The following is a 41483-nucleotide window of genomic DNA, read 5'->3' as shown; positions in this document are numbered from 1 at the left end:
AAGGAGAAGATTTCGCTTGCCCCAATCCACCGCCACGCAGATCATCGCACGCCTGACGGAGCTCGGCGACCCCGGGCACGCGCGCTTCGTCCAGGGCTACTTCCGCACGGGCCCAGGCGAGTACGGGGAAGGCGACCGGTTCCTCGGCATCCGCATCCCCCAGCTCCGGGAGCTCGCGCGCGAGCTCCGCGGACTGCCGCTGGCGGACGCGGCGGAGCTGCTGCGCTCGCCGTGGCACGAGGCGCGGCTCCTGGCGCTGCTGGTCCTGGCCGACGGCTACGGCCGCGCGGACGAGGCCGGGCGCGAGGCGATCTACCGGCTCTACCTGGACAGCACGCGGCTCATCAACAACTGGGACCTGGTCGATTCGTCCGCGCCGCAGGTGGTCGGGGCGCACCTGGAGAAGCGCGACCGCGGGATCCTCGACACGCTCGCCCGGTCGGAGTCGCTGTGGGAGCGGCGGATCGCCATCCTCGCGACGCAGCACTTCATCCGGAAGAATGACTTCGCGACCACGCTGCGCATCGCGGAGATCCTGGTGCACGACCCCCACGACCTGATCCACAAGGCGGTCGGCTGGATGCTGCGCGAGGTGGGCAAGCGCGACCAGGCCGCCCTGGAGGAGTTCCTGCGCCGGCACTGCCGCACCATGCCGCGCACGATGCTGCGCTACGCCATCGAGCGCTTCCCGCCGGAGCTGCGCGAGCGGTACCTGCGGGGCGAGGTGTGAAATCCGGCGGCTGCACCGCCGGGAGGCCCCCTCCCCGCGCGGCCCTCGGCTGCTCGTTCCTCGCAGCCAGAGGGCGCGCTCCCTCCCCCGCTGCGCGGTGGAGGGGAAACACCTCGGCGCTGCGCGCGACGAAATCAGGTGCGTAGAGAACGGGACTGCGGTTGCGCCCGTGTCCGTCCGTGTGGACGACTCGTAATGATCGAGCCTACCAAGCGGGATCGCAGCTGACAGGAAGTGGGGGGTCCGGTGGCAAAGCGCCGCCCGCAATGGGGAGCGGGGGATCCTGCGACGCGACGCCGCCCGAAACGACGATCGGGGGATCCGGATTGTTGGACATAACGGGCCTCCTTGAAAAGAGGGTGGGAGCCACGCGCGGGAACGCGAGCGTCCAGCGCATTGGCGGGGGAAAGCGGGGCCGTCGCCGCTATTTTGAACGTAGCTGTCGCGATCTAATTACGCAATAATATAGAGACACGGTTATGTGTCACTTACTTCCGTTCTCCGGCCTCGGTCAACCGTTTCTGGTTCCACCGGTGCGCGCGCGCATCGGGTGATTCCGCCATTTACCGCGCATTTTGCTTCACCCCGCACCGGCCATGGAATTTGTGAGGCTTCCGTAGTTCAGCGCGTGTCTTCAGACACCGCACACGCCTCGCATCCCGGTCACTCGCAACGCAACCCTCCCCTTTCCGCGCCCGTCCGCCTCCCGTACACTAAACCTTTTCCGATCCTGACGAGCGTTACGTTTCCCAGCAAATCCGAGCGACTGTGACGGCTGTCGAACGCAAGCCCCTGAAGGTGGTGATCGTCGGCGGGGGCCGGCGGGGCTCTACCTGGCGCTCCTGCTCAGGAGGCTGCCGCTACGAAGTCCCCCAGCGATCAGGATCGAGCCGGAGAATGGAGGGAAGCGGATCGGTCGCCGAGGTGCCCCATGAGCGTTCCACGATCTTGAGCGTGCTGATCGGGAGGCCGCGATCCATCCACTGCACGGCCGCATCGATGATCGCGGCCAGCATGATGAGCGGGTCGGCGCGCTGCTCTCCCGAGGCGAGCAGGGGCATCGCGATCGTCCTGACCGGCGGGTCGCCGAGCATGGCGAGGGCCATCATGCTCTGGAATACGTCTCCCACTTCCGCGGGGCGGCCGCGAAACAGCGGCTCGAAGCAGAGGATGCGTCGGAAGCCGAACCCCGGATACTCCCGCGTGAGGTCCCTCGAGATCCAGCACGACAGCTCGTCACGCAGGTCGAGCTCCTTCTCCAGCGCCAGCCGCGCGACGGAAAGTCCCTTCCGGTACAGCGCGCCGATCAGCGAGCGAGGGGTCGGCGCGTAGCTGTCGGGAAAGGCCGAGACGACGAGCAGGTCCACCTCTTCGCCCGCGGGGATGGCGGCCAGGTCCCCCTCGTACAGCTCGATGGACTTCGGTTCAGGTGGATCAGCTGATTCCAGCGTCGCGAGCAAGCGCATGGAAGTCTCTCCTGGCGTCGACGGATTTCGGGCAGTCCACGTTTTGTCGAAATCTGTCGGGTAACGGCCGCGTGCGCCAGAACGTTCCTTGTCCGCCTGAAATCTCCGCCTCTTTCCGCCTCTGCCCGCCCGCCGTACACTACCCTGCCGGACCCCGAAACCACCGTTCCACCGATCCCCTGAATGCTCGCAGGACACACGTGACGGCTGTCGAACGCAAGCCCCTGAAGGTGGTGATCGTCGGCGGGGGCCCGGCGGGGCTCTACCTGGCGCTCCTGCTCCGCAAGGCCGACCCCGCGCGGCAGGTCGTCGTGCTGGAGCGCAACCGGCCCGACGACACCTTCGGCTGGGGCGTGGTCTTCAGCGACCAGACGCTCGGCAACCTGCGCGAGGCCGACCCCGAGAGCTACGCGGCCATCGCCGACAACTTCGCGCACTGGGACGACATCGACATCCACTTCCGCGGCGCCGTGATCACCTCGGGCGGCCACGGCTTCAGCGGGATCGCCCGCGTCAGGCTCCTCCAGGTGCTCCAGGAGCGCGCCGCCGGGCTGGGCGCCGAGCTGCGCTTCCAGACCGACGTGGCCGACGACGCCGAGCTGGACGGGCTGGGGCTCGGCGACGCGGACCTGGTGGTCGCCGCCGACGGGGTGAACAGCCGGCTCCGGGCGAAGTACGCCGCCCAGTTCCGCCCCGACCTGGACGTGCGCACGGCGCGCTACGTGTGGCTCGGCACCGACCGCCTCTTCGACGCCTTCACCTTCCTCTTCGTCGAGAACCCGCACGGCGTCTTCCAGGCGCACGCCTACCGCTACGACGAGCGCAACTCGGCCTTCATCGTGGAGTGCGACGAGCAGTCGTGGAGGAACGCCGGCTTCGACCTGCTGGACGAGGCCGGCACCGTGGAGGCGTGCGAGGCGATGTTCGCGCCCTGGCTGGACGGGCACCGGCTGGTGAGCAACGCGCCGCACCTGCGCTCGCCCTGGATCAGCTTCACCCGCGTCAGCAACGAGCGCTGGTTCACGCTGGACGGCGGGGTCGCGCCCGTGGTCCTGATCGGCGACGCGGCGCACACGGCGCACTTCTCCATCGGCTCGGGGACCAAGCTGGCGATGGAGGACGCCATCGCGCTGGCCCGCATCCTGGGCGAGGAGACGGACCTGGCGGTCGTCCTGCCGCGCTACCAGGAGGAGCGGAGGACCGAGGCCGTGCGGCTGCAGAACGCGGCGCGCAACTCGATGGAGTGGTTCGAGAACGTGCGCCGCTACGTGCACCTCGATCCCCCGCAGTTCGCCTACTCGCTGCTCACCCGCAGCCAGCGCGTGAGCCATGAGAACCTGCGCCTGCGCGACCGGGCGTACCTGGAGGGCGTCGAGCGCTGGTTCGCCTCGCAGGCCGCCGGGCGCGAGGCGGCGGCCGCGGCGTCGGTGCCGCCGATGTTCACGCCCTTCACCGCGCGCGGGATGACGCTGCACAACCGCGTGGTGGTGGCGCCGATGGACATGTACTCGGCCACGGACGGCGTGCCGAACGACTTCCACCTGGTGCACCTGGGTGCGCGGGCGCTGGGCGGGGCGGCGCTGGTGATGACGGAGATGACCTGCGTCTCGCCCGAGGGCCGCATCACCCTGGGGTGCACGGGGATGTACACCGACGAGCACCTGCGGGCGTGGACGCGCATCGTCGACTTCATCCACGCCTGGACGCCGGCGAAGGTCTGCCTCCAGCTCGGCCACTCGGGGCGCAAGGGGGCCACCCGGCTGATGTGGGAGGGGATGGACGAGCCGCTGGAGGAGGGCGGCTGGGAGGTGACGGGCCCCTCCGACGTCCCCTGGGCGCCCGGCAACCCGGTGCCCCGGCCGATGACGCGTGCCGACATGGAGCGGGTGCGCGACGAGTTCGTGCTGTCCACCGTGATGGGGATGGAGGCCGGCTTCGACATGGTGGAGCTGCACTGCGCGCACGGCTACCTCCTCTCCAGCTTCATCACCCCCTTGAGCAACACGCGCACGGACGAGTACGGCGGCACGCTGGAGAACCGGCTGCGCTACCCGCTGGAGGTGTTCCGCGCCATGCGCGAGGTGTGGCCCGAGGAGCGGCCGATGTCGGTGCGCATCTCGGCCACCGACTGGTGCGAGGGCGGCCTCGACTGCACCGACGCGGTGGAGGTGGCGCGGGCGTTCCACGCGGCGGGCGCGGACCTGATCCACGTCTCGGCGGGGCAGACGTCGACCGGGGCGAAGCCGGTGTACGGGCGGATGTTCCAGACGCCGTTCAGCGACCGCATCCGCAACGAGGCGCGCGTGCCCACCATCGCGGTGGGCAACATCACCGAGCCCGACCAGGTGAACGGGATCATCGCCGCCGGCCGCGCCGACCTGTGCGCGCTGGCCCGCCCGCACCTCCACGACCCGCAGTGGACGCTGCGCGCCGCCGCCGAGCTCGATTACGCCGACCAGCCCTGGCCGGTGCAGTACCTGAGCGGCCGCTCCCAGCTCGAGCGGCAGATGCAGCGCAGGGCGCAGGAGCTGGCCGGGGGCGGGATCTAGGGTTCGGCGCCGGGGGAGATTCGTCGAAGGAGGCAGCCTCCGCGACGGGCGGCTGAAGCCGCGGCAACAACTGCAGGAAGCCTCGCCGGCCAGCTTCGGCGTGGAGGTGGGGTCCGTGCGGGCGAGGCTTGCGACAGGAGGCTCGGTGCGCGGAGGGCAGTCTTCCGCGGACGCGGGAGGGGGGAGGGCGTTTGGCGGATTCGAGATACCTGGCCGGAAAGCACGCCGTCGTCACCGGCGGGGGGCGGGGGATCGGCGCGGCGGTGGCGGAGGAGCTGGCGCGGCTCGGGGCCGGCCTGACGCTGCTCGGGCGCGACCTCGCCCGCCTGGAGGCGCACGCGGCCGCGCTGCGGGAGGCGTTCGGCGCGCGCGTGGCCGCGCTCGCGTGCGACGTGGCGGACGAGGCCTCGGTCGCGGAGGCGTTCGGGCGCGCGCGGGAGGCGCTCGGCGAGGTGCACGTCCTGGTCAACAACGCCGGGCAGGCGGAGGCCGCCGGGTTCGCGGAGATGCCGCGCGAGGTGTGGGACCGCATGCTGGCGGTGAACCTGACGGGCACCTATCTCTGTACCCGCGAGGTGATCCCGGCCATGGCGGAAGCGCGCTGGGGCCGCGTGGTGAACGTGGCCTCGACGGCGGGGCTGCGCGGCTACCCGAAGACCGCGGCGTACTGCGCGGCCAAGCACGGCGTCGTGGGCCTGACGCGCGCGCTGGCGCTGGAGACGGCGAAGCTGGGGATCACGGTGAACGCCGTCTGCCCCGCCTACACCGACACCGACATGGCCAAGGCCGCCGCCGGCAACCTGGTGCGCAGCCTGGGAAAGACCGAGGACGAGGCGCGGCAGATGCTCACCCGCGTGATCCCCCGCGGCTCGCTCATCCGCCCCGACGAGGTCGCCAGCGCCGTCGCCTGGCTCTGCTCCCCCGGCGCGTCCGGCGTGACGGGGCAGGCGCTCGCGGTGGCGGGGGGCGAGGTCTGATATGAGACTGCGACGAAAGCCTTCCGCCGAGATGTTGTCTCCGAATCTCGTGGAGTTTATCTTGCGGTTGTGTAAACGTGCCTATTGCACAACAAACGCAACCCGAGGTGCAGGATGAGTCCCACGCGGCAGGAGGATGCCGGTCCGGCTGCGGTTCGCGCGTCGCTGGGGAGGCGGATCGAGCGCTACGTGGCGCACGCGCTGGAGCGGATGAGCGAGGCGGACCTGCTGAAGGCGGTGGCCGCGCAGTCGCCCGCGGAGACGTTCGCGGAGATCGTGCTCGCCACCCCCGAGCCGCGCGAGCACGACTGGTCGGAGCTCCTGCTGCGGGGCGCCGCCGCGAAGAGCGAGATCATGGAAGCGGTGGGCGGGCTGCTCTCGTCGTCCGAGGCGGCGGCGCTGCTCAAGATCAGCGTGCCGGGCGTGAAGCAGCGCGTGCAGCGCCGGGCTCTGCTCGCCGCGCCGATGCCGGGCGGGCAGTGGGGATTCCCCGCCCGGCAGTTCGACCGCGACGGCCGCGTGCGCGAGGGAGTGCCGGCGGTCGCCGCGGCGGGCGCGGAGCTCGATCCCTGGGTGCTGCTGTCGATCCTGGCGGACGACGTGGAGGACGAGCGGGGCGGCATCCTGCTGGAGCGCCTGGACGACGCGGACGTGCGCGAGGACGTCCTCTCCCGGCTGGCGACGTACGGAGAGCACGTCGCCCCCTGATGGCGATCCGGCTCCCGAAAGACCCTCCGGTCGCCGAGGTGCCGCTCGACCAGGTGCTCTGGCGCGTCCACCTGCTCCGGTATGAGGCGATCTGGTTCGGCCCGGGCGAGGGCGCGCCGCCGAAGGGACGCTTCGACGCGCCGGGCGGCGAGTACGGCGTCTGCTACTTCGGCGAGTCGCTCGGGGTGGCGATCCTGGAGACGCTGGTTCGTGGCCGCAAGCGCCCGCTGATCTCCCGCGCCGACCTGGAGGTGCGGGGCGGGTCGGCGTTCGGCCTGGCGGCGCCGCTCAGGATGCTCCAGCTGGAGGGGCCCGGTCTGCCGAGCTTCGGAGTCGGCGCGCACGAGGTCATGGGCGACGACTACGCCTCGTGCCGGGACTTGGCCCGCCGCATCCACGCACGATTTTCCGAGCTGGACGGCGTCCAGTACCGCTCGCGCTGGGATTCCAGCAGCCTGTGCTGGGCGGTGTTTTCCCGCGCCGTGACCCGTATCGGAGGGCTCGTGCGCACGCACCGGCTGGACGACCCGGCGGTGGTCGTGCCCGCACTCCGCCGGTACAGGCATGTCGGCGTGATCTAGCCGGAAGGACAGGACCATCCCGGGCGGCGATCCGCCCTCGCGACACGCCCGATCCGCGCACAGAGACACCAATCCCAGATGACCACGACCAAGCTCCGCGCCGCCGACTTCCGCCCGTCGTCCTTCCGCTGGGAGGTGGACGGCCCCGTCGGCACGGTGACGCTCAGCCGGCCCGAGCGGAAGAACCCGCTCACCTTCGAGAGCTACGCCGAGCTGCGCGACACCTTCCGCCAGCTCGTCTTCGCCACCGACGTGAAGGTGGTGGTGCTCGCCGGCGAGGGCGGCAACTTCTGCTCGGGCGGCGACGTGCACGACATCATCGGCCCGCTGGTGGAGATGCGCGAGCGGAAGCAGATGGACGAGCTGCTCGCCTTCACCCGCATGACCGGCGACCTGGTGAAGGCCATGCGCGGCTGCCCGCAGCCGATCGTCGCCGCCATCGACGGCGCGTGCGTGGGCGCCGGCGCCATCCTGGCCATGTCCAGCGACCTGCGCCTGGGCACCGCGCGCAGCAAGGTGGCGTTCCTCTTCACCCGGGTCGGCCTCTCCGGCGCCGACATGGGCGCCTGCGCCATCCTCCCGCGCATCATCGGCCAGGGGCGCGCCTCGGAGCTGCTCTTCACCGGGCGGACGATGGGCGGCGAAGAGGCCGAGCGGTGGGGCTTCTACAACCGCCTGGTGGAGCCCGACGCGCTGCTCGACGAAGCCCGCAAGCTGGCGGCGGACCTCGCGAGCGGCCCCACCTTCGCGCACGGCATGACGAAGAAGTGCCTGCACCAGGAGTGGGCGATGGGCGTCGATGAGGCGATCGAGGCCGAGGCGCAGGCACAGGCCATCTGCATGCAAACCGAAGACTTCGCCCGCGCCTACCGTGCCTTCGCCGCGAAGGAGAAGCCGGTGTTCCAGGGGAACTGAAGTGCGTGAGTGCGTGAGTGCGAAAGTGCGAAAGTGAGATGCGCGCACCGAAGCCTGCCTCGTCGAGGATGGCGGTAGTCCGCGAAGGCGGACTTCGTGTAGTTGTTGCAGCGAATTCATTCGCCCGAGCCCCCGGCCCACCCCCAACCCCGGCCTGATGCCCGACCGCACCTTCCTCGCCTGGCCGTTCTTCGACGACGGGCACCGCCGTCTCGCCGCCGAGCTGGACGCGTGGGTGCTGGCCGAGGTCGCGCCGCTCGCGGGCGCGCACGGCGACGTGGACGCCACCTGCCGCGAGCTGGTGCGGCGGCTGGCGGCGGGCGGGTGGCTGCGCTACGCCATCCCCGCGGCGCAGGGCGGCGTGCACCAGCGGCTGGAGGTGCGCTCGCTCTGCCTGATCCGCGAGCTGCTGGCGCACGCCTCGGGGCTGGCCGACTTCGCCTTCGCCATGCAGGGCCTCGGCTCGGGGCCGATCTCGCTCTTCGGCAGCGACGAGCAGCGCCGCCGCTGGCTCCCGCCCGTCGCCGCGGGCGAGGCGGTGATGGCGTTCGCGCTCTCCGAGCCCGAGGCGGGCTCCGACGTCGCGGCGATGCGGACCACGGCGCGCTCCGACGGCGGCGGGTACGTGATCGACGGGCGGAAGACGTGGATCTCCAACGCGGGGATCGCCGACCGCTACGTCGTCTTCGCCCGCTTCCCCGAGGCGGGCGAGCGCGGGTACGCCGCCTTCGTGGTCGATGCCGGCAGCCCCGGGCTGCGCGTGGCGGAGCGGATCGACGTCACCGCGCCGCACCCGCTCGGCACGCTGGAGTTCGACGGGTGCCGCGTGGGCGCGGACGCGCTGGTGGGCGAGGCGGGCGGGGGGATGAAGGTGGCGCTGGGAACGCTCGATGTCTTCCGCTCCACCGTGGGCGCGGCGGCGCTCGGCTTCGCGCGGCGGGCGCTGGACGAAGCGGTGGCGTGGACGAGGGAGCGCCGCGCGTTCGGCAGCGCCCTCAGCGAGCACCAGCTCGTGCGCGCCGCGCTGGCCGAGATGGCGCTCGCGGTCGACGCCAGCGCGCTGCTCGTCTACCGCGCCGCGTGGACGCGCGACGCCGGCGCGCCGCGCGTGACCCGCGAGGCCGCGATGGCCAAGCTGCACGCCACCGAGGCCGCCCAGCAGGTGGTCGACCGCGCCGTGCAGCTCCTGGGCGCCCGCGGCGTCGTCGCGGGGAGCGCCGTCGAGACGTTGTACCGCGAGGTCCGCGCGCTGCGCATCTACGAGGGCACCAGCGAGATCCAGAAGCTGGTGATCGCCGCTCAGCTCCTCGCCTGACGGATCGGCTCCGGCGCGGCGACGGGCGCGGTCGAGGCAGGCCTCGCCCCTACGGAGCTCCGTCACGCGCGCCGAACTTGCAGCGGCGCCGGACCCGGTAATCCGCGCAGGCGGATTTCGTGTAGTTGTTGCAGCGAATTCATTCGCCCCGGTCCGGGGTGCCCCGCGCTCCCCCTGCCCTCCCCCTGGAGGCAGCCATGCTCGAGACCATGGTCCAGCCCGAACCCGCGGCCACCGCGCACGCCGACACCTTCGCGCGCGACAACCAGCCGCCGCCCGACCAGTGGCCCGAGATCGACCTCTCCGGCGTCCCCGCTCTGGCGGCGCGGCCGCGCATCAACGCCGCGGCGGAGTTCCTGGACGCGCGCGTGGCCGCGGGCGACGGGGATCGTCCGGCGCTGATCTTCCCCGGCGGGCGGTGGACGTACGCCGAGCTGCTGGAACGGGCGAACCGGATCGCCGGGGTGCTGCGGGACGACCTGGGGCTCGTCCCCGGCAACCGCGTGCTCCTGCGCGGCTACAACGGCCCGATGATGGCCGCGGCCTGGTTCGGCGTGCTCAAGGCCGGCGGGATCGTGGTCGCCACCATGCCGCTGCTGCGCGCCCGGGAGATCTCCACGCTCGTCGCGAAGGCGCGCATCCGCTTCGCCCTCTGCGACGCGCGGCTCATGGAAGAGATGGAGGCCGCCGCCGCTCCCGCGCTGGAGCGCACGGTCCGCTTCGGCGTGGACGAAGACGGCTCGCTGGAAGGGCTGATGCGCGGGCGGCCCGCGCACTTCGACGACGTCGACACCGCGGCCGAGGACGTGGCGCTCATCGCCTTCACCTCGGGGACCACGGGGCAGCCGAAGGGGACGATGCACTCGCACCGCGACCTGCTGGCCGTGGGCGACACCTTCGGGAGCCACGTGCTGCGGCCGGAGCCGGACGACGTCTTCTGCGGCTCGCCGCCGCTGGCGTTCACCTACGGGCTGGGCGGCTACGTCCTCTTCCCCATGCGCGTGGGCGCGGCCACCCTGCTGCTGGAGCAGGCCGCCCCGCCGCAGCTCCTGCAGGGGATCCAGGACCACCGCGCCACCGTCTGCTTCACCGCGCCCACCGCGTACCGGGCGATGGCGGGGCTGGCGAAGGACTTCGACCTCTCCAGCCTGAAGAAGTGCGTCTCCGCGGGCGAGACGCTCCCCGCCGCCACCTTCGAGGCGTGGCGCGAGGCCACGGGCCTGCGCATCGTCGACGGGATCGGCTCCACCGAGATGCTGCACATCTTCATCAGCGCCGCGGGGGACCAGATCCGCCCCGGGTCCACGGGGAAGCCGGTCCCCGGCTACACGGCCACGCTGCTGGACGAGGGCGGCAGCCCCGTCGCGCCGGGCGAGCTGGGGCGGCTGGCGGTGAAGGGGCCCACCGGGTGCCGCTACCTGGCCGACCCCGAGCGGCAGCGCGCCTACGTGCAGAACGGGTGGAACATCACCGGCGACACCTACCGGATGGACGAGGACGGCTACTTCTGGTACCAGGCGCGCAACGACGACATGATCATCTCCGCCGGCTACAACATCGCCGGGCCAGAGGTGGAGAACGCGCTGCTGGAGCACCCCGGCGTGGCCGAGTGCGCCGTGGTCGGCACCCCGGACGAAGAGCGCGGGCAGGTGGTGACGGCGTTCGTGGTGCTGCGCGAGGGCTGGGCGCCGGGCGAGGAGACGGCGAAGGAGCTGCAGGACTTCACCAAGCGGCAGATCGCGCCGTACAAGTACCCGCGCCGCGTGGAGTTCGTCGCCAGCCTCCCCCGCACGCAGACCGGCAAGCTCCAGCGCTTCCGCCTCCGCGAGGGAAGTGCATCGTAGGGGCGAGGCATGCCTCGCCCGTGCCCGGCTCGCCAGGCGCGATGGCTGCTCGACGCGCGATGCCCGACTCCCGATGCGGTTGAAGCCTCGCGGGGTTTGCGAGGCTTTCTGCAGTTGTTGCTGCGGCTTCAGCCGCCCGGACCAGATTCCGCCCCCGTGACCCCGGATTCGAGCCGATGCAATTCCTCCAGCCGGAAGGGTGGGCCAGGCCGCGCGGCTACGCGAACGGCGTCGCCGCAAGTGGGCGCGTGGTGTTCGTGGCCGGGCAGATCGGCTGGAACCCCGCCACGGGCCGGGTCGAGACGGACGACTTCGTGGCCCAGGTGCGCCAGGCGCTCGAGAACGTCGCCGCCGTGCTGCGCGAGGCGGGCGCGGGGCCGGAGCACGTGGCGCGGCTCACCTGGTACGTCACCGACCGCGGCGCCTACCTCTCGTCCGCGCGCGAGGTCGGCGCCGCGTACCGCGAGGTGTTCGGCCGCCACTTCCCCGCCATGGCGGTGGTGATCGTCGCCGGGCTGGTCGAGGAGCGCGCGAAGGTGGAGATCGAGGCCACCGCCGTCGTCCCGGCCTGATCGTCTCGCGGCCGACGCCGGACGGCCGCGCGGTCGCGACTCCACACCCCCGCACGTTCTCTCCGGAGGAAGATTGGCACGAAATCCGCTCAGGATACAAATGTCTGGTGCGGAAGACCAGCGCGCAGTAAGCTTCCCCGCGGTCGTGAGATGCGGACACTTTCCGGCACCTGGTCGTCTTCCCGTCGCGAGCCACGCCCTTCGATGCCACACCCGCCCCGCCGCCCCGCACCCTGATGCTCCGCTCGCCGGAATACCTGGAGATCCTGAATGAGATCGCCCGCATCGCCTCGCTCGACCTGGAGCTCAGGCCGATGCTCCAGCGCGTGACCGACACCCTGCGGGACCGGTTCGGGTGGGAGCTCGTGGCCTGTCTCTCGGTGGACCGCGCGCGCGGCGTCTTCCGCTGCGAGGCGCTCTCCACCGGCCTCCCCACCGGCATGTACGTGGGCTACTCGCGCGAGATCGGCAGCGGCGTGGTGGGCGAGGTGGCGGCCACGGGGAAGCCGATCCTGCTGGACGACGTGAGCGGAGTCCCCAACTTCGTCGAGATGCAGTCCGAGACACGCTCGGAGCTCTGCGTCCCCGTGCTGCACCACGGCGAGACGGTGGCGATCCTGAACCTGGAGAGCCTGGAGCCGGGCGCCTTCCGCGACCAGCTCCCCCTGCTGGAAACGATCGCCGAGCAGGTGGCGGGCGCCATCGGCAACGCGCGGCTGCACGAGGAGCTCACCCGGCGCGCGCGGCTCCTGGAGATGGTGGGCGAGGTGTCGAAGACGGCCACCGACGCGGGCGAGCTGGGGCTCTTGCTGGACCGCGTGGTCGGGTACATCCACGAGCGCTTCCCGCTGCTGGTCGTCTCCATCCTGCTGGCCGACCTGGAGGCGGGCGAGTTCGCGCAGTCCGCGCACGCGGGGGAGCACTCGCGCCTCGACGCGCCCGGCGGCCGCTGGCCGATCACCCGGGGGATCGCCGGCCGCGCGCTGCGCCTGGGCGAGCCGCAGCTCGTGCGCGACGTCTCCGGCGACCCCGACTACCTGCCGATCGACAGCCGCACAGTGGCCGAGTTCGCCGTCCCGATCGTCTACCGCGGGCGCCCGCTGGGGGTGCTGAACCTGGAGAGCGACAGCCTGGAGGCGTTCAGCCCCGAGAACCAGATGGTGTTCCGCACCTTCGCCGGCCAGCTGGCGGGCGCCATCCACATGGCCAGCATCAACCAGGAGCTGGAGGAGGCCAACGAGCGGCTGCGCGAGGCCAACCAGCGCCTGGAGCGCCTGTCGCAGCTCGACGGCCTCACCGGCATCCCCAACCGCCGCGCCTTCGACCGGGTGCTGGAGACGGAATGGCGCCGCGCCTGCCGCGCCGAGTCGCCGCTCTCGCTGCTGATGGTGGACATTGACTGGTTCAAGGACTACAACGACCGCTACGGCCACCAGCGCGGCGACGAGACGCTGCGCGCCGTGGCGCAGGCGCTCGACGAGAGCCTGCAGCGCGCGGGCGACTGCGTGGCGCGCTACGGCGGCGAGGAGTTCGTGGTGCTGCTCCCGGTGATGGACGCCGGCGCCGCCGCCGCCTTCGCCGAGACGCTGCGCCGCCGCGTGGAGTCGCTCGCCATCCCGCACGAGCGCTCGCCTCTCGGCGTGGTGACGGTCAGCCTGGGCGTGGGCAGCGCGCTCCCCGCCAAGGGCGCGGCGCCCGCCGCCCTGGTGGAGCAGGCGGACCGGGCGCTGTACGCGGCCAAGCGGGGGGGAAGGAATCGGGTCAATTAGCTGGGATAAGTCAATGAGCTGAGGATAAGGAGCCTGGAGAATAAATCGCAAAATCCTTGATGCGGGTTTACTTTCAGACTAACGTGGTCCAACAGAATATTGCTGCGCCCACCAAACCATCCAGGAGGATCATATGCGTGTACGAACTCCGGAACGCCGTAGAATGACGGTCAGCCCTGCTGATTACCACAGAGAATTCTGGTCGATTGTGAATTCTCAGCTCTCGATCCGGGGATTGAGACTCTCCCGAAGCTGCGCACAGGACATGGATGAACTAATCACGCAAGGAGCTGAGACGCTGTATCGATCAGAGGGTGGTGCAAACGAAGCTTCTGAGGCCGAGGATCGTCTAAGAGAGTTTGTGAACGCTATGATGCGAGCAGCGCAGGGCCGCGGAATCGACGAGTTAGATGATGATTTGTTCTTTTCGATCAAGAGCTTCTTCTGTCCGGGTATGTGGCCATTTTGTTAGGGAGATGCATTGATGATGGATGATCACCGGAAACTTGCCTTTACTTTCGCAGGCGATACGACGAAGCAGCTTCTTACGCTTTCGACGGGTATTTTGGCGCTTACGATCACCTTTGCTAGAGACGTACTGCGATCAGTAACCATTACAGCGCTTGTAATCGCATGGTTTATCTACATTATTTCGATTTTGGCTGGCGTGATTACATTGATGGTCCTCACAGGAATCCTAGAACCTGCGGGAGATAAAGCAGCAACGGCCGGGGAGAGCACAGAGCCGTCGATCAGACATCCCAAAGTCACTCAGTTCAGCGTGATTCAAGCCGTAGCCTTCATTGGTGCTACTATCTGTGTTCTGGCCAGCGGCATTGCAACGTCATGTAGTGGTGGACAAGCACCGGCTCCCGATTCGACTTCGGTTACAAGTGTTCACCGCCAAGTCATAGGCGCGTACGTCGATAGCGATTGGCGTGGTCTCGATACTCTGCTCGCCGATGGGTGGACTGCTAGTTTGGCTGACAGCGTGCTATTCACGAAACCTGAGCTGTTACGCCGCATTCAGAGCCGACAGCGACCTGCTTTCAAGCTGGTGGATAACATAGACCTGCACGTCTATACCACATTCGCCATTGGAAGTGGATTCTTCGAACTGCAGGATCAGACGGCTATCAATCGATTCGGCACATTCTTTCTTCAGTATGACTGGGCGGGATCGACTTGGAAACTTTCCGAGGTGACACTCTATCTATTCCCAGTCGCCGATAGTTTATCGAGAAGACATTGAGGTATGGCCGATAAGCCGATTGCTATTGCATTTTAGCCCTCACCAGCGCGATCGCCCGCAAGGGTCCTCCCGAGCCGTTCTCGATCTTCATCGGCAGGGCGACGACGAGGGCGCCCGTGGGCGGGAGCTGGTCGAGGTTGGCCAGGTTCTCCAGGCCGGGGACGTTCGCCGCGGCGGCCACGCGGTGAACCCGGAAGTCCTTCGACTGGCCGTAGTCGATGGAGGCGGCGTCCACGCCCAATGCGGCCACCCGGCGCTCCTCCACCAGCAGCCGCGCGGCCTCTTCGCCGTAGCTGGGGAAGTGCAGGTTCGAGGCGTCGCCCGGGCGGTCGTCGCCGAAGTACTGCTTCCGGTTCGGCCAGAATCGCCCCCACCCGGTGTGCAGCAGCACGATGGTGCCCGGCGCGACGCGGCCGTGGCGCCGCTCCCACTCCAGCACGTCCGCGGCGGTGAGCCGGTAGTCGGGGTCGGTCGCCGTGCGCTGGCGGACGTCGATCACCACCGCGGGCGCCACCAGCCGGTCCAGCGGGATCTGGTCGGCCGTCTGCTGCCCCGCGGCGAAGTGGATCGGCGCGTCGAGGTGCGTGCCGCCGTGCTCGGGGGCGCAGAAGGCGTTGGCGGCGTAGAAGTAGCCGCCCGGCGTCTCGCCGTAGCTCAGGCGCTCCAGCGCGAACCCGGTGGTCGCTGTCGGCCAGTACAGCGTGCTGGGGCCGAACGGGTGCGTGAGGTCGACCGTGCGGTGGCCGCCGAGCGGGATGGCGCCGCCGTGGGCGCAGGCGGTGAGGAGCGCGACGAGCAGGATCGGGGGCAGGGATCGCATCGTGACCTCCGCGCGGGGACGGGCATCAGCCGAAACGGCGACCAGTGTTGCTCGGGTGCGGGCGGTTGGGCAAGGGAGATGAAGGTCGTGGCGCCGCGTCCGGTGCGTCGGGCCGACCACCAGGCGGGGCGAGTAGATCCCTCGGTCGCCGCCGGGCCTCGTCGCGAGGGTGGGATCGGCGCAGCGGCTCCCTCGGGATGACATCTCGTTGCGTCCGCGGAATCGTGATTGCCCTTCAGGTTGTCATTCCGAGGGAGCCTGCGCAGGACTCGCGTCTGCGCGGGATAGTCGTGGCGACCGAGGAATCTACTCCGCGTGCCTGGTGGCTTGGGATCATGCGCGGAACCGGCCTCGCGCGGGGGTGAGTAGATCCCTCGGGATGACATCCACCCCTTACGCGGCCGGCAGTCCTTCCCGCGCGATCTTCTCCATCACGGCCGTGAAGAGGTCGATCTCGTCCAGCGTGGTGTAGACGTTGGGAGTGACGCGGATGCCCTCGACGCCGCCCCACTTCGTCGGGCTGGTGATGATGCGGTGCTTCGTCCACAACTCGCTGTACAGCCGGCCCGGTTCGATCCCCTCCACCTGCACCATCGCGATCGCGTACGCCATCCCCGGCTCCAGGCTGGTGTGCAGGCGCACGCGCGGGTGGCGCCCGAGCGCCTTCGCCCAGCGGTCGCGGAGGTAGACCAGGCGCGCGGCCTTGTTCTCGACCCCGATGGCGCGGGTGAACGCAAGCGCCTCGGCAACGGCCAGCGCGTTGGCGGCCGGGTGCGTGCCGACGTCCTCGAACTTGCGCACGTCGGCGCGCCGGCTCTCGTCGGCGGCCTGCAGCGGCCACAGTTCCGCGATCTTCTCCCTGCGCACGTACAGCATCCCCGTGCCGTGCGGCGCGTACAGCCACTTGTGCAGGCTGGCCGCGTAATAGTCGCACTCCAGGTCCGCCCGCGTGAAGGGGAAGTGCGCGAAGGCGTGGGCGCCGTCCACGATCGCCGGGACGCCGTGCTCGCGCGCCATCCGCACCACCCGGCGCACGGGGAGCACCTGCCCGGTGACGAACGTCATGTGGCTCACCAGGAGGAGCCGCGTCCGGGGCGTGAGCGCGGACTCGTAGGCCCGCACCACCTCGGCGGCGTCCCGGGCCGGGGCGGGGAGGTCCACCAGCTTCAGCACGATGCCGTCGCGCCGCTCGCGCTGCCGCCAGGTGGCGATCATGTGCGGGTAGTCGTGCGTGGAGGCGACCACCTCGTCGCCGGACCTCAGGTCGAAGCCCAGCTGGCAGATCTGCAGCCCCTCGGTGGCGTTGCGCGTGACCGCCACCTCCTCGGCGTCGCAGCCGAACATGCGGGCGAGCCCCGCGCGCACCGTCTCGCGCTGCGGCTCCAGCACGCGCCACATGGTGTGGACCGGCGCCTGGTTGCTGTAGTCCAGGTGCCGCTTCACGGCCTCCTGCACCAGCGCCGGCGACGGGCTCACGCCGGCGTTGTTCAGGTTGATGATGCTGCGGTCCACCGTGAACGCCTGCTGCACGGCCGCCCAGTAGCGCTCGTCGCGGGCGATCTCCTCGGGGCCGCCGGCGAAGCGGGCCAGCTCGTCCCGGAGCTCGCGGAGCTGCGGCGTGCCGCCGGCGCCCAGCCAGGCGGCGGGGGCCGCGCGGCCGAGCGTGGAGAGGAAGTCGCGGCGCGTGAACATCGGCGTGCGCGGGGAGGGGAGGATCGGCGTGGAGGACTCGTCATGATAGGCGGGCCGCGGCGGACGCCACAACCCCGGCGCGCCGGCAACCATAAAACAGCCAGGCCTCACGCAGAGTTGGCAGAGGAAGCAGAGAACTCATCGCTTTGCGAGGTTTTCCTCTGCTATCTCTGCTTCCTCTGCGTGAGGATTCGCGGTTGTCTCTGGTTCTTTCGGACCGGGGTGTCAGGCGGCGGGCGCGGCGTCGGAGCCCGCCGCGGCGCCGTTGAAGGCGTCCCACTCCCGGCGCAGCCGCGCCAACAGCTCCGCCACGGGCGAGCCGGGGTCTTCCAGCTCGGGCCCGCGCTCCCCCAGGACGAACCGGAGCAGGGTGAAGCAGGTGGTCGCCTCGCCCGCCCGCACGAGCATGTCCAGGTCTTCGGGCCGGTTGAACCACAGCGTGGTGGGGTACTGCTCCGCCCGCGCGGCCAGTTCGCGCAGCGCCTGCGACGGGCGCAGCCAGGGGTGCCGGGCGAAGAGCTTCGGCCGGTCCTCCTCCAGCGCGTAGATCAGGTTCATCATCCGCCGGCCCTCGTACTTCGGGTCGCGGTACACGGCCGTGTCGACCAGCCCGCGGATCCGCTTCATGAAGATCGAGGAGGTGAGCGCCAGCAGCGAGGTCACCCGCAGGTCGACCATGCCGATCAGCTCGCGCACGGTCAGCTTCCGCAGGTCCCTCCACACGTTGGCGATCTGCATGCTCTCCCGCAGCCGCCGCTGCACGTCGCGCAGCAGCAGGCGCAGGTAGAACAGCCCGCCGGCCACGGCGGCCGCGAAGAGGAACGGCACCCCGTACAGGAAGACCTGCCCCACGCCGCGCTCGCCCTCGCGCCACTCGTCGGCCCAGGTGAGCGCCAGCATCCCCGCCGAGACCACCGCCGCCAGGAAGACGATCCACGCCAGGACCGCCGCGCCCCTCAGCTTCAGGAAGCCGCGCCGCTCCCGGGGCGGGAAGTCGTAGAGGTCCGCCTTGCGCGCCGCCACGTCGGAAACCAGCAGCGTGGCCGCGCCGCCGCGCTCGAAGGCCAGCACCAGGCTGTCGACCCCCTGGTTGTCGTAGACGCCGCCGTCCATCAGCGCCACGCCGCCGGCGAACCCGGCGCCCAGCTCGCCCTGCACCCGGTCGAGCGGGAAGTCGGCGGGCCAGGCGAAGTGGTCGGGGAAGAGGAGCGGCTCGAAGCCGCCGGGGAAGCAGCTCGACGCGGCCACCGCGTCGGCCACGCGCACCCGCTCGGCCACCGCGCGGGGGAGGGGGAGGTTGCCGTTGCCGGCGTGGGCGCGCGGGTTGGCGCTCCTGCGGAAGCGGAAGTCCACGCCGGTGCGGAACTCAGTGGAGTTGAAGATCACCTCCCGGAAGCGCGGGAAGTCCTCGCTGCCCCCGGCCATGGCGACCTCGGCCAGGCGGGTGTCGCCGAACAGCTCGGGGCGGGCGTAGACGCGCGCGGCAGAGCGGATCAGGCTGGGATAGTCGGGATGCCCGTGCTCCCGGTGCGAGGTCAGGTGCTCCAGCGCGTCGCGCATCACGTCGGTGCGGCGGAGGAAGTCGGCGAAGCGCCGCTCGAACGCGGCGAACGCCTCGCCCCGCACCACGCTCATCACCCAGGCCGCGCCCACGATGGAGCCGCCGGAGACGGTGGAGAGCGCCACCACGCCGGGGAGCAGCCCCACGCGGTCCAGCAGCCGCAGCGCGCCCAGGTGGAAGGCCGCGGCGCGGTAGCCGCCGCCGGAGAACGACAGCGCCAGGTCGCCGAGCGGGCCCGCGCCTGCGGGCGGCGCGGCGGGCGCGGCGGGGTGTGGCTCGGTCATGACCGGAAGGAGGAGAGGGGAGATGCAAAAGCCTGGCGGGAAGCTCGTAATGTCGTCCGCTCCCGGCGCGCCGTCAACGTGCTTCGCGGCGCGTGGGCATCGGCGTGGCCGGAGAAGCGGGGAGGTCGCGGCCGGGGGGCGGCGGCGGAGAGCCCGCCCCGGCCGATCCGCGGGGGGCTACAGGCCGTCGTCTTCGACGGACCAGCTCGCGGCCGTCTGCGGGCCGTACACCAGGCCGAGGCCGTGGGTCGTCGTCTGGTACTTGTTGATCAGCACGCCCTGGAGGGCCTCCTTGGGCAGGTTGCTCATGTTCGCGGGCAGGTTGGCGCCCCCCGCGTTGAGCACCTCGACCGCGAAGTCCACGCAGTTGTGCGCGACGCCCAGCCACACCCACTGCTGCTGCGCCGCCGCGTTCAGGGCCGTCCGCGCGGCCTCCATGTTGGGTACGCGGACCGAGATCTCGCCCCAGATCGTCTTGCCCTCGGCGGAGAGATACTTGGCGAAGCCGTCCGGACTCATGAACTTCGGGTAGTCGTAGGGGGCGTCGACGTGGGCATAGCCGGCCATGGTGTTGCTGAGCTTGAGCAGCGCGTGCCCGGCCAGGTTCGGTCCCGTGCCGGAGACGATGATGATCCCCGGGTCGGTGAAGCCGTCGAGGAGCCAGCTGGGAACACCGTTCTGGTACTGCTTGAAGTAGGGCATCGTGACCTCCTGGGGCGGGGAACGGCCGGGCGGGGAAGCGGCCGCACCGGACATCGCCCGTGGGAGACGGGTGCGTCCGCGGCGCGGCGAGGGGGTGGAGCTGCTGATTCTCCTAATTACGCGCGGGCGGTCGCGAACGTCAAGAAACGCGAGGAGACGGCCGGCCGAGGTCCGCGGCCATGGCCTCGAAGGCGATGCGGCGCATCGAGAAGCGGAGCTTCTCCGCCTGCGCCATCTCGGCGAAGGTGCGCGCCTGGCCGTCGGGGATGAAGATCGGGTCCCAGCCGAACCCGCCGGAGCCGGCCGGGGCGCCGGCGATGCGCCCGGACACCTCGCCGGCGTACGTGCGCAGGCGGCCGTCGTGCGCCGCCACCACCGTGCGCGCCACCGCCCGCCGGTCGTCGAAGGGGGTGAGCATCCGGCAGATCCCCTCCACGCCCACCGTGTCGACGAACCACTTCACCAGCGCGCCGGGGAGCCCGTTCCAGGCCGCGAAGAAGAGCCCGGTGTCCTCGACGATCACCGGCGCGCCGAGCCGGGCGTACGCGGCCTCGGCCTTCGCGCCGACGACGTCCTCCAGCCGCACCGCCTGCACCTCGGGGAGGTCGAGCGGCCGGTGCGCCAGCTCGCCCCCCAGGATCTCGGCCACTTCCCGCGCCTTCCCTGCGGAGCCGGTGATCAGCGTCCAGCCGGCGAGCGGATCCGGGGGAGCGTGCGTGTCCTCCGTCGAAGGCATTGCAGTGTCTCGTGAGGCCGGAGTAGCAGGACCGGGCGGTTGAGGCCCGGACAGGATGCAGGAATCGGGAGGACGAGGCAACTCGTACCACCTACCGAAAATGGCTCCCCATACGGAGAAATGTCATCCTGAGGGAGCGTCCTCGCGAGACTTTCCCCTGCACCAGAGGTTGGACGCGACCGAAGGATCTACTCCGCGTGCCTGGTGGCCTGGAGAACGTGCCGAAAGCCGGCCACGCATGGGGTCGAGTAGATCCTTCGATCGCCGCCAGAGATCCGTGCCGGGGCAGGTTCGGCGCAGCGGCTCCCTCAGGATGACGATCCCTCTGGCACGATCGATCGTGGAATCCGGTCTCACGCACCGCACTCTCACCCTACCGCCAGCCAGTCGTCGCCGGGGCGGTAGCCGAGCTCCGCCAGGCGGGTGGCGATCAGCTCGCGGGCGCCGTGGTTGGTGACGTAGACCAGGACGAAGGGACGGGACTCGCGGGCGAGCCACTCGGGCGGGTGGACGGGGAGATTCCAGACCGTCCGGCCGATCTTGCGCGGGTCGATGTCGATCCACGCGACGGGCCGGATCCCCTCCTCCATCAGCCGGCGGGCGCGCAGCCGCGTCTTCCGGCCCGCGCCCCAGACGACGACCTCGCGACCCGCGTGCAGCCGCGGGTCGCGGGCGAGGAAGCGGGCGCGCAGGCGGTCGAACGCCTCGCGCGAGTAGCGGGGGTCCACGCGCGAGGTGCGCTCCGGGCGCTCGCGCCAGGCGAGGAGCACGCGCGGCACCTTCCCCATGCGGCAGCCGGCGGCGTGCATGCGCAGCCACAGCTCGTAGTCTTCCGGGAACGGCCCGTCCGCGTAGCCGCCCAGGCGCCTGAGCACCTCCGTGCGCGCCATCACCGACGGGTGGGCGAAGGGCGACTCGACGTACAGGTTGGCCGCGATCTCGTCCGGCTCCACGCACTCGTTCTGCCAGCGCACGTACTCGCGGTAGCCGGCCTGCACGCTCTCCTCCGGGAACAGCTCCACCCGGCAGGCGGCGAGCGCGAGCCCGGGCCGGCGCTCGAGGTGCTCGCGCTGGGCGTCGAGCCGCTCCGGGTGCATCACGTCGTCCGCGTCCATGCGGGCCAGGAGCGGCGCGCGCGCCTCGGCGATCCCCAGGTTCAGCGCGGCGACCAGGCCCACGCGGCCGGGGCGGAGGAGGCGCACGCGCGGGTCCTCGTCCGCCAGCCGGCGGACGGTCTCCGGCGACCCGTCGCGCGAGCCGTCGTCGATGGCGAGCAGCTCCCACCCGGCGAGCGTCTGGCGGCGGATCGACTCCAGGCACTCGGGGAGGTGCGCGGCCTCGTCGCGGAACGGCAGGACGATGGAGACGGCGGGAGTGATGGGCATCTGACGAGGTTAACGATACCAGGCCGCGGGGCAAGGCATCGGAACGCATCTTGCCGCCCCTCCCGCTCCCACTTCACGCAGAAGCTACGCGGGAGGAGCCATGTCGGAGAAGAAGAACCAGGGGAACGGCGCGCGCTCGGAAGACGAGGGCGCGGGGCAGTCGGGGAGCGACCGCGGCACCAGCCAGCACGCCTCCAGCAGCAAGCGCGAGGAGGCCGACCGCCAGCAGGGGAAGACGACCCGCGGCCGCATGGACGACGAGATCGCCGAGGGGCAGGAAGCCCGCGAGTCCACCGGGCAGGGGCACGAGTAGCCCACCCGCACTCCGATACGAGAGGCCCCGGACGGCTGCCGTCCGGGGCCTCTTCATGGCTGTTGGAATCCAGAGAAAATCAAAAACCACAAGCCTCACGCAGAGTCAGCAGAGTCAGCAGAGAAAACCACGGTAAGCGATGTGTTCTCTGCTGACTCCGCGTGAGACAATGCAGTTGTCCTTCAAGCGAAGGAGAGGACGATGGAGTCGCCCGCGCGCGCGCCGAGGAGGCGGGCGGCGGAGTCGCGGTTGGCGGAGACCTCCAGGAAGCCGGCGCTTCCCCAGATGGCGAACGGCTCGCCGCCGGACGCGCCCGCCTCGGCGTAGAAGCGGCGCAGGGCGCGCACCTCGCGGCCGCCCACGATCAAGCGGAAGCCGCGCGCCGCCGCCTCGTCGGGCAGGTGCTCGCGCGTGAAGCTGGTGACCAGGTTGCCGAAGCGGTCCACGTGCAGGACGGTGCCGGCGAGCGCGCCGTCCTCCGTCCGCTCCGGCCGCGGCGGGTCGAGCCGCACGAAGTCGGCGACCTCCGGGCCCAGCTCCGCCGGGGCGACGCCCCGCGCCAGCGCGGCGGCCACGGGGGCGAACACGTCGCGGCCGTGGAAGGTGGCGCTCACCGAAGGGCGGAAGAACTCCGCGTTCGCGAGATGGAAGACGCGGGCGGCGGGCTCGCGCTCGTAGACGTAGCCGAAGATCCCGTTGTCGGGCCCCACGAAGCGGTGCTCCCCCGCGTCCACCGCGATCCCCCGCCGCGCCGAGCCGACGCCCGGGTCCACCACGGCCACGTGCACCGTCCCCGGCGGGAAGTCGCGGTAGACGGCCAGCAGGGTGAAGGCGCCGGCCCGCACGTCCTGCGGCGGGATCTCGTGCGTCACGTCGACGACGGTCGCGCCGGGCGCGAGCGACAGGATCACGCCCTTCATCGCCCCGACGAAGTAGTCCGCCGTGCCGAAGTCGGTGAGCAGGGTGACGATCATCTCCGGCTCAGCCCGGCCCGCTCACTCCCAGGCCCCCAGCAGGCGGCGCACGGCCACCAGCTGGCCCACGTGGTAGGCGTTGTGGTCGGCCACCAGGAGCAGCTCGCGCAGGTACGTCTGCCCGTCGCCGTGGGGGATGCGGGCGAAGAGGTCGAGTTCCGGGTCGGAGGCGAGCCGCTGCAGCTCCCGGCGGTCGGCGCGGAAGGCGGCCACGCTCTCGTCCCACGCCTCCGGCAAGGGCGGCTCGGGGTCGGCGGGCCAGTAGTCGTCGGGCCACTTCCGCTCGGCGTACTCGGGGTCGCGGCAGAAGTCCAGGACGTCGCGCTGCGCCCGCCGCAGGTGCTCCAGGAGCTGCCACGGCGAGTGGGGGAGTCCCTCGGGCCGCCTCCCGCGCACCCCGGGCGGGACGTCTTCCACGGCGGCGTCGAAGGAGGCGTGCGCGTCCTGCCAGTCCAGGAGCTTGCGCAGGTGGGCGCGCAGGGCGTCGTCGCTCATCGGAGGGCTGCGAATCGCTGGTGAGGCTCGGGCATCTCGGACGACGGTGAAAGTCAGAGATCGCCAGCGAATTGTCCAGAGCGGAAAGCAGGAAGGCAGGAAGGCAGGACTGGCCCGGTGAAGTCACCCGGACCCGAACAGCCGGGCGTGGATGCGCTGCAGGCCGGGGAGCACGTGCCGGAAGGCCTCGATCAGGTCGGCCGGCATGCGCCGCACCTGCTCGGGCCTCGGGTGGGGCTCGTACATCCGCCGCACCAGGAAGCCGGCCGCGGCGATCATCTCGCTCGTCTCCTCCAGCGTGTGCCGCCAGTACGGCGTGCGCCAGTGGTGGACGAGGCGCGGCATGTTCCAGTGGGCAGACGGCCCGGGCCGGTGTCGCGAACGGATGACAAGCTTGACACTCGCCGAGTCACTCACATACTACGACACGAAATTCAGGACGGGCACATCCTTCCGATTGGAGGACCGGATGAAGAAGCTGAAGCTCGAGCTCGACGAACTGCAGGTGGATTCGTTCGACACCGGCGGCGACCGGCTGCGCAGCGGCACAGTACACGGATACGCCGTGTTCCGCGAGAGCATCGACTCCTGTGAACTCACGCGGGCGGGATCGGAGCCCGCCATGACCTGCCAGGTGGAGTGCACCGGTAGCTGGGGATACACCTACTGCCTGGACGACTGCCCCGATCATCCGACGAACCCGGCCACCTGCCCGTGTTCCTGAACGGGGTGGAGTAGAACGAGCTGGACCTGATGATCGTGGACATGCGAGCAGGCGATTTCAGGTGGCGCGGCTCGTGGCGCTCGCCGCCGGAGAAGACGAACGCCATCGGCTTACCTCCACGCTCCGCCTGAAGGTGAGACCTGGCGCCGAAGCCGCCGCGGAGCGCCCGGGTGTACTCTTGTCAGGCCGGCTTCACCGCGTCGAACACCAGGAAGTACGGCAGGCGCGAGCAGTCGTCGAGCTGCGGCATGCGCCGCACCTGCTCGGGCGCCGGGTGGGGCTCGTACATCCGCCGCACCAGGAAGCCGGCCGCGGCGATCATCTCGCTCGTCTCCTCCAGCGTGTGCCGCCAGTACGGCGTGCGCCAGTGGTAGACGAGGCGCGGCATGTTCCAGTGGGTGACGGCCGGGCCCGTGTCGAAGTAGCGGTCCACCCGGAGCGCGAGCTTGCGGCCCGCCTCGTCGCGCTCCCACTCGCGGAAGGGCATGTCGCTGAACGGGTGGGGGACGGAGAACGCCATCCGCCCGCCCGGCCGCAGCACCGCGAACGCCGCGCGCAGGGCCGCGCCGGGGTCGGCCATGTCGTGCAGCGACATGCACGCGCTCACCAGGTCGAAGCTCCCCTCCGGCCAGCGCCGGTCGGCCTCGGCCGCGCTCATCCGGTGGTACCCGATGCCGAGCGGCTCGCGCTCCTCGTGCCCGCGCGCCAGCTCCAGGAGCCGGTCGGACAGGTCCACGCCGGTGACCCGCGCGCCGCGCCGGGCCAGCTGGCGGGTGAAGAACCCCTGGCCGCACCCCAGGTCCAGCACGCGAGAGCCCGCCACGTCGCCGCACGCGGCCAGCAGCCCGGGCCCGTGCACCTCGTGGCGGTAGTAGTCCGCGCCGCCCTCCACGGCCACCTCCCACGCCTCGGCGCCCTCGTTCCACGCCGCGCGGGCGTCCTCGTCGGTGAAGCCCTGCTCGAATGTCATTCGGAAGCTCTTGGGAAAGGTGTCCCGCGTTCGGCGGCGAAGCCCGTGTCCCGCCCGTCGCGCGGAGCGCCGAAGTCCCTCCCCTGAAGTTCGGGGGAGGGACAGGCGCGCCAGGCGCCAGGGCGGGGGCCCCGCCGCCGCGCCGATGCCGGCCGAAACGCAGGTGAATGATCCCCGGTCAGGCCGGGACCGGCCGCCCGCGCACGTACTCGGCCAGCAGGCGCAGCTCCTCCGCGAAGACCGGGCGGAGCGCGCGCGGAACGACGAGGCCCTCGATCCAGCCGACGATCCCGCCGTGGCGCGGCATGTCGGAGACGATCGTCACCCGCGAGCGGCCGCCGGGGAGCGGGTCGACGGTGAAGGTGGTCACGATGTCATCCGCGGGGTACGTCTCCACCAGCACGCGCCCCGGCTCGGGCTCGGTGACCACGCCGCGCGCGGGGCGGGTGACGCCCAGCACGCGCATCCGGAAGCGCACCACCGTTCCCGCTCCCCTCCCGCCGCTCTCCACCTCCCAGGCGGAGAAGTGCCGCTTGGGCAGGATGCTCGGGTGCCCCACGCGGTAGTCGGCGAACACGCCGTAGACGACCTCCGCGGGCGCGTCGATCTCGGCCGTCGCCGTGGCCTGGATGCGGGCCATCCGATGTCCTCTCTCGTTCAGCTTCGCGGGTGGACGAGGTCAGCCGTCCGCCTCCGGGCCGTACTCCCCGGGGTGGTCCCGCCGGTACGCCCGCGCCAGCGCGATGGTTTCAGGGAAGCCGAGCTCCTCCAGGCTGAGCAGCGCGAACCAGCGCGTCTCGGCGTGGGGGTGCCGGAGCATGCGCTCCAGGAAGGGGACCACCCGGCGGCTCTTCGTCCCCCCGAGCAGGTCGATGAAGGTGACGCGGTCGCGGTCGTCCTCCTCCGCCTCGGCCAGCGCCAGCAGCTCCTCCACGAGCTCGGGCGCGCGCTCCAGCAGCCAGGAGAACCCGTCCTCCATCACCGCGTGATCGCGGCTGCGCAGGAACTCCACGCAGCGCTCGAATCCCGGGAAAGTGTCGGTCCCCGTCGCGTCACCCATCTGGTTTCTCCCGGGCCGGGCCTGCCTGCGCAGGCTGGTTCGGCGCGAACATCGGCTGCGGCGCGAAGAGCCGGGTTCGCGGGCTCAGGGCGCCAGGTACCGCACCCGGCAGCGGCGCACCTCGCCGCCCGCGTCGGTGAAGAGGTTGTCGGAGAGCCGCAGCTCGTACGTCCCCGCCGCCTGGAAGATGCGCTCGTTGCGGGCGCGCCCGCGCACGTACGGCAGCGCGGCCGCGTCGCGCGTGCCGAGCGCCAGGCGGTCCATGCGCGCGAACGCCTCCGCCGGGATCAGCCGCGCCCCGGCGCTGTCGGCGTACTCCCGCTCCACCGCCGCGCTGGCCAGCACGAAGTAGGTGCCGTCCGGCGCCACCACCGCCAGCTCGCCCGGGTGCGGCCGCCCCAGCCGCACCGTCAGCGTGTCGCCCGCGCGCAGCACGGCCGGGGCGCACGCCAGCGCACCCTCGCGCGGCGCGGGCCCCTCCAGCCCCTCCCGCGGAGCGCGGGCGCAGGCGGCCGCGGCGAGGGCGAGGGCGAGGGCGAGCGGCGCGGCGGGCCTCATCGCCCCGCCTCCGCTTCCAGGCTCGGGTTGCCGTCGATGAACTTCAGGTCGAAGCGGAAGCGGTCGATCGCCCAGCGCCCGTCCGCCCTCACCAGGTGGAAGTCGTAGCTGCCGACGAAGGTGCGCGTGTTGCGCCCGCTGGCGTTCGGCAGGTAGTGGAAGGCGACGCCGTAGCAGAACGCATCCGCCTCGTCCCCGCGGACGGCGACCTCGTGGTTGCCGGCCTGGTGGTGGACGGCGTGCAGCGGGCGGAGCCCCTCCTCCCACCCCGCCGCGATCTCCTCCGGCGAGCGCTCGGCCGGCTCGCCGCCCGCCACCGACGTCATGTCGAACAGCACCCGCGGCGCGAAGCAGGCCCGCACCGCCTCCCAGTCCCGCCGGTCGGTGCCCACGAAGAGCCGGTCGATGGTGCGCACCACCTCGCGCTCGTCCACCAGCCGCCGCAGCTCGTCATCCATCTCCTCTCCTCCTCGCAGGCCGCGGAAACGGCAACCGCGGATCCGGGCGTGTCCCTCCGCTGCGCTCCGGGCCGGGCTGCGCGCCGGGCGCGCATCCCTCACGCGGAACTGCAGAGTACAGGGAACAGGGAACAGCCAGCCGATCCCCCGTAGGGGCGAGGCATGCCTCGACCGCCCCGGCCTGGCGCCGCGCGGATGGTCGCCCGACGAGCCGAAGCCCGTCCCTGGACCGCGGTTGAAGCCTCGCGCCGTTGGCGAGGCTTTCCGTGGTTCCAGCGGGTGCCTTCAGGCACTCGCATCTCCCTCCGCCGTTCGGAAGAACCGCGCCGCGGCCCCGGCGAGCGCCTCGGCCCACGCCGCGTAGCCCCGGACGGACGGGTGGAACCCGTCCTCGCAGAAAAACGCCTCCACCGCCGCCGCGTCCAGCGCCGGCATCGGCACGTGGCGCACGCCGGACAGCTCGCCCGCCAGCCGCTCCGCCGCGCGGTCCAGCAGCCGCGCCCTGAGGCCCAGCACCGCGCCGAGCGGCTGCGGCAGCGCGGGAAAAAGCCCCAGCGGCGGCACCCCCGCCAGCACCACCGGCACCGGCCCGCAGCGGCCGCGCAGCGCCTCCACCAGCTCCGCCAGGTGGCGCCGCCAGCGGCCGGGCGCGCGGAAGCGGAGCGTGTCGTTCACCCCCAGCGCCACCACCGCCACGTCGGCGCGGACGCCGTCCGCGGCCGCCAGCAGCTCGCGGCGCGCGCTCTCGGCCGTGGCCCCGTTGCGGCCCAGGACGCGCCACGCCACCGCGCGCCCGGTGCGCCCCGCCAGCGCGCGCGCCACCTGCCCGGAGAGCGCCTCCGCGTGGCTCGCCGCGCCCACCCCGGCGGCCGTGGACTCGCCCAGCACCAGCAGGCCGAACGGCGGCCCGGCGCCCGGCGCCACCCCCTCGCGCGGCCCCGCCGCCTCCGGCAGCCGCGGCGTGTCGCGGCGCACGCGCCGGCCCTGCGCGAGCAGCACCGGCAGCAGCACCAGGCTCGCGGACGACGCCGCGCGGAGCGGGAGGTCGGCGAGCGGCACGCTACTGCGGAGGCCGTCTGCGGGGCAGCTCCTGGCCGTAGGCGGGCCGGGTGCGGGGCCGCTCCTCCCGGTCGGCGGGGCCGGTCTCGGACCGCTCCTCGTCGTCGACGGACACGGTTCGGGGCCGCTCCACCTCGCCGGCGGGCGGGGCGCGGGGCGGCTCCTCGCCTTCGTCGTCGAAGGGCCGGAGGAGCGCGAGGGCGTCCTCGGCGGCCGACTCGGGAACGGCCAGGCGGATCCCGCCGATGGAGTGCAGCGGGGGGAGAAGGATGCCGCCGCTGCCCCGGACCTGCACCGGGATCCCGGAGGCCTCCAGCTCCGCCCGCAGCATCGTTGCCTCCAGGTCGTTGATGCACGTGCGGACCACCACCCATCGCTCGGACATCTCTGGCCTCGTCAAACGGGTATCGGGAGGGGCGCGCGGATCGGCGCGCCCCGGTCCGCCGACCGCTTACACCCCCTCGTCCGGACGGTCGCGCGGCTGCCCAACGCCGAGCGCTGACTGCCGTTCTCCCTCCACCGCGCTGCGGGGGAGGGCCGGGGAGGGGGCGTCACCGCCGGCATGGCGCGGATGCCGGCCGGAGCGCGCCGGCGGAGGCGGCCGCTTCCGCCGTCATCCCGGCGCCGTCAGGCGAACGCCCGCGCGTCGAGCGTCTCGCCGCTGCGGGTGCCCTCCACGCTCTCCACGTACGCCCGCGCCACGGTCGACGCGGGGAGGCCGGCCGAGCCGTCGCGCCCCATCGCTTCCAGCGTCTCGCTCACCCAGGGCGGGCTCACCACGTTCACGCGCACGCCGCGCGGCAGCTCCAGCGCGGCCGCCCGCGCGAACCCCTCCACCGCCGCGTTCGTCGGGGTGAGCGCGGCGCTGCCGGGGCTCGGCTCGCTCGCCAGCACGCCGCTGGTGAGCGTGAACGATCCGCCGTCCGCCACGTGCTCGAGTCCCAGGCGCACCAGGTTCACCTGCCCCATCAGCTTGCTGCGCAGGCCGAGCAGGAAGTCGTCTTCGCCCAGCTGCTCCAGCGGCCCGAACGCCCCCCGCCCCGCCGCGCACACCAGCGCGTCGAAGCGCCCCACCTCGCGGTAGAGCCGCTCGATGGAGTCCGCGGACTCGATGTCCACCTGGCGGTCTCCGCGCGAGTGGCCCACGCGCACCACCTCGTGGCGCCCCTCCAGCGCGGCAGCCACCGCCCGCCCGATGGTGCCCGTGGCACCCACGACGACGATCCTCACGAATTCTCCTTCCGAAGCCGGTCCCGGTCCGGGCCCGCTGCCCGGGCTCGCGGGGAGAATGCGGCCCGCGGCCGGGGCGGCACAAGAGAGGCCCCGCCCGGACGCCGCCGGGCGGGGCCTCGAGGTGTGGGCAGGTCGGGCTCTCGGCAGCAGCGCCCGCCTCCCCCGCCACCCGTGGCGCGGTCAGGGCCGCGTGCGCCAGAGGGTCGGGATTCCGGCGCGGCGGCGGTGTCGGAAGGCGAAGCGCGTGAGCGGGAAAGCGGCGCTGCCGGCGAACGGCTCGCCGGCGTCACGACGGGCGGTCGGGGCCGGTGTACACCCAGCGCGGGCGCGGGTCCTCGAGGGTGTAGTACCGCTTGAAGTCGGCGGCGTGGTCGAACAGCTCGTCCCACTCGAGCGCTTCGTGCAACCCTTTCTCCCAGGTGGCGCGCTCCACCGTCCCGACGACGAGGTAGTCGTTGCCCAGCACCTCCGGGCGGCGGCGCGAGAAGAGGATCGCCAGCTCGGTCTCGAGCTCTTCCTGGTGGGCGACGATGAACTCGCACGGGGTGCAGTACCGGCAGGTCTTGCCCAGGATCACCAGGCCGTGCCCCTCCACGTGGACGAGCAGGGGGAACTTGCGCGCGTGCGTCAGCTTCCGGCACCGCGGGCACTTGCTCCAGCGGACCTCCGGAAACTGGTTGAGGGCGAAGCGGTAGCGCGGCGGCAGCCGGCCGAGCCGTTTGCGGGCCATGGCACTCCGGCGGACGAGAGGAGACGAAGTGAACGCAGTGCACAACCTGCGGCGGAGCGCACCGGCGGCGCAAGGCACGAACGGGCGCCGCGCGAATCCTCGCACGGCGCCCGCTCACTTCCACGCCATCGCCACCGGCCGCGGAGGCGGTTCCGCGCTCACGACTGCGACACCAGCCAGTCCTTCGCCTCGTCTAAGTCGTTGAAGGACCTCAGGTTGCGGCGGCGGGACAGGGTCTGGATCGCCCGGAAGGCGGTCAGGTAGATGCCCTTGAGGCCCACGACCACCGCGCCCCACTTCACGTACGGCGTGTTGTGGCTCACCAGGTCCTGCACTGCCCGCACGGCGCCCGGGGTGATGCGGCAGCCGCGGATGTCCGTCAGCACCAGCAGCGACCCCGGCGCCTCGCGCGCGATCACCTGCTTGGTCTTCGCGATCTCCTGCTCCAGCTCCTCCAGGCTGGTCCCGAGGCCGGCGTAGTCGAGCAGCAGGACGCGCTTCCCCCGGTGCGGGATGAAGCGCGTGCGCTCCGTGCGCATGCTCCGGGGCTCCACGGGGGGGACGTGGGGCGAGGGACCGGCTCGATCGTTCATGAGCGGAGGGGGATCGGGAGGGTGAGATCCGGCGGGGGGGAGAAGAGCCGCGACGAAAAGTAATCGGAATGCGACTTTTTTCAACCTCTGGAACGCGGCTTGCGCGCTCGGCGCCGCGACGGCGCATCCGCCTCGCGCCGGCAGAGTCCACATCCGGGGATGATCCGCCACGACGGGATACGGCGCGCCTGCGGCCGTTCGGCGCGGCGCGCTTCTGCACTGCGTTCCGCGCGCACGAGGCGCGCGGAGTACCCTTCCACTCGGGAGGTTGCGATGCGAAGCCGGATGAGGAGGCTCGGCAGGGGCGCCCTGGCGGCGGGCACCGCCGCGACGCTCGGCTTCGGCGCGTTCGCGGCGCTCGCGCCGGTGCGGGAGGCGAGCGCCCGGCCGCCCGCCTGCAACACGCAGGAGTGCAGGGCCTCGTGCCTGGCCAGCGGGGCGCAGACCGGGTTCTGCGACACCGTCGGCTGCGTCTGCCGGCTGTAGGCGCGGGTGCGGGAAAGATCGGCCGGCCTTCGCCACGCAGGGCCGGCCGGTCCGCCTTGCGTCAGCGGGCGACGTCGAGCCGCGCGGGCGCCGGCCGCTCGCGCCAGACGTCGCCGATGGAGCGGGCGTCGGGGCGCAGCCGCTGGATGCCGTAGCCCACGCCGCCCAGCAGCGCGGCCGCCAGCAGCGCGGGGACCCACGTCCTGCGCAGCGCCGTCCGGAACCACTCGCCCTCGTCGATCCTGCGCACGCGGGTGTAGAGGCCCGCCAGCACGATCCCGTCCACCACCAGCTCGGCCAGGAGCGCCGGGGCCAGGGCGATCACGTACCCCGCCGCCCCCGCCACCACCACCACCGCCACGCCCACCAGCGCCAGCGCCAGGCACCCGGCCGCGTCGTCGCCCAGGTCCAGGTCCAGGTCGCCCAGGAACCCCTTGCCGCCGCCCCGCGAGGAGAGCGTCCGCGCCGGCGTGGGCAGGGCCGCGCCGCCGCCGGGCCGCGGCCCCGCGAAGGGCAGGGCGGGCGCCTCCCCCCACGCCCGCTCGGCCCCGCCCCCGCGGAAGCCCCCGCCGCCGCCGAAGCGCACGCCCCCGGCGCCGCCTCCGCCACCCCCGCCTCCTCCGCCCCCTCCGCCGCCGACCTCGATCCCCAGCACGTCCGGGTCGAAGTCCAGGTCGTGGTCGCGGCCGCGCGATTTCCGCGTCATCGACCACAGCCAGAGGCGCAGCAGCCCCAGGAACGCCGCGTAGCCCGCCAGCACCGCGGCCGGGTAGCGCACGGCCATCGCCTCCACGCCCAGGCGCAGCAGGAGGACGGCCGCCCCGAAGCCCGCCCCGCCGGTCAGCAGGAGGAGCACCAGCATCTGCACGCGCGGCCAGCGCCGCCGCAGCAGGCGGGCGCGGATGCGGCGGACGGCGCGCTGGCGGCGGCCGCGGGGAGCGGAGGGCATCGGGCGGATCGATGGAGAATCGGGGATCAGGCCTCCCGCCGCGTTCGCCCCGCCGCCGCCGGGGCTGCGCGGGGCGGCCGGGGGAGCGCGGGACGGTCGGCCGCGGGCGCCCCGGTCTTGCGCTCGAGCTGGTACGGCTGGAACTCGCAGCCGGGGCGCACGGGAAGGTAGACGAAGGCCGGCGCGGTGTCGCCCGGCTCGGTGTAGACGCCCACGCCGCGGTACTCGCCCGCGCGCGCCACCTCGGGGACCCCGAGCACCCGCGGCTCCCCGTACCGGACGAAGCGCCGGCCCCGGAAGCGGATCGGCTCGCCGTCGGCGTACCAGGGGTGGCTCGCGGCGTAGTCGGCCGTGACCGGGAACGCGAGCGAGACGGGGCGGCCCTGGTACGTGCTGTCGCCGGTCACGGGGTCGTAGTGCAGATCCACCTCGGTGAGACTCCCCCCGGCGATCACGCAGATGCGCAGCCGCATCTCCACGCTGGCCGGCGGAAACGGCCGCGGCGGCTGGGAAGGAGACGGCGGGGGAGCCGGCGGCGGAGGCGTCGCGGCGGGCTCCACGCGGCGGGAGCATCCGCCGGCGGCGGTGGCGAGCAGGAGGAGGACCGCGGTCGCGCGCATCGGGACCCTCGCGGGGAGATGGGATCGCCGGCCGTCGTCCCGACACTGTACCGGGGGCCGGCGCCTTCAACAAGGGCGCCGCGGCCGGGGAAGGGCGTCCCCACCGGCGAGACGCGGCTTCCCCTGCACGGGCCCGCGGCTCCTCCCGGCAGCCTCTTCCACGCGCGGCGCCGATCGTAGCAGCGTTCCGCCGCCGCGCGCCCGGATCGTGCGTGCGCTCCGGCGCGGCAGATGCGTCACGAGCCCGACGACCGCGCGCCCGCGGGGGCACGCACCACACGGCGCAACGGAGGCAGGGATGCCCGACACCATCACCATCACCGACAACCGCACCGGGAAGAGCTACGAGCTGCCCGTCCGCTACGGCACCTATCCCGAGTACGGCGCCTACGTCCCGGGGGCCGACCTCAGGAAGATCAAGGCCTCGGACGACGACTTCGGCCTGCTCAGCTACGACCCCGCGTTCATGAACACCGCCTCGTGCAGGAGCGCCGTCACCCACATCGACGGCGACCGGGGGATCCTGCGCTACCGCGGCTACCCGATCGAGCAGCTGGCCGAGAAGAGCACCTACCTGGAGTCGGCCTACCTGGTGCTCGACGGCGAGCTGCCCACCGCCGAGCAGCTGCAGGAGTGGACGCACCACGTCACGCACCACACCTTCGTGCACGAGAGCATCAAGAAGTTCATGGACGGCTTCCACTACGACGCGCACCCGATGGGGATGCTGGTGAGCACGGTGGCGGCGCTGTCCACCTTCTATCCCGAGTCGCGCAACATCTCCGACCCCGAAGTGCGCCAGCGGCAGATCGTCCGGCTGGTGGCCAAGCTCCCCACGCTGGCCGCCTTCGCCTACCGGCACACGGTGGGGCTGCCGTACGTCTACCCCGACAACGACCTGAGCTTCACCGGCAACTTCCTGAACATGATGTTCCGGATCAGCGAGCCCAAGTACGAGCCGAACCCGGTGCTGGAGCGGGCGCTGGACGTGCTCTTCATCCTGCACCTGGACCACGAGCAGAACTGCAGCACCAACGCCATGCGCAGCGTGGGCAGCTCGCACGCCGACCCGTACGTGTCGGTGGCGGCGGCCGCGGCGGCGCTCTACGGCCCGCTGCACGGCGGCGCCAACGAGCAGGTGCTCCGGATGCTGAAGGAGATCGGCAGCAAGGCGCGCGTCCCCGAGTACGTCGACCGCGCCAAGCGGGGCGATTTCCGGCTGATGGGCTTCGGGCACCGCGTCTACAAGAACTACGACCCGCGCGCCAAGATCCTGAAGCGGATGGCCGGCGACGTGCTGGCGGTCACCGGCACCACGCCGCTGCTGGACCTGGCGATGGAGCTGGAGCGGATCGCGCTGGAAGACGACTACTTCGTCAGCCGCAAGCTGTACCCGAACGTCGACTTCTACTCGGGGATCATCTACCAGGCGATGGGCTTCCCCGTGGACATGTTCCCGGTGCTCTTCGCCATCCCGCGGGTGGCCGGGTGGCTGGCGCAGTGGAAGGAGATGCTGGAGGACCCCGACCAGAAGATCGCCCGCCCGCGCCAGGTCTACACCGGCTACGACGAGCGCGCGTACGTCCCCATCGAGTCGCGCACCCCCGCCGAGGCGCCGGCCAGCGCCTGAGCGCCGGACACCAGCGGAGCGACGGACCGGGCGCCGCACGATGCTTCGTGCGGCGCCCGGTCGTTTTCGGGGAAGATCCGGAGCAGGGCGGGTGAACCCGCGGCAACAACGGCGAGAAGCCTGCCTGCGCAGGCTGGTTCGGCGCGGGAGCCGCCTTCGGCGCGGGAAGGCTGGCCTCCGGACGCGAAGCACGCGGGCACAGCCCGCCAGTCCGCGCAGGCGGACGCAGAATTCATTCGCAAGTATCCTGTCGACGCACAGTAGCCAGGTCGGCCCCTCTTTCCGTGATTCCTCCCGGTCTGCTCGACCATGGCGACTACTTGCGTTTTCAGTCAATGTAAATATGATGGTACGGAATCCGTTCCATCTTCCCAAACGCTCGACAGGGAGGGGTGCCGTGACGACCTCGATCTTGTTCAGGCTGCTGATTCTGGGGGCGACCGGAGTCGTCGCGGCGGGCTCCGGCTACGCCCCCGCATCACCGGTCTCGCGGGAGGCGAGCGTCGATGACGCCGCGCCGTTGCAGGTGGCGGCGCTGCCGGCGGCTTCCGCGTCGTACCTGCGGGTGTCGGTGACGTGCTACGGAATGACGTGCACCGCGCGGGCATTCGGCGGCAGCGGTGTCTACGCGGGTTTCGAATGGAGCCTTGCCGAGGAGACGTGGGACGAAGGGGAGACGAGCGGGGCGGACGCGACTGCCTACTGCGTCTCCGGAGCAATGCTCGGGGTAAGCGTGGCCGTGACGGACAGCAACGGGGCAACGGCGGGAGGAGGCGCGTGGGTATTCTGCCCTTGAGGAAACGGGAGAAGCCACCCCTCCGGCGGCGTCTCGCCGTGGCCGCGCCCGCCATGCTGGTGGACACGATCCGACCGAAGCGCAGACATGAGGGCACGGCGCGCCCTCGCTCGCGCTCTGGCTGACTTCCTGAGCGCGTAAGGGGAGAAGGAGTTGAGAGCGGACCAACGCGAGCGGGGGCGGCTCTCAGGAGCCGCCCCCGCAATCGGCTATCTGCGGAGTATCCACACCCATAGCGCATACGCGCCGACAAACAGTAAGATGGGGCCTAATACGAGCAAGCCGCGCAAGCCCCATAGAACACCAACCAGAGCAAGCGCCACAACCGCAGTGAGAACAAAGTTCCGCAGTTCCACCCGAGTTTCCGGGTCTCGTATCCTGCCCATGAATACCCCCGCACGATTAAGGGTTACGGTCCGCCTTCCCCCGCCGCTTCCGCTTCTGGCGCTCCGGCATCCCCCCGGGCGGGCCCGGCTTCTGTAGGGCGCGCCGGACTGCTTGCGGATAATTCCGAATTCATTCGCCCAGGGCAGGCGCCCCTGCTACCGGTTTTTCTTGTGCTTCTCCTTCTTTTTCTTCTTCCCTTTCTTCTTGCCCTTCTCCTTCTCCCGCTCCTCCCCGTCTTCCCCGCCCTCCTCCTCGTCCACCCACTCGCGCAGGGCGTCGTCGTCCGCCACGACCGCCGTCGCTCCGCCCCCGTCGCCGACGAGGTCCGCCGTCGTCTCGCCGAGCCTGCGCGCCGTCTCGGAGTCCACGCGGCCGGTTTCCTCTAGGCCGTGCCGCTGCTGGAACTGCCGCACCGCCCGCTCGGTGGCGCGGCCGAACTTCCCGTCCACCGTGCACGGGTGGCCGGCGGCGCTCAGGCACGCCTGCAGGGTCTCGACGTACGGGTTCGGCACGGGGCGCGGCTCCCGCTCCAGCGCCACCGGCCGCAGCCTGCCGTCCCGCCATTCGAGCTTGAGCTGCATGGAATCTCTCCTTGCCGGCGAACCGGACGGATGGGCGAAGAGCGAGAAGCGGAAGCAGGCCAGGTCGCGGCCCCGTGTACGGTTCGCAGCGAGCCGGCTCGCGTCAAGGAAACATCTGACAGAAAGACCATGGAGCGGCCCGCGCGCCGCCCGTCAGCGCGGGTGCTCGGTGCCGTCGACCACCGCCGCCGCCTCGCGGGCGATCTCCGCGACGCCTTCCGCCACGTCCGCCCGCCGGCCGCCCTCCAGCGCGCACAGCGTCCAGTGGACGGTCTCGGCCAGGTACCAGAAGCGCAGCCGGGGAAGGAGCACCTCCCGCGGCTCGCGGCCGTAGCGGTCGAGCACGAGCGACAGGAGCGCCGTCCCGAAGTCCTCGTAGAAGAAGATGAAGTCCCGCGCCGGGTCGCCCAGCGCGATGTCGCCGAAGTCGATGACGCCGGTGACGCGGCCGGACGCGGGGTCGTACAGCACGTGCCCGGGGGCCACGTCGCGGTGCAGCAGCACGAGCGGCCGCTCGCTCTCGCGCGGGTCGGCCAGGTGCGCGGCGAAGGCGGCCTCCACCCGCGCCGCCGCGCCCGCCGGGAGGAGCGCGTGGAGGCGCGCGCGGGCCCGGTCGCGCACGTCGCACAGCCACGCCGCGTCCAGCCGCTCCAGCCCGCACGCCTCGCCGGCCGCGGGATCGGCCGAGTGCAGCGCCGCCAGGAAGCCGGCCACCTCGGCGGCGGCGCGCTCCCGCTCCGCGGCCGGGAGCGCCTCCCACGCCCGTCGCGTCAGCTCGACGCCCGGGACGCGCTCGTGGACCGAGAACGCGAGGCCGCCCGGATCCGCGAAGTGGCGCGGTCGCGGCACGGGGAGCGGCAGGCGATGGGCGATCACCGGCAGCACGCAGGCCTCGCGGCCGAGCGCGCGCGCCGCCTCGCCGTGCTTCGCCACCCGCACGATCCAGCGCTCGCCGGCGGCGTACGCCACGCAGAAGTCGCCCTCGCCCACCCGCTCCAGGCGCGCGTCGCCGATCCCGGGAACGTGCGCTCGAAGCCGCTCGGAGAGTTGCGTGAGATCCCGGTCCATTTGACGTCGTCCAGGTGCATCGGCCGCGACGGAGAGTCGGCGGAACGGCCGATCCGTGTTTCGGGTACGGGACGCATCCCATTTTCCCCGAAGGACTTATGCATGCCCTCGCCCTCCTGCTCCCCGCCCTGCTGCTGGCGGCCGTCCCCGCCGCCGCCCAGGACGCCCCGGCCACGCGCGGCGCCGACGCCCAGGTGAGCGTGACGGCGAAGATCGTGGTGCTCGACCGCGAGGCGTTCACCCGCGCGGGGCTCGCCTACCTGGCGGTCGGCGGCGGGCGGATGCACCTCGACGCGGCGGAACTGCGCAGGCTCCCCCGGCCCTTCCGCGCGCGCATCGGGTCGGGCACGCTGGGGATCGACGCCTTCCTGGAGGCCGCGCGCGAGAGCCGCTGGGTGCGCTCCGAGTACACGCAGCAGGTCCTCACCCTGTCCGGCTCCGAGGCGCGCATCTCCGCCTCCACCCTCGCCGTCGGCCCCTACGCCGCCCGCTCGCGCGGGCCGGAGCTGATCGTGACCCCCACGGTGCTGGGCGACGGCCGCGTGCGCCTGCGGGTTTCGGCGCGCGTGGACGACACGGTGACCGACGCGTGGGGGAACGCGGTGGACGGCTCGCCGCTGGCCAGCGAGACGCAGCTGGTCGTGCGCGCGGGCGAGCCGGCCGTCCTCGCCAGCTCCGCCACGCGCGAGTCCAGCCGCGACGCCGGCCTGCTGCGCCTGCGCCGCGCCGACCGCCAGCGTGACGTGCTGCTGGTCATCACCCCCCGGGTGGTCGGCGCCCCCTGAGCGGACGGCAACGTCGATTGCCTGGGCAGGCTCGGCGCGCTCCCTGATAGAACCTGCCTGGCCGCGTCGCTGCGGGCCGGCTTCGGCGCCGCCCCGGGCAGCCCCCCTCCCCGGCCCTCCCCCCGCTGCGCGGTGGGAGGGAGAACTGCGCCCGATCCAGGATGACGTCCTTTCCACAATCAATCGCGGGATCCGGGATGAAGCCTCGCCGACGGAAACCGTCTTCCACGCCGGTGCCCGGGCGGGGCTTTCCGTAGTCCAGCGGGCGTCTCCCGGCGCTCGCCGCGGCGGCGGTGGATGCGCCGCGGGCCGGTCCGCACGAGATCCTTTCCCCGCGGGTGAAAACAAATTAATGTTCCAAACGATTCGCTCCTTCCCGGGCGACCGCCATTCCTCCGCGTTTCAGGGAGGTACCTTCATGATCCCGCCGCGCGCATCCCTTCCGAAGCTCCTGGCCGTGGGCCTGCTCTGGCTCTCCGCGTGCGAGTCGCCCTCCGGCCCGGGCGCGCCCACCGCGGTACAGCCGCTCTCCGGCAGCGGCCAGCGGGTCGCGGCGGGGGCCGCGCTCGCCGAGCCCCTGGTGGTGCGCGTGACCGGCTCGGGCGGGCGCCCCGTGCCCGGGGTGAGCGTGACCTGGACGGCGGGCCCGGACGCCGGCATCGTCACCCCGCTCGCCGCCGAGACCGACGCGGACGGCCGCGCCTCGGCCACCTGGACGGTGGGCACCACCGTGGGCGAGCGGAGCGTCACGGCCGCCGTTGCCGGGCTGGCCCCGGCCACGTTCACGGCCACCGTGGTGCCGGGCGCGCCCGCCACGATGATCGCCCTCATCGGGAACGGCCAGTTCGGGCGGGTGGGAGAGCTCCTGACGGAGCAGCTGACGGTGCAGGTGACGGACGAGCACGGCAACCCGGTGCCCGACGCGGAGGTCCGCTGGGAGGTGACGGCGGGTGGCGGCTCGGCCACCCCGGCCGCGTCGCGCACCTCGGCCACGGGCACCGCGTCCACCCGCTGGACGCTGGGCACGCTGGTGGGCCGGCAGAACCTGACCGCCTCGGTGGGAGCCGTGTCGGCCCCGTTCGTCGCCGTCGCCAACTTCTCCCCCACCCTGTCCGTCGTCTCCCCCGCGCCCTCGGGCTCCGGAGGCGAGAGGCGGGTGGACGACCCGTTCCCGCTGGTGGTCTTCGCCACCTCGGGCCGCGAGGTCGTGCGCGTGACCGCCACGATCGCGGGGCGCGCCACCTCGCTGGCGTCGACGGCGGACGGGAGCGGGCGGTGGCAGGGGAGCGTCTCGGTGGCGGGGCTGGCGCGCGGCCCCGCGGAGCTCACCCTCGCCTCCACCGACGCGGGCGGGACCGTCCAGACCGTCACCGTCCCCGTCTTCGTGGACCGCAGGCCGGTGCTCACCGTCACGGCGCCGCTGTTCGGGGCGGTGGCGCGGCCGTCGGTGCGCCTGGTCGCCAGCTGCCAGGACGACGACCCCGGAGGGTGCATCGTGCGGGTGAGGACGCAGACCTTCCCGGGCACGAGCGGCGGGACGCAGCTGGCCGAGGCGCGGAACCAGCTCGACGCCACCGTCACGCTCCCCCTCGGGACGAGCTACCTCCTCTTCATGGCCGTGGACTCCGCGGGGCAGACCGCCGGGGAGAACCGCACCATCCACTCCGAGGACAGCCCGCGGTGGACCGAGGTGGCGTCGGCGGGGTGGATGGCGTGGCAGGTCGGCGCGGACCGCATCCTCTTCGCCGACAGCACCGCCACGAGCATGGCGCTGAGGGTGCGCAGCCGGGCGACCGGCGCCGAGACCGTGCTCTTCCAGCAGGCGGGGCGGAAGCTGCGCCAGGGGTTCCTGACCCCGCGCGGCGCCATCTTCGTGAGCGTCGCGCCCAACAACGACCCGCTGCAGGAGCGGGTCCTGGAGGTGCGCGACGGCACGGTCCTGGACCTGGGCCGTGTGTCGCAGACGTCGCTGCGGGTGGTGGGGCGGTGGGCGATCTGGTACGACGGCGCCCGCCTGGTGCGCCGGGACCTGGAGACCGGGACCAGCCTGCAGGTGACCGACGCCGCCGCCGCCGACCTGGCGGCGAACGGCGACGTGGTGTACGGGACGAGCCCGGGCTACGAGATCTTCCGGTTCCGCAACGGCACCTCCACCCAGCTCACCCGCGACGACGACGCGGTCCTCTGGAACGTCTCCCCGGTGACGGACGGGATCAACGTCCTCTACAACAAGCGAACGCCCTGCTGCACCGCGCAGACCTCCCAGGTCGCCCTGTTCGGGGCCTCCGGCGAGGTGCTCCTGACCCCGCGCACGGCGTCCGTGGTGGACTACCAGGCGAACGGCGGCTGGGCCGCGTACCTCGAGCCGGGCCCCACCGGGGTGCCGCAGGTGTGGCTGCGCTCGCCCGCGGGTGCCGAGACCCAGGTGACCACGGCCGGGAGCGCGAGCCGGCTGCAGCTGCTGGGCCCGAACGGCGAGCTGGTCTTCACCACCGGCAACCGGCGCTACGCCGCGCTCCCCGGGCGCGCCCCCGTCGACATCGGCCTGGCCTGGGGAGAGTACACCCAGAGGGTCTTCTGGGTGAACGGGGAGCTGTACGCGGTGCTGGGCCGCTCCGCCTTCCGCATCCAGCTCTGAGGCCCGGGTCCGAGCGGATCGATCTCGCACGGAGTCGACGGAGGCAGCGGGGGCAAAGGAAGAGGACCGCACGAAGGAGCAGAAGTCGAGGAAGAAGTCCTGGGCCTTCCGCCGCGATGCGCCGAGCCCGGCGCGCCCCCGATCGGGCGCGCCGGGCTCTCGCGTTTCGCGGACCGCGGCGGCGTCCGGCCGGGCCATACCGGATTCCAGGAATCAGTGTGCGATCCGGTCCTTTCGTGAACCATGTCATTCCGAGCGGCGCCGCGGCACCGATCCGGATTTCACACCTCAGCCGGGCGGCGCCCGAGGAATCCACTCACCCCGCCCGGACGCTGGCTCCATGCATCGGTCCGGCCTCCTGCCGGCCGCGAGTAGATTGAGGGCTGGTCATAATTCCAAAGAGGAGCCGCGCCAAGAGAAAACTCTTGACGCGGCAGGCTCTTGTGCGGAGCGTACGGTTTGTCGAAGACCAACGCACCCGCTCAAGGAGGCCTGCCTTATGTGTACGCGGGAACCGC

The 41483-nt window shown here is 72.0% G+C and carries 42 protein-coding genes; 18 read left to right on the top strand and 24 right to left on the bottom strand.

Annotation, left to right across the window (positions count from 1 at the left end; genetic code table 11):
• The first annotated feature begins 16 nt into the window (after nt 1–16).
• Nucleotides 17–730, top strand: coding sequence for a DNA alkylation repair protein (locus VF746_07655; protein ID HEX8692277.1), 714 nt, complete (start codon nt 17–19; stop codon nt 728–730).
• A gap of 860 nt (nt 731–1590) precedes the next feature.
• On the opposite strand, the gene VF746_07650 is transcribed toward VF746_07655, so the two are convergent.
• A complete protein-coding gene (locus tag VF746_07650; GenBank protein ID HEX8692276.1) occupies nt 1591–2196 on the bottom strand; it encodes a hypothetical protein in 606 nt (201 codons plus the stop codon).
• A 200-nt stretch (nt 2197–2396) separates the two neighbouring features.
• On the opposite strand from VF746_07650, the gene VF746_07645 reads away from it, so the two are divergent.
• The 10 genes from VF746_07645 (at nt 2397) to VF746_07600 (ending at nt 14678) form a co-directional block, all read left to right on the top strand.
• The gene (locus tag VF746_07645) at nt 2397–4745 is read left to right on the top strand and encodes a bifunctional salicylyl-CoA 5-hydroxylase/oxidoreductase (protein HEX8692275.1); all 2349 of its coding nucleotides are present in this window, start codon (nt 2397–2399) and stop codon (nt 4743–4745) included.
• Between the two features lie 191 nt (nt 4746–4936).
• Nucleotides 4937–5722, top strand: a complete 786-nt coding sequence (locus tag VF746_07640; protein ID HEX8692274.1) for an SDR family NAD(P)-dependent oxidoreductase — start codon at nt 4937–4939, stop codon at nt 5720–5722.
• A gap of 114 nt (nt 5723–5836) precedes the next feature.
• Entirely contained in the window at nt 5837–6430 is a 594-nt protein-coding gene (locus tag VF746_07635) for a hypothetical protein (GenBank protein HEX8692273.1), read from the top strand.
• Nucleotides 6430–7011: an RES family NAD+ phosphorylase gene (locus tag VF746_07630; GenBank protein ID HEX8692272.1), complete on the top strand. Its 582-nt coding sequence runs from the start codon at nt 6430–6432 to the stop codon at nt 7009–7011. The genes VF746_07635 and VF746_07630 overlap by 1 nt, the downstream gene beginning before the upstream one ends.
• Nucleotides 7012–7089: 78 nt before the next feature.
• Nucleotides 7090–7926 carry an enoyl-CoA hydratase family protein gene (locus tag VF746_07625; protein ID HEX8692271.1) on the top strand — a complete coding sequence of 279 codons (837 nt, stop codon included), beginning with the start codon at nt 7090–7092 and terminating at the stop codon, nt 7924–7926.
• 157 nt (nt 7927–8083) lie between these two features.
• Entirely contained in the window at nt 8084–9241 is a 1158-nt protein-coding gene (locus VF746_07620; GenBank protein ID HEX8692270.1) for an acyl-CoA dehydrogenase family protein, read from the top strand.
• A 197-nt stretch (nt 9242–9438) separates the two neighbouring features.
• Nucleotides 9439–11085 carry a benzoate-CoA ligase family protein gene (locus VF746_07615; GenBank protein ID HEX8692269.1) on the top strand — a complete coding sequence of 549 codons (1647 nt, stop codon included), beginning with the start codon at nt 9439–9441 and terminating at the stop codon, nt 11083–11085.
• Nucleotides 11086–11261: 176 nt separating this feature from the next.
• Nucleotides 11262–11657: a RidA family protein gene (locus tag VF746_07610; GenBank protein ID HEX8692268.1), complete on the top strand. Its 396-nt coding sequence runs from the start codon at nt 11262–11264 to the stop codon at nt 11655–11657.
• A 236-nt stretch (nt 11658–11893) separates the two neighbouring features.
• A complete protein-coding gene (locus VF746_07605; protein HEX8692267.1) occupies nt 11894–13426 on the top strand; it encodes a diguanylate cyclase in 1533 nt (510 codons plus the stop codon).
• Between the two features lie 484 nt (nt 13427–13910).
• Nucleotides 13911–14678 carry a hypothetical protein gene (locus VF746_07600; protein ID HEX8692266.1) on the top strand — a complete coding sequence of 256 codons (768 nt, stop codon included), beginning with the start codon at nt 13911–13913 and terminating at the stop codon, nt 14676–14678.
• A 22-nt stretch (nt 14679–14700) separates the two neighbouring features.
• On the opposite strand, the gene VF746_07595 is transcribed toward VF746_07600, so the two are convergent.
• The 6 genes from VF746_07595 to VF746_07570 all read right to left on the bottom strand — a co-directional run bounded on the left by VF746_07595 (nt 14701) and on the right by VF746_07570 (nt 21858).
• Complete coding sequence (locus VF746_07595; GenBank protein ID HEX8692265.1) at nt 14701–15498, bottom strand: cyclase family protein; 798 nt, start codon at nt 15496–15498, stop codon at nt 14701–14703.
• Nucleotides 15499–15891: 393 nt separating this feature from the next.
• Nucleotides 15892–17190 (bottom strand): aminotransferase class V-fold PLP-dependent enzyme, encoded by a 1299-nt coding sequence (locus tag VF746_07590; protein HEX8692264.1) that lies wholly within the window; start codon nt 17188–17190, stop codon nt 15892–15894.
• A 225-nt stretch (nt 17191–17415) separates the two neighbouring features.
• Nucleotides 17416–19035 (bottom strand): patatin-like phospholipase family protein, encoded by a 1620-nt coding sequence (locus VF746_07585; protein HEX8692263.1) that lies wholly within the window; start codon nt 19033–19035, stop codon nt 17416–17418.
• Nucleotides 19036–19212: 177 nt separating this feature from the next.
• Complete coding sequence (locus VF746_07580; protein HEX8692262.1) at nt 19213–19737, bottom strand: hypothetical protein; 525 nt, start codon at nt 19735–19737, stop codon at nt 19213–19215.
• Between the two features lie 139 nt (nt 19738–19876).
• The gene (locus VF746_07575) at nt 19877–20473 is read right to left on the bottom strand and encodes a non-canonical purine NTP pyrophosphatase (GenBank protein ID HEX8692261.1); all 597 of its coding nucleotides are present in this window, start codon (nt 20471–20473) and stop codon (nt 19877–19879) included.
• Between the two features lie 368 nt (nt 20474–20841).
• Nucleotides 20842–21858, bottom strand: a complete 1017-nt coding sequence (locus VF746_07570; protein ID HEX8692260.1) for a glycosyltransferase — start codon at nt 21856–21858, stop codon at nt 20842–20844.
• Between the two features lie 100 nt (nt 21859–21958).
• Between VF746_07570 and VF746_07565 the strand changes: the two genes are divergently transcribed.
• Nucleotides 21959–22171 carry a hypothetical protein gene (locus tag VF746_07565; protein ID HEX8692259.1) on the top strand — a complete coding sequence of 71 codons (213 nt, stop codon included), beginning with the start codon at nt 21959–21961 and terminating at the stop codon, nt 22169–22171.
• A 182-nt stretch (nt 22172–22353) separates the two neighbouring features.
• On the opposite strand, the gene VF746_07560 is transcribed toward VF746_07565, so the two are convergent.
• From VF746_07560 to VF746_07550, 3 genes are all read right to left on the bottom strand, one after another.
• Nucleotides 22354–23145 (bottom strand): SAM-dependent chlorinase/fluorinase, encoded by a 792-nt coding sequence (locus VF746_07560; GenBank protein ID HEX8692258.1) that lies wholly within the window; start codon nt 23143–23145, stop codon nt 22354–22356.
• Between the two features lie 21 nt (nt 23146–23166).
• A complete protein-coding gene (locus VF746_07555) occupies nt 23167–23640 on the bottom strand; it encodes a DinB family protein (protein ID HEX8692257.1) in 474 nt (157 codons plus the stop codon).
• A gap of 123 nt (nt 23641–23763) precedes the next feature.
• Nucleotides 23764–23985 (bottom strand): hypothetical protein, encoded by a 222-nt coding sequence (locus tag VF746_07550; protein ID HEX8692256.1) that lies wholly within the window; start codon nt 23983–23985, stop codon nt 23764–23766.
• Nucleotides 23986–24109: 124 nt separating this feature from the next.
• Here VF746_07550 and VF746_07545 point away from each other — a divergent pair, with 124 nt between their 5' ends.
• Nucleotides 24110–24364, top strand: a complete 255-nt coding sequence (locus tag VF746_07545) for a hypothetical protein (GenBank protein HEX8692255.1) — start codon at nt 24110–24112, stop codon at nt 24362–24364.
• Nucleotides 24365–24545: 181 nt separating this feature from the next.
• Here the strand turns inward: VF746_07545 and VF746_07540 are convergent, their stop codons facing one another.
• The 10 genes from VF746_07540 to VF746_07495 form a co-directional block, all read right to left on the bottom strand.
• Nucleotides 24546–25334, bottom strand: coding sequence for a class I SAM-dependent methyltransferase (locus VF746_07540; GenBank protein HEX8692254.1), 789 nt, complete (start codon nt 25332–25334; stop codon nt 24546–24548).
• 178 nt (nt 25335–25512) lie between these two features.
• Nucleotides 25513–25974, bottom strand: coding sequence for an SRPBCC family protein (locus VF746_07535; GenBank protein ID HEX8692253.1), 462 nt, complete (start codon nt 25972–25974; stop codon nt 25513–25515).
• 39 nt (nt 25975–26013) lie between these two features.
• The gene (locus VF746_07530; GenBank protein HEX8692252.1) at nt 26014–26394 is read right to left on the bottom strand and encodes a HEAT repeat domain-containing protein; all 381 of its coding nucleotides are present in this window, start codon (nt 26392–26394) and stop codon (nt 26014–26016) included.
• Between the two features lie 84 nt (nt 26395–26478).
• Nucleotides 26479–26952, bottom strand: coding sequence for a hypothetical protein (locus tag VF746_07525; GenBank protein ID HEX8692251.1), 474 nt, complete (start codon nt 26950–26952; stop codon nt 26479–26481).
• Nucleotides 26949–27410: a nuclear transport factor 2 family protein gene (locus VF746_07520; GenBank protein HEX8692250.1), complete on the bottom strand. Its 462-nt coding sequence runs from the start codon at nt 27408–27410 to the stop codon at nt 26949–26951. The genes VF746_07525 and VF746_07520 overlap by 4 nt, the downstream gene beginning before the upstream one ends.
• A 285-nt stretch (nt 27411–27695) precedes the next feature.
• Entirely contained in the window at nt 27696–28469 is a 774-nt protein-coding gene (locus tag VF746_07515) for an SGNH/GDSL hydrolase family protein (protein ID HEX8692249.1), read from the bottom strand.
• Nucleotide 28470: 1 nt separating this feature from the next.
• Nucleotides 28471–28854 carry a DUF2007 domain-containing protein gene (locus tag VF746_07510; protein HEX8692248.1) on the bottom strand — a complete coding sequence of 128 codons (384 nt, stop codon included), beginning with the start codon at nt 28852–28854 and terminating at the stop codon, nt 28471–28473.
• A 242-nt stretch (nt 28855–29096) separates the two neighbouring features.
• Nucleotides 29097–29699: a short chain dehydrogenase gene (locus VF746_07505; GenBank protein ID HEX8692247.1), complete on the bottom strand. Its 603-nt coding sequence runs from the start codon at nt 29697–29699 to the stop codon at nt 29097–29099.
• Between the two features lie 289 nt (nt 29700–29988).
• Entirely contained in the window at nt 29989–30432 is a 444-nt protein-coding gene (locus VF746_07500) for a hypothetical protein (GenBank protein HEX8692246.1), read from the bottom strand.
• Nucleotides 30433–30590: 158 nt separating this feature from the next.
• Entirely contained in the window at nt 30591–30971 is a 381-nt protein-coding gene (locus VF746_07495; protein HEX8692245.1) for a hypothetical protein, read from the bottom strand.
• Between the two features lie 327 nt (nt 30972–31298).
• On the opposite strand from VF746_07495, the gene VF746_07490 reads away from it, so the two are divergent.
• Entirely contained in the window at nt 31299–31511 is a 213-nt protein-coding gene (locus VF746_07490) for a hypothetical protein (GenBank protein ID HEX8692244.1), read from the top strand.
• A 61-nt stretch (nt 31512–31572) separates the two neighbouring features.
• Here the strand turns inward: VF746_07490 and VF746_07485 are convergent, their stop codons facing one another.
• Nucleotides 31573–32460, bottom strand: a complete 888-nt coding sequence (locus tag VF746_07485; GenBank protein HEX8692243.1) for a hypothetical protein — start codon at nt 32458–32460, stop codon at nt 31573–31575.
• 26 nt (nt 32461–32486) lie between these two features.
• Nucleotides 32487–33080: a hypothetical protein gene (locus tag VF746_07480; protein HEX8692242.1), complete on the bottom strand. Its 594-nt coding sequence runs from the start codon at nt 33078–33080 to the stop codon at nt 32487–32489.
• Between the two features lie 298 nt (nt 33081–33378).
• Between VF746_07480 and VF746_07475 the strand changes: the two genes are divergently transcribed.
• Together VF746_07475 and VF746_07470 are read left to right on the top strand one after the other, a co-directional pair.
• Complete coding sequence (locus VF746_07475; GenBank protein HEX8692241.1) at nt 33379–34710, top strand: citrate synthase; 1332 nt, start codon at nt 33379–33381, stop codon at nt 34708–34710.
• Between the two features lie 397 nt (nt 34711–35107).
• Complete coding sequence (locus VF746_07470; GenBank protein HEX8692240.1) at nt 35108–35506, top strand: hypothetical protein; 399 nt, start codon at nt 35108–35110, stop codon at nt 35504–35506.
• A gap of 542 nt (nt 35507–36048) precedes the next feature.
• Here VF746_07470 and VF746_07465 read toward each other — a convergent pair.
• Both VF746_07465 and VF746_07460 read right to left on the bottom strand, forming a co-directional pair.
• Nucleotides 36049–36474: a peptidoglycan-binding domain-containing protein gene (locus VF746_07465; protein ID HEX8692239.1), complete on the bottom strand. Its 426-nt coding sequence runs from the start codon at nt 36472–36474 to the stop codon at nt 36049–36051.
• A 153-nt stretch (nt 36475–36627) separates the two neighbouring features.
• Nucleotides 36628–37542, bottom strand: coding sequence for an aminoglycoside phosphotransferase family protein (locus VF746_07460; GenBank protein HEX8692238.1), 915 nt, complete (start codon nt 37540–37542; stop codon nt 36628–36630).
• 98 nt (nt 37543–37640) lie between these two features.
• On the opposite strand from VF746_07460, the gene VF746_07455 reads away from it, so the two are divergent.
• Together VF746_07455 and VF746_07450 are read left to right on the top strand one after the other, a co-directional pair.
• Complete coding sequence (locus tag VF746_07455; protein HEX8692237.1) at nt 37641–38327, top strand: hypothetical protein; 687 nt, start codon at nt 37641–37643, stop codon at nt 38325–38327.
• 418 nt (nt 38328–38745) lie between these two features.
• Nucleotides 38746–40965, top strand: a complete 2220-nt coding sequence (locus VF746_07450; GenBank protein ID HEX8692236.1) for an Ig-like domain-containing protein — start codon at nt 38746–38748, stop codon at nt 40963–40965.
• Nucleotides 40966–41483 lie beyond the last annotated feature (518 nt).

This window comes from Longimicrobium sp., assembly GCA_036389795.1.
Taxonomy (GTDB): Bacteria; Gemmatimonadota; Gemmatimonadetes; order Longimicrobiales; family Longimicrobiaceae; genus Longimicrobium.
The sequence above is the reverse complement of the archived record's forward strand: the minus strand, read 5'-3'. Positions and strand labels throughout refer to the sequence as shown.

Excerpts from the sequence above, each read along its gene's own strand:
- VF746_07500 (HEX8692246.1), bottom strand. The coding sequence starts at position 30,432 with ATGGCCCGCAAACGGCTCGGCCGGCTGCCGCCGCGCTACCGCTTCGCC.
- VF746_07625 (HEX8692271.1), top strand. The coding sequence starts at position 7,090 with ATGACCACGACCAAGCTCCGCGCCGCCGACTTCCGCCCGTCGTCCTTC.
- VF746_07585 (HEX8692263.1), bottom strand. The coding sequence starts at position 19,035 with ATGACCGAGCCACACCCCGCCGCGCCCGCCGCGCCGCCCGCAGGCGCG.
- VF746_07485 (HEX8692243.1), bottom strand. The coding sequence starts at position 32,460 with ATGCCCTCCGCTCCCCGCGGCCGCCGCCAGCGCGCCGTCCGCCGCATC.
- VF746_07615 (HEX8692269.1), top strand. The coding sequence starts at position 9,439 with ATGCTCGAGACCATGGTCCAGCCCGAACCCGCGGCCACCGCGCACGCC.
- VF746_07610 (HEX8692268.1), top strand. The coding sequence starts at position 11,262 with ATGCAATTCCTCCAGCCGGAAGGGTGGGCCAGGCCGCGCGGCTACGCG.
- VF746_07540 (HEX8692254.1), bottom strand. The coding sequence starts at position 25,334 with ATGACATTCGAGCAGGGCTTCACCGACGAGGACGCCCGCGCGGCGTGG.
- VF746_07545 (HEX8692255.1), top strand. The coding sequence starts at position 24,110 with ATGAAGAAGCTGAAGCTCGAGCTCGACGAACTGCAGGTGGATTCGTTC.
- VF746_07480 (HEX8692242.1), bottom strand. The coding sequence starts at position 33,080 with ATGCGCGCGACCGCGGTCCTCCTCCTGCTCGCCACCGCCGCCGGCGGA.
- VF746_07555 (HEX8692257.1), bottom strand. The coding sequence starts at position 23,640 with ATGAGCGACGACGCCCTGCGCGCCCACCTGCGCAAGCTCCTGGACTGG.
- VF746_07635 (HEX8692273.1), top strand. The coding sequence starts at position 5,837 with ATGAGTCCCACGCGGCAGGAGGATGCCGGTCCGGCTGCGGTTCGCGCG.
- VF746_07465 (HEX8692239.1), bottom strand. The coding sequence starts at position 36,474 with ATGCAGCTCAAGCTCGAATGGCGGGACGGCAGGCTGCGGCCGGTGGCG.
- VF746_07530 (HEX8692252.1), bottom strand. The coding sequence starts at position 26,394 with ATGGGTGACGCGACGGGGACCGACACTTTCCCGGGATTCGAGCGCTGC.
- VF746_07605 (HEX8692267.1), top strand. The coding sequence starts at position 11,894 with ATGCTCCGCTCGCCGGAATACCTGGAGATCCTGAATGAGATCGCCCGC.
- VF746_07650 (HEX8692276.1), bottom strand. The coding sequence starts at position 2,196 with ATGCGCTTGCTCGCGACGCTGGAATCAGCTGATCCACCTGAACCGAAG.
- VF746_07520 (HEX8692250.1), bottom strand. The coding sequence starts at position 27,410 with ATGGATGACGAGCTGCGGCGGCTGGTGGACGAGCGCGAGGTGGTGCGC.
- VF746_07510 (HEX8692248.1), bottom strand. The coding sequence starts at position 28,854 with ATGTCCGAGCGATGGGTGGTGGTCCGCACGTGCATCAACGACCTGGAG.
- VF746_07590 (HEX8692264.1), bottom strand. The coding sequence starts at position 17,190 with ATGTTCACGCGCCGCGACTTCCTCTCCACGCTCGGCCGCGCGGCCCCC.
- VF746_07580 (HEX8692262.1), bottom strand. The coding sequence starts at position 19,737 with ATGCCCTACTTCAAGCAGTACCAGAACGGTGTTCCCAGCTGGCTCCTC.
- VF746_07455 (HEX8692237.1), top strand. The coding sequence starts at position 37,641 with ATGCATGCCCTCGCCCTCCTGCTCCCCGCCCTGCTGCTGGCGGCCGTC.
- VF746_07560 (HEX8692258.1), bottom strand. The coding sequence starts at position 23,145 with ATGATCGTCACCCTGCTCACCGACTTCGGCACGGCGGACTACTTCGTC.
- VF746_07575 (HEX8692261.1), bottom strand. The coding sequence starts at position 20,473 with ATGCCTTCGACGGAGGACACGCACGCTCCCCCGGATCCGCTCGCCGGC.
- VF746_07490 (HEX8692244.1), top strand. The coding sequence starts at position 31,299 with ATGCGAAGCCGGATGAGGAGGCTCGGCAGGGGCGCCCTGGCGGCGGGC.
- VF746_07565 (HEX8692259.1), top strand. The coding sequence starts at position 21,959 with ATGTCGGAGAAGAAGAACCAGGGGAACGGCGCGCGCTCGGAAGACGAG.
- VF746_07550 (HEX8692256.1), bottom strand. The coding sequence starts at position 23,985 with ATGCCGCGCCTCGTCCACCACTGGCGCACGCCGTACTGGCGGCACACG.
- VF746_07450 (HEX8692236.1), top strand. The coding sequence starts at position 38,746 with ATGATCCCGCCGCGCGCATCCCTTCCGAAGCTCCTGGCCGTGGGCCTG.
- VF746_07495 (HEX8692245.1), bottom strand. The coding sequence starts at position 30,971 with ATGCGCACGGAGCGCACGCGCTTCATCCCGCACCGGGGGAAGCGCGTC.
- VF746_07620 (HEX8692270.1), top strand. The coding sequence starts at position 8,084 with ATGCCCGACCGCACCTTCCTCGCCTGGCCGTTCTTCGACGACGGGCAC.
- VF746_07570 (HEX8692260.1), bottom strand. The coding sequence starts at position 21,858 with ATGCCCATCACTCCCGCCGTCTCCATCGTCCTGCCGTTCCGCGACGAG.
- VF746_07460 (HEX8692238.1), bottom strand. The coding sequence starts at position 37,542 with ATGGACCGGGATCTCACGCAACTCTCCGAGCGGCTTCGAGCGCACGTT.
- VF746_07525 (HEX8692251.1), bottom strand. The coding sequence starts at position 26,952 with ATGAGGCCCGCCGCGCCGCTCGCCCTCGCCCTCGCCCTCGCCGCGGCC.
- VF746_07595 (HEX8692265.1), bottom strand. The coding sequence starts at position 15,498 with ATGCGATCCCTGCCCCCGATCCTGCTCGTCGCGCTCCTCACCGCCTGC.
- VF746_07535 (HEX8692253.1), bottom strand. The coding sequence starts at position 25,974 with ATGGCCCGCATCCAGGCCACGGCGACGGCCGAGATCGACGCGCCCGCG.
- VF746_07475 (HEX8692241.1), top strand. The coding sequence starts at position 33,379 with ATGCCCGACACCATCACCATCACCGACAACCGCACCGGGAAGAGCTAC.
- VF746_07630 (HEX8692272.1), top strand. The coding sequence starts at position 6,430 with ATGGCGATCCGGCTCCCGAAAGACCCTCCGGTCGCCGAGGTGCCGCTC.
- VF746_07600 (HEX8692266.1), top strand. The coding sequence starts at position 13,911 with ATGATGGATGATCACCGGAAACTTGCCTTTACTTTCGCAGGCGATACG.